The sequence below is a fragment of the Rathayibacter sp. AY1D2 genome, assembly GCF_002932695.1.
Classification (GTDB): domain Bacteria; phylum Actinomycetota; class Actinomycetes; order Actinomycetales; family Microbacteriaceae; genus Rathayibacter.
Genome location: NZ_PSVX01000018.1, coordinates 1 through 55,784, shown reverse-complemented (window position 1 = coordinate 55,784; position 55,784 = coordinate 1). Strand labels below are relative to the sequence as shown.

Genomic DNA, 55,784 nt, shown 5'->3' with positions numbered 1-55,784 from the left:
CAGGCGGGAGCGTCCCGGCCGAGCAGGAGGTAGGCGATGCCGGCCGAGACTCCGCCCGCGAGCCACGAGACGTCGACGCCGCCGAGGGCGGTCGCGGCCGGACCCTGCAGGGCGGGCACCGAGCCGTTCATGAACAGCCAGGTCAGGGTCGCGCCGATCGCGAAGGAGAGCAGCGCCCGCCAGCGGACGTCCGGCAGCAGCGGCGAGCCGACCGGGGCGAACAGGTGCCCGAAGGAGCGGACGCGCGGCTCGAACACGGTGTAGTGCACCAGCACGATCGCACCCCAGGGGGCGACCCAGCCGACGAGGCCGACCAGCCACGCGTCGAGCGTGGTGGCGAGGTCGTCCTGGAACACGAAGAACACCGCGGCCGCGAAGGCCAGCACGCCGACGATGAGGCTGAGCGCGCGGCGCCCGAGCCTGATGTCGAGGGCCTGGGTCGCCATGCCGAACGAGTAGATGTTCAGGACGTTGGTCGCGATCGGACCGTGCACCACCAGGAGCAGCACGGGGATCGCGAGGGCGCCGAAGTTCTCGACGATCAGCTCCCCGGGATCCACGGAGCCGTTCTTCGTCGCGAGGGTCGCGCCGAGGACGCCGAGCCAGACCACCGGGATGAACTGGCCGAGGACGCTGGCGAGGTAGAGCCCCCGCTTCGAGGAGCGGGGTCCGACGAAGCGGGAGTAGTCGCCGGCGTAGGCGAGCCAGGTGAGGCCCCAGCCGATGCCGATGGCGGTCATCACGATGGACATGGCCGCGATGCGGTCGCCTCCGGTGAGCGCGCCCTCCGCGGGGCCGGCGTAGGACCAGTCGATGTCGAGGAAGAACCAGGCGACGACCGACATGATCGCCAGCACCAGGAGGGTCGGCGGCACGGTCCAGCGCTCGAAGGCGGCGATCGCGCGGTAGCCGAGGAAGGAGATCGCGACCTGCACCGCCATGATCACCGCCGCCACCGCGATCTTCCAGCCGACGTTCGCCTGCTCCGGGTCGACGACGCCGACGGAGCCGAGGAGCGCGATGACCAGGTCGAGGACGATCCAGGTGTTGATGGCGCACCAGCCGATCACGACCACGGCCTGGATCGCGGCCGGGACGTAGTTGCCGCGCCGGCCGAAGATCGCCCGTCCCACGAGCATCCCGGTCGCCCCGGTCCGCTGCCCGAGGAGGACGAAGAAGCCGAACACCGCCATCCCGACGACGTTGCCGAGCACGAGGACGGTGACGGTGTCCGCCAGGCCGAGGCCCATGTTCACGCCGAGGGCGCCGAGCACCCAGTTGATGGGGGCGATGTTGGCGCCGGCCCAGATCCAGAACTGCCCGTCGAGCCGGGCGGTGCGCCGGGAGTCGGGCAGGGGACTCAGCGCGTCCTCGGCGTCGGCGGTGCCGTGCAGGGTGTCGGTGCTCATGGCGGATCCTCTCGGGGAGGGAGATGAAGGGGAGGGCGGGGCGCCCGGTGAGGCTCCACTCTCGTGCGGACCCGTTTCGGGCGGCGCGTCCGCGTGTAAATTCGCCGTGACGCGAGAGGACGTTCTGTATGGCCTACCTGCTGTCGGACGCGATGCGGGATCCGCGCCTCGCCGCCATGCTCCCGGTGGTGGCCGCCGGGCACGCGGCCGCCGAGCGCGCCGTGATCCGCTGGGCCCACACGAGCGAGCAGCTCGACATCGCGCCCCTCCTCCTCGGAGGCGAGCTGCTCCTGATGGAGGGCGCGCTCCTCTCGACCGACCAGGACCCGGCGGAGTGCCGCGAGTACGTGCGGTCTCTGGTGGATGCGGGAGTCGGCGCCCTCGCTCTCGAGCTCTCGCCGCGCCTGCCCGCGGTGCCGCCGCCGATCGTCGCGGCGGCCGACGAGCTCGGCCTCCCCGTGCTCGCCCTGCCCCGGCGCGTCCCCTTCGTGCAGGTCTGCGAGAGCATCAACACCCACCTCACCGAGCAGAAGTTCCGGAGCATCCGACTGGCGGACAGAGTGTCCGGTCTGCTGGCCGACGCGGCCTCCGGGGACGCCGGCGTCGACGAGCTCCTGCAGGTCGTCGCCTCCGCGACGGGCGCCTCCGCCTCGCTCGTCTCGCTCACGGGCGACGAGATCGCCCGCGCCTCGCCCGGGCCGGGCGTCGACACGGAGCCGACGGCCGGGACGTTCTCGAACGTGCTGCACGCGGGCGACTCCCTCCTGGGCACCCTGCATCTGCGGGCCCACGCCGACGCCGACCTCCACGCCGTCGCCGTCGCGCTCGACCGGGCGCCGGACGTCCTCGCGATCGCCGTGCTCCGGCACCGCCCGCCGTCGGTCACCGAGCGGCTGACCGCCCAGCTCTTCGCGATCGCGTCTGTCGAGCGCGCGGACCCGGCGGCCGACCTCCAGATCGACGCCTTCCTCGGCCGCCTCGGCGCCGGCTCCCGGGAGCGCTACCTCGGCGTCCGGGCCGACACCGGTCACGACGACCGGCGGCTCCGCGCTCTGCTCCGCCTCCTGACGGGCGCGGGAGCGGATCCCGGCCCGGTGCTCTGCGTGGTCGGCTCCGAGCTGCTGGCGCTGCTGCCGTTCGCCACCGCCGCCGCGATGGAGGAGGGCCGCGCGGAGCTGCTGCGCCTCGGCGCCGCCCTCGACTCGGACGCTCTGCTCTGCGTCGGCAGCGGGCTCGGCGGGCAGGAGCGGGTGCCGCGGGAGCTGGCGGAGGTGCGCGGCGCGCGCGAGTGGGCGCCCGCGGGCGGAGTCGTCGACTCGCGCCAGTACCGCCTGGAGCGGTTCGCGAGCTCCCTGCTGGACGATCCGGAGGCGGACGATCTCGTCGAGGAGGTGCTCGGGCCTCTGCGCGCCCAGCGTGGCGAGCTGCTCGCCACCCTCGAGGCCTTCGCGTCGCTGTGGGGGAGCAAGACGGCGACGGCGGCCGCGCTCGGCATCGGTCGGCAGACCCTCTACGACCGGCTCGCGCGGATCGAGGAGCTGATCGGCCCGCTCGACTCGTCGCCGGCCCGCGCCCGGGTCGTCATGACCGCCGTCTTCCTGCACCGGGCGCGCGCGGCGCTCCCGGCGGGCTCGCCGCCGGTCGGGCGGACGTTCCCGCCTCCCGCCGAACGCTGACGCGGCCGAACGGGATCGACCGGCTCAGGCGGGCAGCAGCTCCGCGACGAGCGCCTGCACGCGGGCCCTGATGTCGTCGCGGATCGAGCGGACCTCCTCGAGCGGTCGGCCCTTCGGGTCCGCGAGGTCCCAGTCCTCGTAGCGCTTGCCGGGGAAGACGGGGCAGACGTCGCCGCAGCCCATCGTGATCACGACGTCGGAGGCCTGGACCTGCTCGGTGGTCATCAGCTGCGGGACGGCCTGCGAGATGTCGATGCCCTCCTCCGCCATCGCCTCGATCGCGATCGGGTTGATGCTGTCGCCGGGCTCGGAGCCGCCGGAGCGGACCTCGACGGCGCCGCCGGAGAGGGCGCGGAGGTAGCCGGCGGCCATCTGCGAGCGGCCGGCGTTGTGGATGCAGACGAAGAGGACGGTGGGGGCGGCCATCGGGGCTCCTGGTGTCGAGGGGCGGTGCTCGGAGGAGCACGGGGCGAGGGTAGCGCGCCCGGGCGAACGGCTCGCGCGCCTGCGGAGCCGGAGGAGACTCCGACGGCCAGGTCGGGAATATACCCCCCGGGGGTATGTTGCACTCCCCTGGACCGAACCGGAGGAGACACCATGACCGACCACGCCCGCCACCACCCGACCACCTGGCGCGCCGCCGCCCTCGCGACCCTGCACTGCCTGACCGGCTGCGCGATCGGCGAGGTCCTCGGCATGGTGATCGGCTCCGCCCTGGGGCTGCCCGCCCTGGCGACGGTCGCCCTCTCGATCGTCTTCGCCTTCGTGTTCGGCTACGCGCTCACGCTGCGGGGAGTGCTCCGCTCCGGAGTGACGTGGCGCGCCGCCGTCGGCATCGCGCTGGCGGCCGACACCGTCTCGATCGCCGTGATGGAGATCGTCGACAACACCGTGGTGCTCGCGATCCCCGGAGCGATGGACGCGGGCCTCTCGTCCGGCCTCTTCTGGGGCTCGCTCGCCGGCGCCCTGGCCCTGGCCTTCGTCGTCACGACCCCGGTGAACCGCCTGCTCATCTCCCGCGGCCGCGGCCACGCGGTCATCCACGGCCTGCACGGCTGAGCCGCGCGTGTCCCGACAGGGCGCCTGCGACGGCCGATCGACCAGCAGGAGGCGCGTGCTGATCGACCAGCACGCTCCTGCTGATCGGGCAGCGGGCGCCGCGAGATCCCGCCGGGCGTCAGCCCTGCAGGCGGCGGTAGTGGCGGTTGCGGACCGAGAGGATCGCGCCTCCGATCACCGCCGCGAGGAACGAGCCGGCCAGGACGCCGACCTTCACGTGGTCGTCGGACTCGCTGCCCACGCCGAACGAGAGCTCGCCGACGAGCAGCGACACCGTGAATCCGATGCCGGCCACGAACGCCATGCCGATCACGTCCACCCAGCGCAGCGACGGATCCAGGCCGATGCCGCGGAACCGGGTCAGGAGGAAGGTGCTCCCGGCGATGCCGAGCGGCTTGCCGAGCACGAGGCCCGCGATGATGCCCACGGCGATCGAGTCCTGGAACGAGTCGACCAGGCCCGCGACTCCGCCGACCGTCACTCCGGCCGAGAAGAACGCGAAGACCGGCACCGCGACCGCGGTCGAGAGGACGCTCCAGCGGTCGGCGAAGTGCGCGGCGAGGCCGTCGTAGACCGGGCGCCCCTCCGCATCCGACCCCACCTGCACCCGGGCGCGCTTCGTCGCGACGACCGGCACGGTGAAGCCGAGCAGCACGCCCGCGACCGTGGCGTGGATGCCCGAGGCGTGCACGAGCGCCCACGTCGCCACCCCGAGCGGGATCAGCACCCACCAGGCGCGCACGCCGCGCTGCACGCAGACCGCGAAGACCGCCAGCGGCACCAGCGCGAGCAGGAGCATCAGCACGTCGATGCCGGCGGTGTAGAAGACGGCGATGATCGTGATCGCGATGAGGTCGTCCACCACGGCGAGCGTGAGGAGGAACGTCCGCAGCGCCGGCGGGAGGAACCGGCCGACCACGGCGATCACCGCGACGGCGAAGGCGATGTCGGTGGCGGCGGGGATCGCCCAGCCGTCCAGCGCGGCTCCTCCGCGGGGCAGGTTCACCGCGGTGAAGATCAGGGCGGGGACGGCCACGCCGCCGACGGCCGCGACGATCGGCACGAGCGCCGTCTTGGGGTCGCGGAGCTTGCCGGCGACGAACTCCTCCTTGAGCTCGAGCCCGACGACGAAGAAGAAGATCGCGAGCAGGCCGTCGGCCGCCCACGACCCGACGCTCAGCTCGAGGTGCAGGGCCTCGGGGCCGAAGCGGAAGTCGCGGACCGCGCTGTAGAGCGCGGACGCGGGGCTGTTGGCGACGATCAGGGCGAGGAGGGTCGCGGTGAGCAGGAACGCTCCGCCGACCGTGTCCTTCTGGAGTGTCTGGCGGAGTCCCCGCCAGATCGAGTGGGGGGCCTGATCGGCGGGCAGGGGCTCGTGCGGCATGAGGGGTTCCGTCCGGAGGGGTGAGTGGGCGCGGGAATGCGGCCGCGGGCTCCGGAGGAGGGGCGGTCGCGGGTCAGCCGCGCGGCGGCGGGCAGCCGGCGATCTCGCCGTGCGCGTTCGTCCCCCACGAGCTGAGCCATCCGTTCGTGCCCGAGGCGCGCTTGGTCAGCAGCTGCCGGGTCGGGTACGCCGCGGCGGCGCGCGCGCGGGCGCGGCTCAGCGGAGGGAGGGTCAGGGGCACCGCACCAGGGTACCGGTGGCACCCGCGAGGGGGCCGGGTGTGCACGAGCGCTCGGAGGAGGAGCCGTCTCTCCCGCTGCCGAGCCTCCCCGCCCCGTCCGCTCAGGGGACCTCGTGCCCCGGGCCCGGCTGCCCGCCGAGCAGCGGGCGCAGCGCGGTCGCGACGGCGTCGGCGCGCTCCTCGCCGCCGAACCACGCGTTGCCGGCCCGCACGAGCGGGTAGGCGGCCGCGAGGAGGTCGCGCCCCGCCGGGGTCAGGGCGATCCGGGAGTGACGGCCGCGGCCGCGCTCGGCGCCCCGGTCGAGCAGGCCCCGCTCCGCCAGCCCGGCGACCAGGGCCGTCATGCTCTGCGGGCGGACGCCGACGGCGCGGGCGAGGTCGGCCTGCGTCAGCCCGTCGGCCGCCGAGAGCTGCGCCAGCACGCCGAACTCGACCGGGCTGAGCCCGACCGGCGCGAGCGCGTCGCCGACCCGCCTCGCCAGGTCGCGGGCGGCGCGGATGACCGTCCAGGCGGCGATCGCGTCGACGTCGTCGCGGGTCAGGGAGAACTCCGAGGACATGGACCGAGCGTAGCGGCGTAGTCTTCGAGTATCAGTTAGTTGATACCTAGGAGGAATCATGAGCGACGTGATCGCGATCACCGGAGTCACCGGCGACGTCGGCGGCAAGACCTTCGAGCGGCTCGTGGCGGCCGGCGCGCCCGTCCGCGCGATCGTCCGCCGGCCCGAGCAGGCGGCGGCCCTCGCGGCCCGCGGCCTCGACGCGCGGATCGCCGACCTCGGCGACGGGGCCGCACTGACCGCCGCCCTCCGGGGCGCCGACCAGCTCTTCCTGGTCACCGCCGCCACCCCGCGCCAGGCCGAGCACGGCGCCACCGCCGTCCGCGCCGCCCAGGAGGCGGGCGTCCGCGCGCTCGTGCAGCTCTCCGGCGGCGATGCGGCCGAGCACTCGCCGCTCCCCTGGGGCCGCGCGATCTGGCGGACCGACGAGCGGGTGCGCGCCTCCGGGCTGCCCGCGACGATCCTCCACGCCTCGGGCTTCCTGACGAACCTCGAGCCCTCGGCGCCCGCGATCTCGCGCGGTCTGCTCCCGCAGACGATGGGGCGCGGCGTCATCCCGTGGATCGACACCGCCGACATCGCCCGGGTCGCCGCGCGCGTCCTCGAGGCGGGAGGGCACGCCGGCGCGGAGCCCGTCCTCACCGGACCGGCCCTGCTCGACGGACCCGGCGCCGCCCGCGAGCTGACCGCGGGCCTGGGGCGGCGCGTCCGCTACCTGCACCTGCCCAGCCGCGTGTTCGCTGGGCTCCTGCGCCTCGCCGGCATGTCCGCGTGGCAGGCGGAGGGGCTCCGCCGGCAGTTCGGCGTCGTCGCCCGCCGCGGCCTGGACGGCGTCGACGTGCTCACCGACGAGGTCGAGCGGATCACGGGGACGCCGGCCCGCTCGACGGCCGACTGGGCGCGGTCCCGCCGCTCCGTGCTCCTCGGGCGGGAGTAGCCGCGACCCCTGCACGCTCCACTCGGCACCGGTACCCCTACCCGCGGATCCGCCGCAGGCGCATCGTGGAGCCATGAAGCAGATCCAGTACGCCGGCGCGACCTTCCAGGTGGGGGACGCGGTCGCCGACGCACTCGTCTCCTACGCCTCCGGGCTCGCCGCCCACGGCCGCACCGACAGTGTCGAGCTCCCCGTGCTCGGCGGCGACGGCCACGCGACGGTCGTGACGCTGCTGCTCAACTCCGCGACGAGCCTCTTCGTCTCCGGCGCCGCAGGCCTCCTGCCCGGGCTCGACGAGAAGGCGGTCGCCGCCGACCTCCGCCAGCGGACGCAGTGGCTGGACGCGGTCCCGGCGGTCACCGCCGTGGAGCCGAGCGCTCCGGAGGACCTGATCTGGCTCGAGTTCCCGGAGGTCGCGGCCCTGATGGACCCCGAGACCGGCGCCCACTCCCCCGCGACGCTCCACCTCGTCGAGCACTCGCCGCGGCGCGACTCCCTCGTCTTCACCGTCGTCTACGTCAGCACCCTCGACCGCGACCTGGGCTCGGGGGAGATCCGCCGGCTGCTCGAGACGAGCCGCCGCAACAACGTCGAGCACGGCGTCTCGGGGATGCTCGTCTTCCGCGGCCGCCGCGTGATGCAGCTGCTCGAGGGCGAGGAGTCCGACGTGCGCTCGCTCTACGCGCGGATCCTCGCCGACCCGCGGCACGAGGGAGTGGTCACCGTCTGGACCAGCGTGCACGAGCAGCGCCGCTTCCCGGACTGGTCGATGGGCTTCGACGAGCTCGACCTGCCCGTCGAGCGGCCCGCCTCCTGGCCCGAGCCGGACCTCCCCGAGCAGTCGATCGACGCCGTGGCGGACGACTACCTCCGCCGCCGGTCGGAGGCGCTGCGGAGCGCGCTGGTGAGCAGCGACCCCCTCGTCGCGAGCCTCGCCGTCATCCTGCACGGGCACCGCCCCGAGCGCGTCCTCGAGGGCGGCGCCGGAGTGCGGCTGCGCTGCGCCGAGTGCCGCGCCTTCGACGCCCACGACGGGTACGACTCCTACCCCTGCGCGACCGCGAGGACCGCGATCCAGGCGCTCGAGGCGGCCTGACGCGAGCCGGGCGGCCGTGCGGGATCACCGTCCCGGGGCACTCCGAGCGCACCCCCCTTCCGCGGGTCTGCGCAAGCCCGTCCGCTCGCCCCGGCGCGCCTCTAGGGTGAGGCCATGACCGATCCCGGCGCGGCCCGCCACGACGTCCTCATCATCGGCGGCGGCAACGCCGGACTCTCGACCGCGGGGCGGCTGCGGCGCTACGGAGTGGACGACGTCGCGGTGATCGAGCCCCGGTCGACTCACGTCTACCAGCCGATGCTCTCCCACGTCGCGGGCGGCACAGCACCCGCCTCCGCGGCGACCCGGCCCCAGGGCTCGGTGACGCCGAAGGGGGTCGTCTGGATCCAGGACCGCGTCGAGACGATCGACCCGGTCGCGCACACGGTCACCCTTCTCTCCGGCCGCACCGTCGGCTACGGGCAGCTCGTCGTCTGCCCCGGGATCCAGAAGGACTGGGCCGCGGTCCCCGGGCTCCAGGAGGCGATGGACTCGCCGTTCGGAGTGTCGAACTACGAGTACGAGTACGCCCGCAAGGCGTCGCAGGTGCTCCGCGAGGTCCGCTCCGGCACCGTCGTCTTCACGCAGCCCGGCGGCCCCGGCACCTGCTCCGGCGCCTCGCAGAAGCCGATGTACCTCGCCTGCGACTACTGGCGCGCGACCGGCGTCCTCGACCGCATCCGCGTCGTGCTCGTCGTGCCGACCCCCACTCTGTTCGGGATGCCGCTGATCGACTCCGAGCTCGAGCGGAAGGTGGCGGAGTACGGGATCGAGGTCCGCTACGGCCGCGAGCTGGTCGAGGTCGACGCGGCCGAGCGGCGGGTCGTCCTCGCCGTCGACGAGCGCGCGACCGCCCTCCCCGGCCCCGACCGCGCGCGGCGCTCGACCGACGGCCCGCGCGAGACGCTGTCGTACGACGTGCTGCACGCCGTGCCCCCGCAGTCGGCCCCCGACTGGCTGGCCGGCACCGGACTGGCCGCCGAGGGCGACGAGGGCGGCTTCGTCGAGGTCGACCCGCTGACCCTGCGGCACCCGCGGTTCCCCGACGTATGGGCGCTCGGCGACGCGGCGGCCACGGTCAACTCGAAGTCCGGAGGAGCGCTGCGCCAGCAGACCACCACGCTCGCGAAGAACCTCGTCGCCGCGCAGAAGGGCCGCCCGCTCCCCCGCGTGTACAACGGCTACTCCGTCTGCCCCTTCGTGGTCTCGCGGTCGAGCGTGGTGTTCGCCGAGTTCGACGACCGCTACCGCCCGAAGCCGACCGTCCCCTTCTGGACGGGCCTGGCGAAGGAGCGGCGCCTCACCTACCTCGCCGACCGCCGCGTCCTGCCGTGGGTGTACTGGAATCTGATCCTGCAGGGACGGGCCTGAGCGTCCTCTTCCGGACATGTCCGGAAGAGGCGCTTGCCGCTGCCGGAGGCGCTCCCGAGACTGAGGGGTCGGCACCACCGTCCGACGCGCCCCCTCGTCTCCTGGAGGACCCGATGCGGCCCAGCCCGACTCCCGACCGCTCCGGCACCGCGCGATGACGACCGCGCAGGACTGGGGGCCCTCGACCGACGCGGACTCCGCCGGCGGTCCGCCCGCGTCGCGGAGGCGGCGCGTGCGCGCCTGGATGCGCGGCGGCTCCTTCGGGCCGACCGGCCTCACCCGGCGCGGCTGCCTCCTGGTGCTGGCGTCGGTGCTCGTGGTGGCGGTGCCGGTCGTCGCGCTGACGCTCGCGCATGTCGATCCGCACGCGTCGCTCAAGGTCTGGATCCTGGCGATCACGCTGATCGCGCTGGTCGGAGCGCTGCTCCGGGTCGTCGCCGACGCCGGTCCGGATCCGCAGGCCGACCTCGACCGCGCGGGCAAGGCGGTCGGAGCAGTGGCCGCGGCCTACACGGCGCTGGCCGTGATCATCGACTGGGGGATGCTGCACCTCTGAGGCGCGGTCAGCGGGCCTCGTCGCGCGGGTCGTCCGTGCCGTCGGGAGCGCTGCCGATCACGTCCGGTGTGCCGCCGGTGCCGCCCTGCGCGCTCCCGGTCCCACCCTGCGCCGCTCGCTCGTCCTCGCGCCGGCTGAGCCAGCCCGGGCCCTCGCGCCGCAGCCGCTCCGCCTCCGGACTCGGGACGGGCGGCGCCGCCGGCCGCCGCAGGAGCCGCACCTGCCGGATCGCGCCGAGCACCACTCCGGCGCCGAACAGCGGCAGGCCGAGCAGGAGCACCAGCCACAGCGGCGCGTGCCGGCGTCCGCCGCCGACGACCGCGCCGAGATCCCAGCCCGCGTCCGCCGCCAGCCAGAGCATCCCCGCCACGAAGACGGCGCTCACCAGCGAGAGCGCCCAGGGCTGCGCGAGGAGGAGCGCCTGCGTGCGCTCCGTGCGGAAACCCTTCGCCATGCGCCGATCCTAGGCGGGCGTCAGCCGGCGAGGATCCGGTCGACCAGCCCCTGCGCGTCGCCCTCCGCGGGAACGATCTGCACGGTGTCGCCCTCGATCGGCTGCATCACGGAGAGCGCCGACTCGACCCGGTCGCCCACGCGGAGGAGGAGCCGGGCGTCGGCCCCCTCGTCGATGGCCGCCTGCGAGCCGCGGCGCAGGAGGGCGGCGCCCGCCTCGTCGAACCGGACGTCGACGACTCCCGTGCTCGGATCGGCCTCGACCGCGGCGACGCCCGCGCGGGTGAAGTCCTCGGGATCGACGAGGACGTCCTGCCCGCCGACCGGGACGCACTGCGGATCGGAGCCGGGCTCGCAGAGCGCCGAGACGGCGACCCCGAGGCCGCCGACGGGCTCCGGAGTGGCGGACGGGGACGCCGCGGGCGACGACCCGGCGGAGCAGCCGGTCAGGGCGAGCAGGAGGAGCGCGGCGGCTCCGGGGGCGGTGCGGCGGATCACGGGATCTCCTCGGGTCGCGTCGGAGCGCGCCACGATACCGAGGCTCCGGCGCTGCGGCCACTCGGCGGCACGGCTCGGGCGGAGCGGCTGCGGGCGGAGCGGCCGGTCCGCGGCACGGCGGGGCAGGCGGCGGCGACCCGCCCCTCAGAGGCGGACGACCAGCTTCACCGCCGACACACCCTCGTGCAGCCGGTCGAGGGCCGGCTGCAGCGCGGCGAGCCCCTCACCCACCACCTCGGGCGCCGGGGCGCAGACGTGACGGCCCTCGGCGAGCGCCGCCGGCAGGTGGTCGCGCCACAGCATCGGCCCCACCTCGTTCGTCATCAGCGAGCCGCCCCAGACGAAGCGGGCGCGGATGCCGCGGCGACGGGCCGCGATCTGCAGCGCCGCGGTGCCGCCGACCAGGCAAAGCATCGTCCGCGCGAAGGCGGCGCTGACACCGCGCCGGCGCGGGAGCGAGCCGAACGAGACGGAGGGGCTGGCCAGGGCGACCCGTCGCGCTCCGGTGCCCGCGGCCACCGCCACCGACGGAGCACCGGAGCCCGTCCCGATCGCGAGCACCCCCGCGACCTCATGGCCCGCGAGCGCCGCCACCAGGTCGGCGACGACGGTGGGGCTGCGGTAGTCGAGCACGATCTCGGCGCCCAGCTCGCGCATCCGCTCGTGGTTGCGGGGGGACGCGGTCGTCGCCACGCGGTGCCCGGAGGCGACGGCGAGCTGGATCGCGTTGCTCCCCACGCTCGTCGTCCCGCCCCAGACCACGACCGTCCTGCCCGTCGGCCGGACCGGGACGCTCGGGTGCAGCAGGGCGAGGTGGTCCCGCTGGAACAGCGCCGTCGCCGCCGTCGAGACCGCGAGCGGCAGCACCGCCGCCTCCTCGAAGCCCAGCCGGTCGGGGATCGGCGCCGCCAGGTCCTCGCGCACGACCGTGTACTCCTGGAAGGCGCCCTCGTCGCGGTTCCGCCGCCCGCGCTCCATCCCGACCGCGTACGCGACGACCCGGTCGCCGACGGCGAAGCGCGTCACTCCAGGGCCGACCGCCTCGACCACTCCCGCCACGTCCTCCCCGAGCACCGCCGGGTACGGCACCCACCGGAACATCAGATCGCCCGTCCACTGCTTCATCTCGTCGACCGGGTTCACGGCCAGGGCGCGGTTGCGCAGCAGGACCTCCCCCGGACCGGGGACGGGCATCGGAGCGGGGCGGACGACGAGGTCGGCCCGCGGGGCGGTCAGCAGGGCGGCGGCGTTCTCGGGCACGGGCGGCTCCAGTCGGAAGTGATGGCAGGACGTGTCGTCACCCTACTCCTGATGACACGTCGTGTCGTCAGCTATCCTGGGCGGATGTCACGCTGGGCTCCCGACGCCGCCCTCCGCCTCGAGCAGGCGGCGATGGAGCTCTTCGCCGAGCACGGCTACGCGGGCACCACCGTCCCCGCGATCGCGGAGCGCGCCGGGCTCACCACCCGCACCTTCTTCCGCCACTTCGCCGACAAGCGCGACGTCCTCTTCCTCCGCGAGCGCGAGTTCCCCGAGATCGTCAGCCGCCTGCTCGCCGGCGCCCCCGCCGGCCTCGCGCCGATGGACCTCGTGATGCACGGCCTCGAGGCAGCCGCCTCGGGCGACCTCCAGACCTGGCGCGCTCCGATCGCCGCCCGCCGCGCCGTCGTGCGCTCCGAGCCGCAGCTGCGCGAGCGCGAGCTCCTGAAGTCGGCCGCCCTCGCCGAGAGCATGCGCGCCGCTCTCGTCGACGCCGGAGTCGCGCCGGGGGACGCGGCCCTCGCCGCCCTCGCGGCCTCCGCCCTCTTCGACCTCGCCCTGGAGCGCTGGCTCGCCGCGCCAGAGGGGTCCCTCCTGGTCGACGTCCTCCGCGCCGAGCGCACACGCCTCGGCGCGCTGCTCGCGCGCTGACCCGCACGACGCTGTCGAGGCGTCGCGAACGGTCGTCCTCCGCGGCGGGAGGCGGCCGTTCGTGACGCTTCGGACCGACGAGCGGGGGACGATCCGCTCAGAGCGCCCAGGGGAAGGCGGGGGCGTTCGAGCGGGCGCCCTGCGCGGCCTTCGAGCGGCCGGGCTCGCCGAGCTCGGCGAGCAGCGCCTCCGACTCGCCGACGAGGACCGCGAGCGCGCCGGGCGTGAACCAGTCGGGGCGCAGGGCGAACAGGAGGTCCTCGGTCGCCGTGTTGCCGCTGGCGCCCGGTGCGAAGGGGCAGCCGCCGAGGCCGCCGAGCGCGCCGTCGACCACCGCGGCCCCGGCCTGCACGGCGGCGATCGCGTTCGCGACGCCCGAGCCCCAGGTGTCGTGGCCGTGGAACACGATCTCGCGGGGCGGGGTCTCCGCGGCCACGCGCGAGACGAGCGACGCCACCTGGCCGGCGTGCGCCTGACCGAGCGTGTCGCAGACGACCACGTCGGCCGCTCCCGCCGCTCGCGGGTCACGCGCGATCGCGAGCACGCGCTCCGGGTCGACCGGGCCCTCGAACGGGCAGGTGAACGAGGTGGCGATGCACAGCTGGATCCGCCCGCCGACGCTCTCGGCGAGCGCGACCGCCTCCGGCATCGCGGCCAGGCTCGCCTCGGTCGGCCTGCCGACGTTGGCGAGGTTGTGCGAGTCGGACGCCGAGAAGCAGTACTGGAAGCGGCGCGCCCCCGCGGCGGCCGCACGCTCGACGTGGCGCGGAGTCGCGACCCACACCCAGCACCGCTCCAGCTCCTCGGGAGTGAGCGCGGCGATCACGTCGAGGGTGTCGGCCATCGGAGGGACGAGGTCGCCGCGCGCGAGCGAGCCGATCTCGAGCTCGGGCACTCCCGCGGCGAGCAGCGTGCGCGCGAGGTCGACCTTGCGCTCGGTCGTCAGGAGCTTGCCGGTGAGCTGCAGGCCGTCGCGGAGGGTGACGTCTCGAAGGCGCGCGGAGGCGAGCGCGGTCACCGGCCGGCCTCCTCGGCAGCGGCGGCCGAGGGAGCGGCAGGAGCCCCGCCGGCGGAGGGAGCAGCGGGACCGTTGCGCCGGAGCATCCCCAGCACCTCCTCGGTGTCCTGGCCCAGGTCGGGCGCGAGCGAGCGGATGGGGAGGGAGCGGCCGCCGAGCACCGGCACGATCCCCGGGAAGCCCACGCCGCGCAGAGTGCCGCCGGCGTCCTCGACGTCGAAGGCCTGGATCATGTCGCGCGCCGCGTACTGCTCGCTCGCGCTGATGTCGGCGGCCGTGTAGATCGGGCCGGAGGGGACGCCCTCGTCGTCGAGGACCGCGAGCGCCTCGGCGGCGGTGCGGCCCGCCGTCCACGCGCCGATCACCGCGTCCAGCTCGTCGCGCCGGGCCCAGCGCTGCTCGTTCGAGGCGAGCGCCGGGTCCTCGCCCAGGTCGGCGCGGCCGATCACCGCCATCAGCCGCTGGAAGATCGCGTCCGCGTTCCCCGCGATCACGATGCTCGCCCCGTCGGCGCAGGTGTAGGCGTTGGTCGGGGCGATGCCCTCCATCCGCCCGCCTACGCGCTCCCGGACGATGCCGTGCGCCTGGAAGTCGGGGATCAGCGACTCCGTCATCGAGAACATCGCCTCGTGCAGCGCCACGTCGACGACCCGCTCCGCCAGCGGTGCCGGATCCAGCCCCGCGGAGCGGCGGGTCTCGCGCTGGAACAGCGCCATCATCACTCCGTAGCCCGCGTACAGCCCGGCGATCGAGTCGCCGATCGAGACGCCGACGCGCACGGGCGGCCGGTCCGGGTCGCCGACCAGCTCGCGGAACCCGCCCATCGCCTCCGCGACCGCCGCGAACCCGGGCCGGGCCGACAGCGGGCCGGTCTGCCCGAACGCGGAGATGCGGCCGATCACGATGCCGGGCCGGGCCTCGTCGAGCACGTCCGGCCCGATCCCCCAGCGCTCGAGCGTGCCGGGCCGGAAGTTCTCGAGCACCACGTCGCACTCGGCGACCAGGCGGCGGACGGCGTCGCGCCCCTCGTCCGTGCGCAGGTCGAGCGCGATCGAGCGCTTGTTGCGGTTGATCGTGTGGAAGAGGAGCGAGGTCTCGGACCCCTCGTGCAGCCGCCAGCGGCGCAGCTCGTCCCCCGTGCCGGGCCGCTCCACCTTGATCACCTCGGCACCGAAGTCGGCGAGCAGCCGGCCAGCCGTGGGCGCCGCGATGAAGTTGCCGAGCTCGAGGACGCGGACGCCCGCGAGCGGGAGGGGTGCGGTCATGGCACGGCCTTTCGCTCCCGTCGAGGCTAGCGCGGAGGACGGCGCCACCCCCTGCCCTCACGCGGACGCCCGACCTACACTTGCCGGACATCATGCGCAGACACACCCTCACTCCGCGACCGGACTGGCGAGCCCGCTGCGACGAGATCGGCTTCAGCTTCTACGACCTCCCCTCCGAGGGCGGCCGCCCCTACTGGAACGAGTCCGCGGCCTACTCCTTCGAGCCCGCCGAGATCGACCTGCTCGAGCGCACGACCTCGGAGCTGTTCGACCTCTGCATGGAGGCGTGCGAGCTCGTGGTGCGGAAGGGCCGCTTCGCCGAGTTCGGCATCCCGCCCCGCTTCCACGAGCTGGTGCGCACCTCGTGGGACGAGGACGACCCCACGGTCTACGGCCGCTTCGATCTCGCCTACGACGGCGCGGGCGCGGTGAAGCTGCTCGAGTTCAACGCCGACACCCCGACCTCGCTGGTCGAGACCGCCGCGGCCCAGTGGCAGTGGCTCGTCGAGACGAAGGGTCCCGACGCCGACCAGTTCAACAGCCTGCACGAGCAGCTCGTCGAGCAGTGGCGCCACCTCCGCCTCGAGCGCTGGAGCCTCGACGAGGGCGCCCGGCTGCACCTCGCGTCGCTGCACGACTCCGGAGACGGCGAGCTGATCGTCGAGGACGCCGACACCGTCGCCTACATGGCCGAGACCGCGGCGCAGGCCGGCTTCGACCCCAAGCTGATCTTCGTCGAGGACATCCGCTACGAGCTCGACGGCGCCGGCTTCCTCGACGGCGACGGCGAGCCGATCCGCCACGTCTTCAAGCTGTACCCGTGGGAGTGGATGCTCGGCGAGCAGTTCGGCGGCCTCCTCCTCGACCGGCGCGAGCGCACCCGCTGGGTCGAGCCGGCGTGGAAGCTCCTGCTCAGCAACAAGCAGCTGCTGGTGGTGCTGTGGGAGATGTTCCGCGGCCACCCGAACCTGCTGCCCGCCTCCGTGCATCCGCTGCCCGGCACCGCCCAGGTGCGCAAGCCGCGCCTGGGCCGGGAGGGCGCCAACGTGACGGTCCTCGACGCCGACGGCTCGGTCGTCGCCGAGAACGGCGGGAGCTACGGCGCCGAGGGCTTCATCCACCAGGAGCGCGCCGAGCTGGCCCGGGTCGACGGGAAGACCGTCGTCATCGGCAGCTGGATCGTCGGCGAGACCCCGGCCGGCATCGACGTGCGCGAGACGAGCGGCCTGATCACCGGCGACCTGGCGGAGTTCGTCCCCCACTACATCGAGGGCGGACGGAGCGACGGGGCCGCGACGGACGCGGACGCCGCGTCGGCCGCCTCCCGCCCCGGGCACGGCGCCACCCCCGCCTACGGCGCTCCCGCGCCCGGCACCCCCGCGCCCGAGTACGGCGCCCCCGAGCACGACCGGCCGCAGGACACCCGCGCGGCCCGCCCGCAGGACGAGGAGACCCGATGACGGACGACGACCGCACCCCCGGCGATTCCGGGACGCCGAACTCCGGGAACGACTGGGGCAGCCGCGAGCCCGCGGCGGGCTCCGGCACGCCGAGCGGAGGCTCGAGCGGCGGCACCGGCCGCGGCGACGGCCCCACCCGCACCGCTCCCCACCGCTCCCGGAGCGTCGGCATCAGCGGCATCGCGAAGAACCGCCGCGGCCTGCTCATCGGCGGCGCGGTCGCGGTCGGCGCGGTCGGCCTCGCTGTGGCCCTCGCGAACGGCGGCCCCTCGACCGACGGCGTCGTCGCCACGGGAGCCGACGGCCAGGACTACGTCATCCCCGAGAACGCCGAGCGCCCCGTCTACGCGAGCCGTGAGGACTGCCTCGCCGACGTGCGGGAGCAGATCGCCCAGCTCCAGGCGCAGGGCGAGGAGGTCGGCGACGACCCCGAGCAGCTGTGCGAGGCCACCGACGAGTACCGCGGGCACTACGCCGGCGGCTTCTGGCTCGGCCCGCTGATCTTCGCGTCCTCGCGCTGGAACTCGACGCGGGCGACCAGCTGGGCGCCCGTCGCGTCCGGTGGCTTCGCGGCCCGCGGAGCGACCCAGCCCGACGTCGTGCAGCGCGCGCCGGCGGGCTCGACCGTCGGCTCGAAGGCGACCCTCTCGGGCGGCTTCGGCTCCTCCGGCAAGTCCGGCTTCGGCTCCACCGTCGGCGGCTGACCGCGGCGTACCTCCGCCCTCGCGCCCGAGACGCGCCGAGGCGTCCGCGCGCCGCCGGGACACCGCTCGCAGGCCGGCGTCTCGACGATCACGGGGACGGCTCGCCGCCGCTCCCGCTCTCAGGAGGAGGGCGTCGCGCTCGGGAAGAAGTGCCGCTCGACGGGATCGCCGTCGGCGTGGGTGAGCGCCGCCGCGCGGATCTCGCGGTCGCGGCCGGTGAGCCGCTGGGTCTCCTGCCGCCGGAACTCGCCCCACGAGGGCACCATGAACGTCTCCAGCTGCACGTCGGCCTCCTCCCCGCTCCGGTAGAGCGCCCAGCGCGAGGCGCCGGTCCGGCGGCGGGAGCTCTCCAGCAGCCGCATGGCCGATCGGAAGTCCGCGAGGGAGTCGGGGCGGACCGTCCACGAGATCTGCACCATCACCGGCCCGTCCGTCGGCTCCGGCTCGAACACCTGCGTGGGCGTCGGCCACGACATCGAGATGCTGCGGTCGACGGTGCCCGTCCCCGGCAGCAGGGGCAGCACCCGCACGCTGGCCGCCACGAGGAGGAGCAGAGCGGCCGCCGCGGCGTACGCGGGCGCGGTGCCGAGCACCTGCGCGGCCAGGCCCCAGCCGATCGAGCCGACCGCCATGGTCCCCATGAAGACCAGGATGTAGATCGAGGCTCCGCGGGACCGCACCCACTGCGGCAGCGTGAGCTGCAGCGCCGCGTTCAGCACGGTGAGGGTGCCGATCCAGGCCAGCCCCGCGAGGACCAGCAGCAGCAGCGCCGGTACGAGGGGCAGGAAGGCCGCCGCGAGCGTCCCCGCCGCGAACAGCACGGCGCTCGCCCCGATCACGACGTCGTCCGAGAGCTTCCGGCGGGCGAGCGGCAGGGCGAAGACGCCGAGCACGGCACCCGCACCGAGGGCCCCGAGGAGGAAGCCGTAGCCGCTGGAGTCGAGCTGGAGGCGCTTCGCGGTGAGCGGCAGCAGCGCCCAGAGCGCACTGGCGGGCAGGGCGAAGAGCGCGGAGCGGAGGAGGATCCGGCGGACGAGGTGCGCGGAGGCGACGTACCGGATCCCTCCCTTCAGCGCGGCGCCGAACTGCTCGCGGTCGTCGAGGCCGGTCTGCGCGGGCCGCTTCCACCAGAGCAGAGCGAGCACGGCGCCGATGAAGCTCAGGGCGTTGATGCCGAAGACCACCGGAGCGCCGAACGCCGAGAGGACGACTCCCGCCAGGGCCGGGCCGACCGCGCGGGCGCCGTTCACCGTCACCCCGCCGAGGGCCGACGACGCCGCGATCAGGTTCCGGGGCACGAGCTCCGGCTGGATCGCCTGCCAGGCGGGCGAGGTCAGGGTGGAGGTGATGCCGAGGAGGAAGGTGAAGGCCAGGATCGTCCACGGCGTCAGCGCGCCGACCGCCGCCACGACCGTCAGAGCCGCCGCCAGCAGCGCGCTGGCCGACGACCCCCAGATGAGCAGCCGCCGCCGGTCGAGCGAGTCGGCCAGCACGCCCGCGGGGAGGGCGACGAGGATCGAGGGCGCCAGGCTCGCCGTCTGCACGAGCGCGACGACCGCCGCGCCTGCGGCCGCCTCGACCAGGTACCACTGGGCTCCGACGGTCTGCATCCAGGTGCCGATGTTGCTGCCCAGCTGGGCGAACCACAGCACGCGGAAGGCGGTGATCGCCATGGGCGCCCAGGCCGACGGCTGCGCCGGCGCGGACGTCTGCGCCGGGGCGGCAGGAGCCGGAGCGACGTCCTCAGTCACGGGGCACGGCCTGCCGCACCGAGAAGAGGTTGCCGAACGGGTCCAGCAGCTGGCACAGCCGCTCCCCCGTGAACACCGTCTTCGGACCGCGGTGGGCGACGGCGCCGTTCGCCGTCCAGTCGGCGACGACGGCGTCGACGTCGGGGACCGTCCAGTACGGGCTCGTGCCGTCGGGTCCGGGCCGGTTCAGCTCGTCCCGCTCGTGCAGCGTCAGGCGGGTGCCGTCCAGGTCGTAGGCCACGAGCGCCCCGCCGCGGACGACGGGCTCGCGCCCGAGCCGCGCCGAGTACCAGGCGATCGCGGCGTCGAGGTCGTCGACGAAGTAGAAGACGTTTCCGACTCCGGCGAACTCCGTCGTCGTCATGCTCGGGCCGGCGGGAGGGCGTCGCGGAGGAAGGCGAGCGAGGGGCCGATGGCCGCCTCCGTGTACCCCTCGGCGTGACGGGTGCCCGGGATCAGCTGCAGCGTGCTGGCGACTCCGACCGCGGAGAGCGCCGCCTGCATGGCCTGCGCGTCGCTCACGGGGACGAACTCGCCGAGCGAGTTGGCCAGGAACACCGGCCCGCCGTCCGGGGAGGCGTGGCGCGTCGTGGAGGCGGCGGTGAGTAGCCCGCGGTCGCCCCCGACCTCGTTGAGGATCGTCCAGCGCAGGAAGGCGTCGTTCCGGCCGGTCTGGTTGATGTCGGCGCTCTTCATGGCGTCGAGGTCCTGCGTCGTCGGCGTGGCCGGGAGGTCGTCGGTCGCCTCGACGATGCCGAGGAGGTCGAACATCCCCGACCAGCTGACGGCGGGCCGACCGGTGGCGATCGCGGCCTCCACGACCAGGTTCCCGCCCGCCGATCCGCCGAAGAACGCCAGCCTGCTCCGGTCGAACGCCCACTCGCACGCGACCGCCCACCGCTCCGCGGCGAGCACGTCGTCCCTGCTGGCCGGGAAGACCGAGTCCGGAGCCTCGCGGTAGTCCGCCGCGAACACGAGGTAGCCGGCGTCGACCAGCATCGTCGCGAGCGCCCGCTCCTTGCTCTTGTCCCCCCGGAACCACCCGCCGCCGTGGATCAGCACGACGGCCGGCCGAGCGGCGTCCCCGGCCGGGGACACCGACCTGCTGTACACGTCCAGCACCTGCGGCGACGACCCCCCTTCGACGTACGGAACCCCGATGCTCACTGACGGCTCGTCCGACACGGTGACCCCCTCCGGTCCAGATTCTCGACTGCAGTCAGACCGTAGGAGCCGGGGGCGGCGCGAGCCAGGCCCTGGCGGGGTCACCCAGGAGGGCGCCCGCAGGCCCGCCTCCCGCGGCTGGGCGGATCGCGACTAGCCTCGGAGGGTGTTCCTGACCGAGCCGTACGGCTTCCGCGACCGCTCCGCCCTCGACGAGCGCCGGGCCCTGCTCGAGGACGAGCCCTCGGTGCAGCCCCTCCGGGCGTTCCGCGAGGAGCTCCTCGCCCGGCGCACCCGCAGGCATCCGGGTGCCGTGGTGCCCGACTTCGACCCGGCCGAGGCCGGCGTCGAGGCGCGCGCGCTCATCGTGCTGGAGGCCCCGGGACCGATGTCGACCGGCCCCGACGGCTCCGGCTTCGTCTCGGTCGACAACGACGACGCGACCGCCGCTTCGACCTGGACCCTCCGCGACGAGGTCGGACTGCACGCCCGCACCCTGGTCTGGAACATCGTGCCGTGGCAGCTCAACGGCGTCCCCGATGCGGACGAGGTGCGGCAGGGCGCGATGGAGCTGCGCCGGCTCCTGCCGCTGCTCCCCGACCTGCGGGTCGTCGTCAACGCCGGGACCGCGCCGACCAGCGGCTGGAAGAAGAACATCGAGCCGTACCTGGTCGACGGCCCGACGGTCATCGACTCGTGGAGCCCCGGCCAGCGGGCGATGAGTCAGCCTCGCAAGCGCGACGAGCTGAAGCGCGCCTTCGAGCGCGCGACGCACCTGGTCGGCTGAGCCCCCGGGGCTCCGAGGCGTCACGAACGGTCGTCATCGGAGCCGGGAGGCAGCCCTTCGCGACGCCTCGACCGCCGGCGGACGGTCCGCTCAGGCCGAGCGGGCGTCCCGCAGCGCGTCGGCCGACTGCTGCGCGGCGCGGCGGACGTCGCGGTCCGGGTCGCGGAGCATGCCCGTCAGGACGGCCTCGACGCTCGCCGCGAACTCGCCCTTCGCGTCGCGACCGGAGGAGATCCCCGCCAGAGCGGCCGCCACGAGAGCGCGCGCTCCGGCCGCGCGGACCCGGGGGTGCTCATCGGTGGTCAGGCGGGACAGCTTCTTCTGCCCGCCCAGCACGCGCTCGGCGCAGACGCGGGCGCACATCTCGCGGACGCGCCAGGAGGGGTTCGCGAGTCCGGCGGTCACCGCGTCGGCGGCGTCGTCGTCCCAGACGTAGAGGAGCGCGCGGGCGCCCCAGAGCTCGGGCCAGTAGAGGGAGGGCGCTCCCTTGAGGATCCCGTCGGCGTGCTCGCCGCCCACGGTGAGGAGGAAGGACTCGCCCTCGTACCCGCCGGTGAGCAGGGCCGCGGATCGCAGAGCGACGTTGCGCTCCCCCTCGCGGGCGACCTGCGCGCGCAGGCGCTCCTCGAGCGGATCGGTGAGGGTGACGGTCGGTTCGTTGTCGCGTGCCATGAGGCTCCCGAGAGTACTCGCCCGCCCCGCGCCTTCGAAGACCCGCAGCGTTCGGCGCCGCGGCGGTCGGCCCTCTCCGTCCTGCGGCGATGGTCCGATCAGCACTCGTGCCACCTGCTGGTCGAGTGGCGCCGCAGGGACCACGGCTGAGGGACGCCTGGTAGATTCGATCCGATCGACCCCCTCCCAAGCCTCTCCGCGATGCTCACATGGGAGGGGCCTTTTTCTTCGGCACCGAGGTACTGCGATGGCACGGAAACCGAGCCTGTCGTGGAAGCAGCAGGTCCAGCTCCTCCGTGACCGCGGGCTCGGCATCGCCGACGGGGAGGCCTGCACGAGCTACCTGGCCGCGCAGAACTACTACCGCTTCTCCGGGTACGCCCGCTACTTCCAGCGGGCTCCGCACGACGGGGACGACTCGTTCGCGGACGGAGTCTCGTTCGAGGACGTCCGAGCGGTCTGCGACGCAGATGAAGCGCTGCGGCAGAGCCTGCGTGCTCGACTGGCCCGTGCCGAGATCGTTCTCCGCAGCCGTACGGCTCATGTCATCGCTCGTGAGCACGGCCCGTACGAGTGCTATCTCGAGAAGAGCTTCTACTCCGAGTCTCCGAACGCGGAGTCGACAGTCGATTCGTGCCTCCGCGACATCGAGCGCAGCAGGGAACCGCATGTCCTCCGCTTCACGGAGCTCCCCGGCGGCAGGGGCGCCGGAGCCCCCTCGATCATCGAGGACCGCAGTGAGAGCGACGCGACCGGGACGGTCCCGCCCGCCCCGCGCCACGGCGGATCCGGCAGCGGAACGGACGATGCCCGCCCGCTCAGGAGGCGCCCACCGGGAGGTCGGCCCCGCCTGACTATGCTGGTGCCACCCCCGGCAGCCGAGCCCTCTGAGCCTCGTCCGCGCCGGGGTGGCGCGGCTCACCCGCCCGGGGAGCGGAGGAGGTCCTCTCATGGCCGATCGGCCGAACCTCCGCCATGTCGCGGCGGTCGCGGGCGTCTCGCACATGACCGTGTCGCGCGTGCTCAGCGGGCACCCCAACATCAAGGAGTCGACCCGCCAGAAGGTCCTCGAAGCGGTCGACGAGCTCAACTACCGGCCGAACATCGCCGCCCGCTCCCTCGTCACGCAGCGCACCGACCGCATCGGCGTGATGATCGAGAGCGGCGCCGAGTACGGGCCGTCGAGCACCCTCCGCGCGATCGAGCGCGCCGCCCGCGAGAAGGGGTACTCGATCACCTCCGTCGCGCTGCGGCCGGACCTCGAGATGACCCCCACCGACGCGATCGCCCACCTGATGGGCCTCGGGATCGACGCGCTCTGCGTGATCGCGCCGCGCTCCTCCTCCGTGGCGACCCTCCGCACCGTCGAGATCGGCGTGCCGACGCTCGTGGTGAAGAGCGACAAGGATCCGAGCTTCCTCACCGTCTCGGTCGACCAGCAGGCCGGCATGTTCCAGGCCGTCGACCACCTGGGCAACCTCGGCCACCGCGACGTGCTGCACCTCTCCGGCCCCCTCGACTGGCTCGACGCGCGCGCCCGCGAGCGCGCCTTCCACAGCCGCGCGAAGTCGTGGGGGATGCACGAGCGCCCCATCGTCATCGGCGACTGGACCCCGGACTCCGGGTACGACTTCGCCGCGAGCCTGCAGTCGGTGCCCGACTTCACCGCGATGGTCGTCGCGAACGACGAGATGGCGCTCGGAGTGATCCACGGCCTCGTCGAGCGCGGGATCCGCGTGCCCGAGGACATGAGCATCGTCGGCTTCGACGACCTGCCCACCGCCCGCCACTTCCTCCCGCCGCTGACGACGGTCCGCCAGGACTTCGACAAGCTCGGGACGACGGTCGCCGAGGTGATCCACGCGAGGATCCGCGGCCAGGAGATCCCGCAGCGCACCCGGATCCCCACGGAGCTGGTGATCCGCTCCTCCACGGCCGCTCCCCGATCGTGACCCTCCTGTTCCCGTCCCGCCGCATGCGCTCGCGTATCATCGGCGGCAGCCCCTGGCACGCCGGACCCTGACGGCGCGCCGCACACGAACCGAGGACGGCACGTGGCGATCTCATCGAGGACGACCCGGAGCTCCGCGGCACCCGTCGTCGAGATGACCGGCATCCGCGTCTCCTTCGCCTCCGGACCCGCTCTGAAGGACGGGAACCTGCGGCTGGTGCCGGGCGAGATCCACGGGCTGATGGGCGAGAACGGCGCGGGCAAGTCCACGCTGATCAAGACGCTCACCGGCATCCACCAGCCCGACGCGGGCGAGATCCTCGTCGACGGCGTCGCCCGGCGCTTCAGCGGCCCGGCGGAGGCGAAGGCAGCGGGCATCACGGCCGTGTTCCAGGACGAGCGCCTCACCGACAACCTCAGCATCGGCGAGAACGTGATGCTCGGCCACGAGGTCCGCGGCCGCTTCGGCATCTCCTGGTCGCGCACCCACCACCGCGCGGCCGAGATGCTCGCCGAGCTGGGCCTGGAGGACCTCGATCCGCACCTGCCGCTGCGCTCGCTCTCGCCGGCGATCCGCCAGCTGGTCGCGATCAGCCGCGCGATGGTCGACCGTCCGCGCGTGCTCGTGCTCGACGAGCCCACCTCCAGCCTCGACCTCAGCGACGTGGCCCGCCTCTTCACGGTGCTGCGGAGGCTGCGCGACCAGGGCGTCGCGATCCTGTTCGTCTCGCACTTCCTCGAGCAGGTCCTCACCCTCAGCGACCGGCTGACGGTGCTCCGCGACGGCGGCACCGTCGGCGAGTACCCGGCGCACACCATGGACCGCGCGGAGCTGATCGCGAAGATGATCGGCAAGGACATCGACGCGCTGCGGCAGATCGGCTCCGACCGCCGCGAGCACCGCCGCCAGCCGGTCGGCCCGGCGATCTACCGCGCGCACGGGATCGGCCGCCGCGGCGCCGTGGGCCCGACCGATCTGGAGCTGCACCGCGGCGAGATCGTGGGCTTCGCGGGCCTGCGCGGCTCGGGGCGCACCGAGCTGGCGTCGCTGGTGAGCGGGGTCGAGAAGCCGGACACCGGCGAGGTGCTGATCGACGGCCAGCCCGCGCACATCTCCGACCCGGTGTCGGGCCTGCGCCACCGCATCGCCCACTCGAGCGAGAACCGCCGCGAGGACGGGATCATCGGCGACCTCTCCCTCCGCGAGAACCTCGTGCTGGGCCTGCAGGCTCTGCGCGGCTGGGCGCACCCGCTCTCGGCCGCCGAGACCGACACCCTGGTGCGCACCTACGTCGAGGCGCTGAACATCTCGCCGGCCGACCCGGACATCCCGGTGAAGTACCTCTCCGGAGGCAACCAGCAGAAGGTGGTCCTCGCGCGGTGGCTCGCGACCCGTCCGCGGCTGCTCGTGCTCGACGAGCCGGCGCGCGGGATCGACGTGGCATCGAAGGTCGAGATCCAGGCGCACATCGCGCAGCTCGCGAAGGAGGGGGTGACCGTCGTCTACATCTCGTCCGAGCTGGAGGAGGTGGTGCGCCTCAGCGACCGCATCGTCGTCTTCAAGGACCGCGAGAAGATCGGCGAGGTCAGCAACGGCCCCTGGCTCACCGTCGACACGATCGTCGAGATGATCGCCGCCGACCGCGACGACGACCTCGACGACGACGACTGACCTCCCCCGCCGGCCGAGCGGCCGCACCGTCCACCGGGTCTCGATGAGCCGTCCGGGCTGCTCGACCGCCAGGACCTCGGCGCGCCGGCGGGTCCCGCTCGGGCGCCGGGCCTGCGAGGATCCGGGGGTGGACGATCAGCGACCGGACGAGCTCGCGGAGCTGCAGCGGCGCGCCTACGGCCGAGGCTCCGACATCGAGCGGGACCCCGGCGCGCTCGCCCGGCTCTCCGCGCTCGAGGCCCGCGTCCGTCCCGCCCTCGGCACCGCACTGCCGGGCGCGGTGGTTCCCGCGGACTCCGGGGACGCGGCGCCGGAGGACGCGGCACCTCTCGCGGACGCCTCCGCCGACGAGGCGTCCGACCCCCTCGGCCACGTCCCGCCCCGCCGCTCCCGTCGGTGCGGCCTCCTCCTCCTCGCCGCGCTGGCCGCGACGGCCGCCGTCGCCGCGGGGGCCACCCGCCTCGCCACCGCCGAGGACGGACAGCCCGGCCGCGAGGTCGCCGTGCTGCCGCTGTCGAACGGCACCGACCTCCCCGGCTGGGAGGGACTGGGGTTCGACGGATCGGTCACCACCGAGGACTTCGGCGGGCTCACCGTCGTGCGGCAGAGCCTGCCCGCCGACACGGGGCTCACCGTCGTCCGGCAGCGCCGCTCCTCGAGCGCCGGCTCGTGCCTCTCCATCGTGCGGACCGCCGAGCCACAGGACGGCCTGTTCTTCCAGGGCTGCACGGCCGGAGCGTTCCCCGCGGTCGCGCAGTTCACCGTGACGTCGGCGGCGCCGGAGGCCCTGCGCGAGCGGTTCCCGATCGGCACGTCCCTGCGGTTCGCCCTCGAGGGCGACGAGATCCGCGTCCGATCCGACGCACCCTGACCACTCAGATCCCCGTCCGTCCGTGCGGATCGCCCACCTTCTTCGACTCGCTCGACCCGCGCTCGCGCAGGAACACGGCGAGCGCCGCCATGCTGCCCACCGCGAGGAACTCCGACTGCCAGTTCTGGAGCGTCCGGTTCCAGAAGTCGGCGGAGGAGACGTAGCCGAGCCAGTCGACGGGCGCCTCCAGGCTCGTCAGCTGCTCCTCGTTGTAGGCCACGACGCCCGTCACCGACTGCGCCGCCCAGGACAGCAGGAACACCGCCCCCATCACCAGCAGCAGCGAGTGCGAGAACAGCGCCTGCCGCAGGCCGCCGGCGGACGCCGAGGGCGGCGAGTCGTCCTCCGCGGACGCCCCCGCCTTCTGCTGCTCGTCGGTCTCGAGGCCCTCCTCGCCCACCCGCTTCGACTCGGGCGAGCCGCGCTGCACGAGCCAGACGGTCGCGCCGATGTAGAGGAAGAACTGGAGGTACTCCGACTGCCAGTTCTCGGCGACGTCGATCGCGAAGTCGGAGGAGGTGACGAAGCGCCAGTAGCCGACCTCCCGCAGCCCCACCGCGACCTGGGTGTCGTTGTACGCGGCGAGCCCGGCGAACGACTGCCCGAGGAGAGCGAGCAGGAAGATCGCGAGGAAGAACAGCGAGAGTCCGTTCTGGCGCAGGAAGCGGCGCATCCGGCTCACCTCCCGAGGATCCCGACGGCGAAGAACCCGATCAGGCCGAGCACGATCACGGCGTAGTACAGGGCGGAGGCAGTGCGCACGTCAGCTCCCGTCCAGGACGCAGTCGAAGGGCGCGTCCGCCACCGGCGCGCAGCCGGCCGCGCGCACCAGCCAGCCGTCGTCGCCCGGAGTGAGGAACACCACGGTGCCGCCGGAGCGCACGATCGCCGCCCGGCCGTAGACCTCGGCGTCCCCTGCTCCGTCTTCCGCGATCCCGAGCTCCAGCACGCCGCCGGGGCAGTCGCCCTCCCGGTCCTCCACGGCCTCGCGGGCGGAGCCGGTGAGCAGCGCGCACGCCGCGCGGCCGTCGCCGTCGGCGAGCGCGGAGAGGAAGGCGTCGGCCGCGCGGCGGGCCGCCGTGCCGTCCGCGGAGCATCCGCAGAGCGCGAGCACGAGAGCCGCCGTCGCGGCCGTCGCGGGGACGGAGCGCGATCGAGGGAGCATCATGGCCAGGGAAGCTACTCCCGGGCCCGACCACCGGGCAGAGGGTTGCCATCGGGCCCTGCGGGCCCCGCGACCGGATCGTTACCGAAGCGCACCGCCGTGCTGTTGCGTCACAAGAATTGTTCACGGTAACATTTCGTCGTGGCGCTGCTTCGGCCGGCGCCCACTGCACATCCTGCACTCACCGCACCTCGGGCCGCTAGGCCCGCATTCGAGGCCCTTCGGGGTCCACCATCTCGGGCACTCTCTTCGTGCCCGCGATCTCAAGGAGGAGATCTATGTCCAAGACGAGGCGTATCGGCCAGTTCCTGGGTTTCGCAGCAGTCGGCGCACTCGCGTTCGGACTCGCGGGCTGCTCGGGCGGTTCCGGCACCGATTCGGGCTCCGGCTCGAGCGGTGACCTCACCACCGTCGGCTTCGTGGCCGTCGGCCCCGAGGGCGCGTGGCGCCAGGCGAACGAGACCAACATCGAGGACACGTTCACCAAGGACGCCGGCTTCGACCTGAAGTACGCACCCGCCACCAACGGAGACCAGAAGTCGCAGATCGACTCCTTCACCTCCTTCGTGGACGAGGGCGTCGACATCATCCTGCTCTCCGCCACGGAGGGCTCCGGCTGGGAGGACTCGCTCGAGCGCGCCCAGGAGGCCGAGATCCCGGTCATCCTGATCGACCGCGGCATCGAGCCGGACAACACCGACCTCTACGTGACCCGCATCGCGCCGGACAACATCGCGGTCAGCACCTCGGTCGCCGACTGGGCCAAGACCACCTTCCCGAGCGGCGCGAAGTACTTCACGCTCGAGGGCCCCGCGGGCGTCTCGGTCGTCAACGAGCGCAACGAAGGCTGGGACGAGGTCATCGGCGCCGACTCGAAGTTCACCAAGATCGGCGCGCAGACCGCGAACTGGTCCACCGAAGAGGCCAAGAGCGTCTTCGAGACCGTCCTGAAGTCGAACAACAACGACGTCCAGCTGGTCTTCGCACAGAACGACGAGATGGGCCTCGGCGCTGTCCAGGCCGTCCAGGAGGCCGGCCTCACCCCCGGCACCGACGTCAAGATCGCCACGATCGACGGCACCAAGAACGCCCTGCAGGCGCTGGCCGACGGCGAGCTGAGCTTCGTCGCCGAGTACAACCCGCTGTTCGGCGAGACCGCCCTCGACGCGGTCGAGAAGACCCTGGCCGGCGAGAAGGTCGAGTCCTCGATCGTCGTCCCGAGCGAGACCTTCGACTCGCCCGAGGCCGCCACCACCGCGCTGCCCGACCGCAAGTTCTAGTCGCTCAGCACCACCGGTCGCCCGGCGTCCTCCTCGACGCGGCACCACTCCCCCGGAGCGACCGGGGCCGGCCCACCCGCCGGCCCCGGTCGCTCCGACCCTTCGGCGCACCTGTTCGGCTGCGCCCCGCTCGAGAACGGAACGACGCGACATGACAGGTTCGCCTCCGATCGTCGAGATGAAGAACATCTCGATCAGCTTCCCCGGCGTGAAAGCCCTCGACGGCGTCGACTTCCGCCTGTTCCCGGGCGAGGTCCACACCCTCATGGGTGAGAACGGCGCCGGCAAGTCCACGCTCATCAAGGCCCTCACCGGCGTCTACCGCATCGACAGCGGAGACATCGTGATCGACGGGGAGACCCGTCGCCTGACCGGCACCGCCGACTCGCAGGCCGCGGGCATCTCCACCGTGTACCAGGAGGTCAACCTGGTCACGAACCTCTCCATCGGAGAGAACGTGATGCTCGGCTACGAGGTCCGCGGACCCTTCGGCATCAACTGGAAGGCCACGCACCAGGCCGCGAAGGTCGCGCTCGAGAAGCTCGGCCTCGGCCACCTCAACACGCGCCAGTCGCTCGCCTCGCTCTCGATCGCGATGCAGCAGCTGGTCGCGATCAGCCGCTCGACGGTGAGCGACTCCAAGGTGCTCATCCTCGACGAGCCGACCTCGAGCCTGGACGCGAACGAGGTCGAGAACCTCTTCGTCGTCATCCGCCGCCTCCGTGCGGAGGGCGTCGCGATCCTCTTCGTCTCGCACTTCCTCGACCAGGTCTACGCGATCAGCGACCGCCTGACGGTGTTGCGCAACGGCACCTTCGTCGGCGAGTACCTGACCCACGAGCTCGACCGCACCTCGCTGATCTCGAAGATGATCGGCAAGGACATCGCGGCGCTGCGCTCCCTCGACTCCGAGCGCGAGAGCCAGGACCACCTCTACCGCGACGCCCCGCTCTACACCGCGAAGGGCATCGGCAAGAAGGGCTCCATCGAGAGCACCGACCTGACGCTGCACCGCGGCGAGGTCGTCGGCTTCGCCGGGCTCCTCGGCTCCGGCCGCACCGAGCTCGCGCGCCTGATCTACGGCGTCGACAAGCCCGACACCGGCGAGATCACGATGCACGGCAAGAAGATCGACGTCCCGACGCCGACCGCCGGCCTCGCCCACAAGATCGCGTTCTCGAGCGAGAACCGCCGCGACGAGGGCATCATCCGCGACCTCTCGGTCCGCGAGAACCTCATCCTCGGCGTGCAGGCCAAGCGCGGCTGGGCCCGCCCCCTCTCCAAGAAGGAGAAGGACGAGATCGTCGGCAAGTACCTCGTCGAGCTCAACGTGCGCCCGGCCGACCCCGACCGCCCGATCAGCAAGCTCTCCGGCGGCAACCAGCAGAAGGTCCTCCTCGGCCGCTGGCTCGCCACCGCCCCCGAGATCCTCATCCTCGACGAGCCGACCCGCGGCATCGACGTCGGAGCGAAGGCCGAGATCCAGGAGAAGGTCGTCGCCCTCGCCGGCGAGGGCGTCGCCGTGGTCTTCATCTCGTCCGAGCTCGACGAGGTCGTCCGCCTCAGCGACCGCATCATCGTCCTGAAGGACCACCGCGTGATCGCGGAGATCCTCAACGGTCCCGCTGTCACTGCGGAGTCGATCGTCACTACCATCGCCGCAGAGGGAGTCGTCGACGAGGACGTCGTCGTCCTCGAGAGCGCCACGCAGGAGGCCGCATCATGAGCAGCGACACCCGACCCGCCCGGGGATCCGTCCTCGGCGGGATCATCCGCCGCCAGTACTTCTGGGGAGTCGTGGCGATCGCCCTGCTCCTCCTCGTCAACGTCGTCAAGGACCCGGGCTACCTGGCCGTCTCGGTCAGCCCCACCACCGGCTACCTCGTCGGCAACGTCATCGACATCGCCCGCGCCGCCGCTCCGATCCTGATGATCGCCGTCGGCATGTGCCTGGTCGTCGCGACCGGGGGCATCGACCTCTCGGTCGGCTCGATCATGGTCGTCGCCGGTGCCGTCTCGATGGAGTTCCTCAACTCCGCGGGAGCGCCCGACTCGCTCGGCGCGGCAGCGGGAGCCTTCGCGGTCGCCCTCCTGGTGGCCGCCGTGCTCGGAGCCGTGAACGGCGTCCTCGTCTCGGTGGTGGGCCTCCAGCCCTTCATCAGCACGCTGGTCGTGATGCTCGCGGGCCGCGGCCTGGCGAAGGTCATCACCGGCGGCCAGAACACCGCCGCCACCAACGAGCCCTTCCGCTGGCTCGCGAACGGGTACGTCTTCGGGCTCCCGGTCGTGTTCCTCCTCGCCATCGCCATCGTCGTGGTCGTCGGAGTCCTGGTGCGCCGCAGCGCCCTCGGCCTGATGATCGAGGCCATCGGCATGGACCCGAAGGCGGCCCGCCTCGCGGGCATCAACCGCCGGGGCCTGCTGATGACCGCCTACATCGGCAGCGGCATCCTCGCCGGAGTCGCGGGCGTGTTCGCCACGGCGAGCGTGATGACGGTCGACGTCTCGCGCACCGGCTACCAGCTCGAGCTCGACGCGATCCTCGCGGTCGTCATCGGCGGCACCTCGCTCGCCGGCGGCAAGTTCAACATCACCGGTGCCGCCGTGGGCGCGATCCTGATCGCCACCCTCGACAAGACCGTCGTGTTCCTCGGAGTCTCGTCCTCCGCGACGCCCGCCTTCAAGGCGATCGTCATCGTCGCGCTCTGCCTCCTGCAGTCCGAGCGCGTCCGCTCCGCCTTCAAGTCCCGTCGCGAGGCGCGCCGCAGCGTCCCGCAGAAAGAGGCGATCCCCGCATGAGTGCCGTGATGACCCGCTCCGCCCCTCCGGCGAGCACCAAGCGCACCTCCGGGGCGCGCGGCTGGCTGAGCCAGCACCTGGACAAGCTGCCCACCCTGGCCGCGCTGATCATCTTCTTCGGGATGATCATCTACGGCGAGGCCGCCTACGGCCGGATCCTGCAGGCGAGCACGATCTCGAACCTGCTGGTCAACAACGCGCACCTGATCATCCTCGCCGTGGGCCTCACCTTCGTGATCCTCACCGGCGGCATCGACCTCTCGGTCGGCGCGGTGATCGCGTTCAGCAGCGTGAGCGGCGTGCTCCTGATCAACGCCGGCTGGAACCCCTGGCTCGTGATGGTCCTGATGGTCGTGATCGGCGCCCTGTTCGGCGTGATCTCCGGCGTCCTGATCCAGTACTTCAACGTGCAGCCGTTCATCGCGACGCTCGCGATGATGTTCCTGGCCCGCGGTCTCGCCTCCATGCTGAGCACCGTCCCGGAGCGCCTCCCCGAGGACTCGGCCGTGCTGAGCCTGGCCACGCCGATCAAGCTGATCGACGGCCCGAAGGTCAACGACTTCGTCATCAGCCCCGGCGTGATCATCGCGATCCTCGTCGTGGCCGGCGCGTTCTTCGTGCTGCACCGCACCCGCCTCGGCCGCACGGTCTACGCGATGGGCGGCTCCGAGCAGTCGGCGGCCCTGATGGGCCTCCCGGTCGTGCGGACCAAGCTGTTCATCTACATCATCAGCGGCACGCTCGCCGGTCTCGCCGGTGTGGTCTACACCGCCCGCCTCGGCAGCGCGCAGAACATCACCGGCACCGGCTGGGAGCTCGACGCCATCGCGGCGACCGTCATCGGCGGCACGCTGCTCACCGGCGGCGTCGGCTTCGTGCTCGGCTCGGTGGTCGGCGCCCTGGTGCTCGGACTGATGAACGTCCTGATCACCCGCGACGGCGGCATCCCGCCGGAGGCGACCACGATCATCACCGGAGGCATCCTCCTGGTCTTCGTCCTCCTCCAGCGCGCCGTCATGGCCCGCAGCAAGACCTGACCGGGCTCCCGCCCGATCTCCCCCGGCGCCCCCTCGTCCCTCCGCGGACGAGGGGGCGCCGTCGTGTCCGAGGCGCTCCGCCGGCCTCAGGAGGCGGAGCGGCTGAGCGTCAGCGCGGCCTGCTCGCGGGTGCGGTAGCCGCACTCCTCGGCGAGGCGGGCGAAGTCGGCAGGGCCCCGCCGCCGCAGGCCGATGCGGCGCCGGAGGGTGCCCGCCCGGCGCGTCTCGATCTCCTCCGCCGGCGTGCGGCCGAGGAACGCGAAAGCCTGCGCGAGCATGCGGGGGCAGACGAGCAGCTCCCGGGCGAGCACCGCGGCGGAGAACGCCGGGTCGCGGTGGCGCGCCTCGATCACCGGGATCGCCTCCGCGTAGACCTGGTCGGCGCTCCGGGTCCGGACCCGCGGAGCGCTGTGCTCGACGATCCCCTCCATCAGCAGTTCGCTCGCCCGCCTCACGCCGGCGGCCCCGAGCACGGCCGGATCACCCTCGATCAGACTGTTGGCGAGGGCACGGGCAGGCGTCCAGACCGACTCGCGCACCGGCACGACCTCGTTGATCCGCTCGCGGACCCACCGGTGCTCGAGCACGGCGGCGTCGAAGCTCCAGGTGTACGAGAGGGTGGACCGCCGGTAGTCGATGCGTGCCGCGGTCCTCGCCTCGAGGACGAGGACGCTGTTCGGCACCGCCTCGAGCGAGCCCTCCTCGAGGATCATGTCTCCCCCGCCCTCCACGATCAGGGACACGTGCACCTCCTCGGACTCGGCAGCCCGGTCGAACGCCGGCGGACGGTCGACCCTGATCCCCCCCGGCGCCCAGACCCGCGTCACCCGGAGGCCCGGCCCGTACGCAGCATCCCAGCGGAGTCCCCGGGCGCCCGCCTGCGGCTCGTCCCACGCGCCGATGAACTCCTGCATCCGCTCCTCTGCGGCCCCCATCTCCCGCCTCCTCCGCGTCGAACGAACAGAATCCCTCATCTGTCGATCACCGCCGGACGTTCGCACGGATCTCCCAGGCCTCCGCGCCTCGCACTCGGAATCCGGCCGCACGCCGTCGCCGGACCGGGAGGACGGCCACGGGGACCGTCCCGGTCAGCGGCGCGGGGAGAGCCGCCACAGCGCGCGGCGAGCGCTCCCCTCGGAGGCGAAGCCCGCCTCCTCGGCCGCGCGCGCGAAGTCGGCCGTCGCCAGGGACCGCCCGCCGATCAGGAGCAGGAGGGTGCCCGCCCGGCGCCGCTCGAGCTCGTCGTCGGCCGTCCGCCTGAGGAAGGAGAACGCGCGAGCCAGCGTCAGCTCCGACACCAGAAGCTCGCGGGCGAGCCGGGCGGCGGTGAGGGCGGGATCGCGGTGGCGCTCCTCGATGAGGGCCATGGCCTCCCCGTAGACCTCCTCGGCGCGGGGACGTCTGCGCGGCGCGGAGCTCTCGACCAGCTCCTTCAGGAAGGCCTCGCCCGCCCGGGCGACGGCGGGCTGCTCCGCCAGAGCGGGGTCGCCGTCGAGGAGACCGTCGATCAGCGCCCGCGCCGGAGCCAGGAAGGAGTCGGCGACCGGCAGGACCTCGCCGAAGCGCTCCGTGACCCAGCGATGCTCCGGCGCCCGCTCGCCGAGCATCCAGGCGTAGATCACGGTCGAGCGGGGGAAGCACGCCCCGGTCCGCGGCTCCGCGTCGATGACCACCAGATCACCACTGCCGCACTCGAGCATCCGTCCGTCCTGTCGGATGCGTCCTCCGCCCTCGACGACCAGCAGCAGATGCGCGCCCGGCGGGCAGCGCGACTGCGGCTTCTGCTCGAGAACGCAGCCGCCGGGGATCCACAGTCTGGCGATCTCGAAGCCGGGCGAGCCCGTCCCCTCGACCCGCAGTTCAGAACGGGCCTCCACGCCGTTCCAGTGCTCGGCCATCCGCCGGTACATCTCGCCCGATCTCGACCCCATCGGGCGCCCCCTCCTCGCGGGCACGCTGACGCCTCACCACGGGAGTGATTCGCAGCCCGCGCGTGGTCCGTTTGTCACGGGACCGGTCACAGCGGACGGCGACGCTCCCACTCATCGCACCGGCGGCGCCCCGGCCGGAACGGGCGACCGAGGGGATCCCGGGTCAGGAGGGCTATCGCGACTCGGGACGGCGCCGGAGCTCACCACTCCCTCCTCACGGCAGCGCCACTTCCTCCTCACCTGCCCCCGAGCGCTTGGGCCGACCGCCCGCCCGCGGGAAGACTCCCCAGCGGTACGGCGCCCGTCGTACCTGCCGAAGCGGCCGAGCGGACGACGACCGTCCTCCGAGCAGGCCGCCGGCGAGAAGACAGACCGAGGAGCTTCACTGTGACTTCCGACAACTCTCCCGCTGAGCAGGGTCCGCTGAGGCGACGCACCGTCGTCGCCGGCGCCACCTGGTCCCTGCCCGTGATCGCCGCAGCGACGGCCACCCCGGCCGCCGCCGCCTCTGCCACGCAGACCCTCGTGTTCAGCTCCATCCCGACCATGATCGCGTGCATGCCCAACACGGCGCCGATCACGCTGACCCTCACCGGCGGCAACGTCGCGAACGTCCCTGTGCGGGTGAACACCCCGCCCGGCTTCCGCTTCGGAGGGAGCGGGACCGACACCTTCGTGACCGACGCGAACGGAGTCGCCACCATCCCCGCCGGCAGCGTCATCGCCGGCCCCTCGACAGGCTCGGCCCTCGCCTTCGGCGGCTCGGCGAAGACGAACGCCCCGTTCCCGGTCCGCCAGACCGGCGACCTGCAGTACAGCACGGGCCTCGCCACTGTTCCCGAGAACTCCGGTTTCATCCACACCTCCTCGCAGGGTGTGAACGGCAACGTCTCCGTCAAGGCGAACGGCGACATCTGGCAGTACCGGCGGTCGGACGGCTGGCAGAAGCTCGGCACGGGCGCCTCCACGGAGCCCAGCACGTCCGGGCTCACGCAGCAGCCGGACGGAACCTACAACGCGCACTGGATCAAGGACGGAGTCCTCCAGTACGGCAAGGCGCTCGCGACCGTTCCGAGCAACTCCGGATTCGTCCGCACCTACGGTCAGGGCGCGGACGGGAACGTCTCCATCAAGTCGAACGGCGACGTCTGGCGGTACAACCGCCAGGCCGACGAGTGGACCCTTCTGGGCACCGGCGCCAGCACCGAGCCGAGCGCGGCCGGCATCTCCGCGAACCCGGCCGGGACCCTGAACGTCCACTGGATCAAGAACGGAGTCCTGCAGTACGGCACCGCAGCGGCCACGGTGCCGACCAACTCCGGATTCGTCCGCGTCTACGGCCTCGGCACCCGCGGCACGATCGCCGTGAAGTCGAACGGCGACATCTGGCGGTACACCCCGCAGGGCAACGTCTGGGACCTCGTCGGCACCGGAGCCAGCACCGAGCCGAGCGCCGCCGGACTGACCCAGCGGCCGGGCGGGACGTTCGAGATCCACTGGATCAAGGACGGGGTCCTGCAGTACGGCACCCGGCTCGCGACCGTTCCGGAGAACTCCGGGTTCGTCCGCACCTACGGTCAGGGAGCGGATGGGAACGTCTCCGTGAAGGCGAACGGCGACATCTGGTACTACAGCACGGCGCAGAACACGTGGACCAAGATCGGCTCCGGTGCCAGCACCGGCCCCGATGCGGCCGGGATCACCGCCCAGGGAGACGGCGCGCTGAACCCCCACTGGATCAAGGCGAGAACCGACTGCCGCTGATCCGCGCCCGGCGGCCCTCTCCGCCCGCGTCCTGCCGGACCGCGGGCGAGGAGGGCCGCCTCCGCCCTCCCGCCGAGGACGGGCGCCTCGTCCGAGGAGGAACGCGCCACCCCGTCTCGGCGCCCCTCCCCCGGCCTAACGTGGTCACCGCCCGCGCACCCCGTCCCCGCTGCGAAGGAGCCCGGTGACCGCTTCCGAGCAGCCGGCCGCCCCGCGCGGTCTCGTCGAGACGCTGCAGCTGAGCGGTCCCCGCGTGGAGGCGTGGCTGAGGAGCCTCGGCTGGGCGAGCGACGGAGCTCCGCCCCTGCACCTCGCCGGGGACGTGCTCGCCGTCGACGGCTTCCGGCTGAGCCGCCTCTGGCACACACCCGGCACGCTCCGGACCGACCCGCCCCTCCCCGCCCCCGACCGGGCCGAGGTCGACCTCATCGTCCCGGTCGCCGGCGAGATCGTCGTCGACGGCCCTCTCGAGGCCGCTCGTCTGCGGCCCGGCGGGCTCGCCCTCCTCCGACGCGACGACTCCGCTCGGTTCCGGGCGGAGGAGGACTCCGCCTGGCTGGCGCTGAGGACGTCCTGGGGCAGGCTCGGCCTCACGAGCGCACAGTCCGACGGGCCGTCCTGCGCCCTGCTCGCCGCCGACAGCTACAGCGGCGCCTTCGTCTCCCTCGTCAACGCGACCCTCAACGCGGACCTCGCGGCGGGCGATCCCGGCTTCAGCGAGCTGCGCCGGGCGCTCGAGGCGACCGCGTCGGCCCTGATCAAGCAGAGCCTGCCGCCCGCCCGTCCGGAGGACGGACTCGAGGGCGTCCTCCTCCGCGCGATCGCCGTCATCGATGCGGAGGCGGGTGACGCGGACTTCACCGCCGGCGTTCTCGCGATGCGGCTCCGCGTCTCGCGGGCGACGCTGGACCGCGCCTTCCACCGCCGGGGCACGACCGTGGCCGCGACCCTCCGCGAGCGGCGCGTGCACCTCGCCGCGTCGCTGCTCGCCGCGAGCCCGTCGCTCTCGCCCTCGGCTCGCGCGGCCGTGGCCGAGCGGGCCGGCTTCCGGACGCTGAGGGCGATGGACCGCGCGCTGAGCCGTTCGCGCGACGTCGACCGCGGCTGATCCGACCGGACATCGGCGTCCGCGTCGCTCCAGGATGCACTCAGGATTCGTCGAACCGGTTCGCCTCTCCTCTGGAGTGTCGGGAAATGATCCGGTTAGGCTCTTCACGTTGTCGTCAACATAGTGTTACCGTGAACATTGCCGCGTACGAAGCCGGCACACTCCCTCCCCTCAGCAATGGTGCCGACCCTGGAGCAAAGCGCGATGAAGCCTTTCCTGCGACCACTCGTCCTCGTGACGGCCGTGGCCCTCACCGTCCCCCTTCTGACGGCCCAGTCGGCGAGCGCAGCTCCCTCCGACAGCCTCGTCCTGCGCTACGCGCTCGACGAGACGAGCGGCACGACCGTCGCCGACAGCTCGGGCAAGGGCCGCACCGGCACGCTCGTCAACGGAGCCGCTCCTCGCGGAGCCGCGGGCGTCGCCCTCGACGGGACCGACGACTACGTCAAGCTGCCCGACGACCTGCTCGCGGGCCTGAACTCGATCACGGTCAGCACCGAGGTCTTGGTGAACGCGAACCAGGGCACGCCCTACTTCATCTGGGGCCTCGGCAACACGACGAACGGCGCCGGGAACGGCTACCTCTACACGACGGGCAACGGCTACAAGGCCTCGATCGCCACCGGCAACTGGACCACCGAGCAGACCGTCAACTCCAACGCGAACCTCGCGCGCAGCGTCTGGAAGACCCTCACCTACACGCTCGACGACGCGAGCGACACCGCACGCCTCTACCTCGACGGCACCCAGGTCGCGCAGCAGACAGGAGTGACCATCACTCCCGCCGCGATCGGCAACGGCACCACCACCGCGAACGCGATCGGCCGCTCCGTCTACACGGCGGACAAGACCCTCGCCGGCTCGGTCCGCGACTTCCGCGTCTACAGCACGGCGCTCAGCGCGGCCGACGTCGCGACCCTCCAGGCCCCGGACAGCACGCGCGTCTCCCGCGACTCCGCCGCCCTGGACCTCGGGAGCCTCTCCTCGGTCTCCGCGAACCTCACCCTCCCGACGACCGGCCCCAACGGCTCCGCCATCGCCTGGGCCTCGAGCAACTCCGCGGTCGTCTCGACCAGCGGAGTCGTCACGCCGCCCGCGACCGGGGTCGCCTCGGTCGAGCTGACCGCCACGACCACCCGCGGCTCGGCCACGGCCACCCGCATCTTCACCGCCACCGTGCCCGCCAAGGACGTGAACGCCGACGCCCAGAAGGCGCTCGACGCCCTCTCGATCGTCAACTCCGGCGACGTCCGCGGCAACGTGACGCTGCCCGCGAAGGCCGGCTCCTACGACGTCGCCTGGTCCTCCTCGAACACGGCCGTGCTCAGCACGACCGGCGTCGTGAAGCGCCGGTCCGCCGCCACGCCCGTCACACTCACCGCGACGATCGCCGGCACGACCGCGACCCGGCAGCTGCCCGTCACGGTGACCGCGGCTCCCGCGGACCTCGACACCGAGTACGACGCGGGCTACCTCTGGACCCACTTCGCCTCGACCGACTACGAGAAGATCTACTTCGGCTCCAGCACCGACGGTCTGCACTGGTCGAAGCTCAACAACGACAAGGCCGTGCTCGCCAACCTCGGCGGCACCCTCGGCGTCCGCGATCCGCACCTCGTGCGCTCCCCCACCGGCGACGAGTACTGGATCATCGGCACCGACCTGCACGCCGAGGGCACCGCTCCCGGCGGCACCTGGGACCAGACCAACGCGAGCAAGAACCTCGTCGTCTGGCGCTCGACGGACCTCGTGAACTGGAGCGATCAGAGCATCGTCTTCGCCGGCTTCCCCGACGCGGGCAACGTCTGGGCTCCCGAGGCGATCTGGGACGACGCGACCGGCCAGTACTACGTCTACTGGTCCGCCCGCGACAAGACGCTGACCGGCGGGGCCTCCGCCCAGCGCGTCTACGTCTCGACCACGCGCGACTTCGTCGGCTTCACCACCCCGAAGGTCTGGCTGGACGAGAACCCCGCCGCCGGCGGCGGGAGCCGCGGCAGCATCATCGACACGACCATCGCGAAGGAGGGGGACACCTACTACCGCTTCTCCACCGCCGACTGGCGCACGGTCGTCGACAAGGCCCCGAGCCTCGCCGGCCCGTGGACCCGCGTGATCGGCTTCGGCGAGGAGAAGTCCCGCGGCCTCTCCGACCACCTCGAGGGCCTCACCGTCTACCAGCTGCCCGACGGCCGATGGGTCGTCATGGGCGACTCGTTCGGCTACTCCGCCTACGTCACCGACACCCTCTCGGACATGCGGTTCACGGCGCTTCCTGTCGGCACCACCGGCGCGAACACGTACTCGTTCTCGAAGCCCTTCCGCCACGGCTCGGTGCTCCGCCTCTCGAGCGCCGAGGAGGCGCGCCTGACGGCCGCCTACGGCACCAGCAGCACCGGCCCCGCCGCGAAGCCGGTCAACGCGGCCGGCGAGATCCTCCGCTACACCTTCGACGGCGGCTCGGGCACCACGGTGCGCGACAGCTCGGGCAACAACCAGAACGGCACGCTGCCCTCGGGTGGCACCTGGAAGGACGGCGCCCTGCAGCTCGACGGCACCGACGACTACGTCAAGCTGCCGAACGACCTGCTCGCCGGAGTGACGGACCTCACCATCCAGTCCGACGTCTGGATCGACCCCGCGCAGGGCGGCGCCTACTTCCTCTACGGCCTGGGCAACACCACGAACGGCGCCGGCGACGGCTACCTCTTCACCTCGGGCAACAACTACCGCACCAGCATCGCGACCGGGAACTACACCACCGAGCAGACCGTCGCCGGCGGCTCGGCCCTCCCCCGCGGCACCTGGGCGCACCTGACGTACACGCTCTCCGGCACCACCGGCACGATCTACCTCGACGGAGTGAAGGTCGCCAGCGGCACCGTCACGACCGACCCGAAGGACATCGGCGGCGGCTCCACCTCGGCGAACTACATCGGGCGCTCGAACTACGACGCCGACAACCGCTTCCGCGGCCAGATCCGCGAGTTCTCGGTCTACAACCGGGCCCTCAGCGCCTCCGAGGTGCTCGCCGCCTCCGGCAACACGTCGGCCCTGGTCGACCTGTCGCTCAGCGGCGACGTCCTGAAGACGGCCCCGATCGTCGACTCGGCGAGCAGGACGGTCACCTTCCCGGTGAAGCCGGGGACCGACCTGACGAAGCTCACCCCGACCTTCTCCACCGCGGCCGGCGTCACGGCGAGCCCCGCCTCCGGCACCGTCCGCGACCTCTCCACCCCGCAGACGGTCGTGCTCACGCCCGCCGCCGGCGGCACCGCGACCACCTGGACCCTGAAGGCCGTCATCATGAAGTCCCCGGTCCTCGCAGGCCTGAACGCCGACCCGAACATCGCGGTCTTCGGCGACACCTACTACCTGTACGCGACCTCGGACGGCTTCGCCGGCTGGGGCGGCAAGACCTTCTACGCCTGGTCCTCGAAGAACCTCATCGACTGGACCCGCTCGGAGCAGCCCTTCCTGACGCTCGACGGCGCGAACGGCAACGTGCCGTGGGCGACCGGCAACGCCTGGGCGCCGACGATCATCGAGAAGAACGGGAAGTACTACTTCTACTTCTCCGGCGAGAACTCCTCGCTGAACCGCAAGACGATCGGAGTCGCCGTCTCGGACAGCCCGATGGGCCCGTTCACGGCGCAGCCGACCGCGATGATCACCAACGGCGAGTCCGTGCGGTCCGGCCAGGCGATCGACCCCGCCGCGTTCACCGACCCGAAGACCGGCAAGAGCTACCTCTTCTGGGGCAACGGCGACCCGCTCTACGGGGAGCTGTCCGACGACATGCTCTCGATCAAGACCGGCACGATCAAGAAGATCAGCGGCCTGACCGACTTCCGCGAGGGTGCGTTCCTGAACTACCGTGACGGTCTGTACCACCTCACCTACTCGATCGACGACACCGGCTCGGAGAACTACAAGGTCGGCTACGCCACCTCGACGAGCGTCGACGGACCGTGGACCTACCGCGGCGTGGTCCTCGAGAAGGACACCTCGCAGGGCATCCTCGCCACGGGCCACAACTCGATCGTCAACGTGCCCGGCACGGACGACTGGTACATCGCCTACCACCGCTTCGCCATCCCCGGCGGAGACGGCCAGCACCGCGAGACGACGATCGACCGGGTGACCTTCGACAAGACGACCGGGCTCATGCAGAAGGTCGTCCCGACCCTCACCAGCGTCGCCGCGCAGACGATCGTCGACACCGCGCCGCTCGCAGCCTCGATCACGGGGAAGGCGACGGTGGGCAGCACGCTGACCGCCTCCGCCTCCTCCCCGTGGACGGCGACCGGCTTCCAGTGGAAGCGCGGTGGGACCGCGATCAGCGGGGCGACGGCGTCGAGCTACACGCTCACCGCCGCCGACCGCGGAGCGACGATCTCGGTGGCCGTGACCGCCGCGAAGCCGCAGTGGACGCCGGCGACGGCCTCCGCCTCCGTCGGTCCCGTGACCGACTCGGCACCCGCGATCGCCGTGACCACGACCTCCACGACGCGCTGCGCCGCCGGGAAGATCGTCGTCACCGCGACCGCCACGAACCCGAACGCCTTCGCCGCGAAGATCGTGATCGGCACGACGTGGGGCTCCAAGAGCTTCGCCGACGTCGCTCCCGGCGCCACCGTCTCGGCCGCCTTCACCACCCGGGCGACGAGCGTGACCGACGGATCCGCGACCGCCACGGCGACCGCGTTCATCAGCGGGAAGCCGGCCACGGCCTCCGCGACCGCCCCCTACTCCGCGGCCAGCTGCAGCTGATCCGCGGGCACGACCCACACCCATTGAGATCGAGCCGGCGACGACGCCGGCCGGAGAACGGAGAACACCCGACATGAACACCCGATCCCTTCTGATCCGCGGAGCCGCTGGACTGGCCGGAGGCGTCCTCCTGCTCGGAGTCGCCGGAACGGCGTTCGCCGCCGAGGTCAACTACGGCAACGACGACGTCGACGTCAACGTCGAGATCGCCGACCTCCCCGGGACCGGCGCCCTCTCGATGACCGTCGCCGCGGACTCGACGACGCTGACCGAGACCGGCTCGGACAACGTCCGCCGCCAGTTCACCGGCACCCTGCCCACCGTCACGGTCACCGACACCCGTGACGCCGCGGACGTCTCCCCCGACTCCGCGTGGTACGTCATCGGCACGGCGAGCGACTTCACGTCGGCCGACGGCTCGACCATCGGCGCCGAGAACCTCGGCTGGACCCCGGACCTGGTCGACGGTGGAGACCTCGGCGAGGTCGCCGCGGGCGATGAGGTCGGCACCGCCATCGACGGCGGCGCCAACGGCGTCGGCCTGAAGGGCAAGGAGCTGCTCGCGATCGTCGCCAGCAACTCCCAGCAGGTCAACCCCGAGGGCTCCTGGAGCGCCGACGCCGACCTCTTCCTCCGCACCCCCGTGAACGTGGACGCCGGCGCGTACTCGTCCACCATCACCCTGTCGCTCTTCGAGTGACCCGTCGCGGCCGGGGGACGCACTCCCTCGGCCGCGATCCCACCACGGCCGACGCGGCCGGGCCCGCCCGCCCGGCCGCGTCGTGCTTCCCCCGTGCGACCATGAGGTTCTGATGACTGCTCCGCGCCGCTCCGCCGCTCCCCGCCGCCCGCTCCTCCCCGCGCTGCTCGCGCTGGTCGTCGCCCTCCTCGGCGTGGGGGTCGCTCCGGCGGCCGTCGCGGCCGACGGAGCGATCACCTGGGCGGTCAGCCCCTCCACCGACGGCGTCCCCGACAAGCGCGCGTGGGTCGAGCTCGAGCTCGCCCCCGGCGCGAGCGCCTCGGACGAGGCGGTCGTGCGGAACCTCAGCGACCAGCCCGTGACCTTCAGCATCACCAGCGCCGACGGCTACTTCACCGACACCGGCCGCTTCAACATGCTGAACTCCGACCAGGAGTCGGTCGACGCCGGGCTGTGGATCTCCGCCCCCGAGACCGTGACCGTCGATCCGGGCAGCAGCGGCGTGGTGCCGTTCACCGTGACGGTCCCCGACAACGCCACCCCCGGCGACCACGCCGCCGGCATCGCCGCCTCCGTGCTCTCGCAGGGCACCGAGGCGGGAGGCGCGAACGTCGGAGTGGAGAGCCGCATCGGCTTCCGCGTGATGACCCGCGTGACCGGCGAGGTGACCCCCTCCTTCTCCGTCGAGGACCTGGCCAGCGACTACCGCCTCTCCTGGAACCCGTTCCAGCCCGGCTCCCTCTCGCTCGTCGCCGACGTGGTGAACACTGGCAACGTGCGCCTGCTGCTCGACGGCACGGCGAGCGCCCAGGGCGCCACCGCCCCCGTCGTCGCGGCCGACGCGCCCCAGCAGGAGCTGCTGCCCGGCGACCGGCGCAGCGTCTCGGTGCAGCTCGACGGCATCTGGCCCCTCTTCGGGGTCGGCGCCGACCTGACCATCGCACCGACCGTCGCCGCCGCCGATCAGGAGCCGGTCGCCACCGCTCCCGTGACGGAGTCGATCACGGTCGCCGCCGTGCCGGTCCCGCAGCTGCTCGTGATCCTCGGCGTCGCCCTCATCCTCGCGGCGCTGCTCGCCGGGCGCTCGCGCTCGCGCCGCCGCATCGCCGCCCTGGTGCAGCAGGCCAAGGAGGAGGGCCTGCGCGAGGGCGCGCGCGTCTCCTCCTGAGCACCCCCTCCGCACGCTCCCTCCCCCCTCCCTGCCGCCGAGGGGCCCCGGGCCGTCGAGGGGACCCGCTACACCGGGTTCCCCCGACGGTCCAGGGTTCGCTCACCGCGCGGCCATGCGTCAGAGTGAGCGGATGACCACCACCTCCTTGGAGGCGCCGACTCGGCGTCTCGGCCTCATCGCGCTCATCGCGACCCTCGGCGGCCTCCTCTTCGGCTACGACACCGGCGTCATCAACGGCGCCCTCGAGCCGATGTCGGCCGAGCTGGGCCTCACCGCGCTGACCGAGGGGGTCGTCACCAGCTCGCTCCTCTTCGCCGCCGCGATCGGCGCGATCTCGGGCGGACGCCTCGCCGACGCCCTCGGGAGGCGGACCACGATCCGCCTCCTCGCCGTGCTCTTCCTCGTCGGCGCCCTGGTCTGCGTGGTGGCGCCGGGCTTCGGCGTGATGGTCCTCGGGCGGGCGGTTCTCGGACTGGCCGTCGGCGGCGCCTCGGTGGTCGTGCCGATCTACCTCTCCGAGATCTCCCCCTCCGAGATCCGCGGCTCCCTCGCCGGCCGCAACGAGCTGATGATCGTGATCGGCCAGCTCGCCGCCTTCGTGGCCAACGCCGTCATCGGCACCGTCTGGGGCGAGCTGCCCGGCGTCTGGCGGATCATGCTCGCCGTCGCCGCGCTCCCCGCCGCCGCCCTCCTGCTCGGCATGACCCGGGTCCCGGAGTCGCCGCGCTGGCTGATCGCGCACGGCCGCCGCGACGAGGCGCTCGACGTGCTCACGACCATCCGGACGCCCGACCGGGCCCATGCGGAGGCGGAGACCATCGCCCGCTCGATCGGCGCGAAGGACGGCCCGAGGATCCCCCTGCTGCAGGCGCTGCGCGAGCGCTGGGCGGTGCGCATCCTGCTGGTCGGCATCGGGATCGGAGTCGCCCAGCAGCTCACCGGCATCAACTCGATCATGTACTACGGCCAGTCGGTGCTGAAGGAGGCGGGCTTCGACCACGACGGCGCGCTCGTCGCCAACATCGCACCCGGGGCGATCGCCGTGATCGGCGGCCTGATCGGGCTGCGGCTCATGCAGACGATGAACCGCCGCACGACCCTCCTGCTCGGCTACTCCCTGACCACCGCGATGCACTTCCTGATCGGCATCGCCTCCGTCGCGCTCCCCGTGGGGAACCCGGCGCGGCCGTACGTGATCCTGGTGCTGGTCGTCGCGTTCGTGGGGAGCATGCAGACGTTCCTCAACATCGTCACCTGGGTGATGCTGTCCGAGATCTTCCCGCTGCGGATCCGCGGCGTCGGCGTCGGCATCGCGATCTTCTGCCACTGGATCACGAACGCGGTGCTCGGCCTGTTCTTCCCCACCCTCGTCTCCGGCGTCGGCATCACCGGAACGTTCTTCCTGTTCGGCGCCGTCGGCCTGCTCGCGCTCGTCTTCATCTGGAAGCGCGTGCCCGAGACCCGCGGCCGCGCCCTCGAGGAGGTCGAGGCGGGCGTCGTCTCCGGCGAGCTCCTGCGCCGCTGACGCCCGCCCTCGGGCTCCGCCTACTGGTAGGTGACGAGGTCGGGGAGGGGGCGGACCTCGGCCATGGTCTCGGCGGGGGTGAGCATGGGCGCGTCCTCGTCGTAGAAGTTCTTCCAGCCCCAGCCGATGCCCTCGGGGGCGCCCTCGTGCAGCGCGTCCCAGGTCGCCTGCTTGTCGGGCTGCGAGCCCTGGCCGTCGACGTGGATGAGGAACTCCAGCTCGGGCCGGTCGCGGCGGATGCTGTCGCGGTCCTGCAGCATCGACAGCCGGAACTGGTGCAGCACGAACATCTTCGGCGGCAGCCCCTCGCTCTGCACCAGGTCGGCCAGCCACTCCGACACGCTGTCGACCTCGGCGGCCGAGACGCGCCCGATCTGCTCCAGCGGCTTCTGGCCGGGCAGCAGGCGCCACTCCGGGTCGAGCGCGAGGCCGACGTTGGGCAGCGTCAGCAGATCCGCGTACTGCTTCGCCTGGGTGAGGAAGTCGGTCAGCCCCGACTGCAGGTCGAGCACCACGTACATCCCCGCCGCCTGCGCCGCGTCGATGTAGGGGCGGATGTCGGCGGCGTCGAGCTCGTTGGAGTAGTCGCCGTCCTTGCCGGGGTCGCCCGCCGCGACCGTGGTGATGATCTCGAGGCTCGGCACGACCTGCTTGTCGGTGAGCGCCCGGTACGGCTCGGCCACCGCCTCCGCCCGCGCGATCGTGGGCTCGAGGCCCTGCTCCCCCAGCACGCCGAGGACGGGAGCGCCCGGAGTGCCGTAGATCGCGACGAAGAGGTGCCCGCCGAACATCCGCTGGCCGCCGCCCGGCAGCTGCCAGCCGCTCGCGGCCGCGCGCACGGCCCACTCGGGCTCGGGCTGGGCGGCGAGCACGGGGCCGAGCAGCAGCGTGCAGGAGGCGTCGGCCTCGGCGATCGCGGTCACGGCTAGGCCCGAGGCGAGCAGGTCGTCGCCGTCGACCACGGTGACGGGCACGCCGGCCGCGCGGGCGGTCGCCAGTGCGGCGACGTCGGCGTCCTGCGCGCGGGCGAGGGCGTGCAGGCCGGTCAGGGCGTCGGCTCGGGCCGGGAGGGCGCCGAAGGGAGCGTCGGAGGCGGTGGACGGCGCGGCGGCGGCGAGGTCGGCGAGCGCCAGGTCGGTCACGGTCAGGCCGGACGCAGTGCTGAGGGCGGCCGCGTCGGAGGCGGAGGCGACGACGTCGACGCCCTCGGGCGCGGTGACGTCGCCGATCGCGAGCACGCGGGTCACGCCGAGGCGGGCGAACTCGGCGGCGAGGGCCTCGGAGGTCGGAGCGGTGGAGGACGGAGCGACGGACGGGGTCGCGGAGTCGGACGGGGTCGCGGAGTCGGACGGCGTCGCCGAGTCCGACGGCGTCGCGGAGTCGGACGGCGTCTCGGAAGCCGTGGATCCCGCGGCCGCGGCGTCCGCGGTCGGGGCGGCCGTCGCTCCGGATCCCGCCGAGCCGACCAGCAGCGGCACGCCCCAGGCGATGCTCACCTGGGCGGCGCGCAGGCGCGACTCGGCGACGTCCTCGACCAGGACGACCAGCGGAGCCGCGGCGAACAGGGCCGCGCTCGCGGCGAGCCCGTCCGGGGCGAGCGCCACCGGCCCGCTCGGAGCCGCGGTGCGGCTGCGGGGCGCCTCCTGCTGAGCGTCGTCCGGAGCGGAGGAGTCGGGCGTGCAGGCGCTGAGCAGCGGGAGCACCGCGAGACCGCCGATCACGACGCTGCGGCGCGAGAGCCCGGAGCGGGAGGGGACGGAACGGGGTGTCGAGGGCATGGCAGACCTCTCCTCTCGGAGCCCGATCGGGGCTCTCTGGTGCGTGGCTGGTCCTCTCGACTATCGCAGGCCCGGCGGCGGCGAGCGCCGAGGGAGCCGTCCCGGGCGCGCCTCCGACGCCGTCCGGACAGGCAGAAGGGGAGCGGCGCCGCAGCACCGCTCCCCTTCGAGAGGCTGGATCAGACCGTGCGGGGGGCCTTCGCGAGGTTGGCCTCGAGCTCCTCGCGGTTCTGCCGCACCACGTAGGCGGGGCGGTCGCGCTCGACGCGCCACGACTCGCTCAGCGGCGTGATCGCGACGGTGTCGAAGCCGATCCGGTCGTAGAGGTCGGTCACGAAGTGGATCGCCTCGGGGTAGTCGCTCGACGTCGCGAGAGCGCGGCGGTCGGGCGTGCCGGCCGGAGTGCCGTCGGTGGTGATGTCGGCGGCCATGATGTGGTTGAACGCCTTGACGACCTTCGACTCCGGGAGGTGCTGCTGGAGCATCTCGCTGGTCGTGGTCTCGCCCTTGTCGAGCGCCTCGATGCGGCCGTCGCGCTCGAAGTAGTAGTTGTTCGTGTCGAGGACGATCTTGCCGGCGAGCGGGGCGACCGGCACCTCCTCGAGGTTCTTCAGCGGCACCGTCACCACGGCGATCTCGGCGGCCTCGGCCGCCTCCTGAGCCGTGGCGGCGCGGGCCTTCGGGCCGAGCTCCGCGATGAGGTCGGCGAGGGTCTCGGGGCCGCGCGAGTTCGCGATGACCACCTCGTCCCCGAGGGCGATGACCGCCCGTGCGACCTGGCTGCCGATGTTGCCTGCTCCGATGATTCCGTACGTCGTCATGCTGAGGAGAACGCGGAGGGCGCCCCGGCATTCCGCTCTGCGGCGTTCTCCCACGCCGCACCCAGGTGGGCCCGTGCCTCCAGTAGCCTCGGTCCTCGGGCGCCGCTGCCCGAGAAGGAGTCCGTGATGCCGCAGTACGACCTCCCGCTCGACCTCCTCGAGCAGTACGCCCCCGAGATCGCCGAGCCCGCCGGGTTCGCCGAGTTCTGGCGCGACACGATCGCCGAGGCGAGGGCCGTCGCGACCGAGCCGCGCCTCGAGCGGGTCGACGCCGGCTTCGGACTGCTCGACACCTTCGACGTCACCTACTCCGGCTTCGGCGGCCACCCGATCCGCGCGTGGCTGATCCTCCCCCGCGGCGTCGAGGGCCCCCTCCCCGGGCTCGTGACCTTCATCGGCTACGGAGGCGGCCGCGGGCAGCTCGCGGAGTGGACCGCGATGTCGGCCGCCGGCTACGCGCACCTGGTCATGGACACCCGCGGCCAGGGGTCCGGGCACCGCTCCGGAGCCACGCCTGACCCGGTGGGCAGCGGGCCGCACGTCTCCGGCTTCATGACGCAGGGCATCGAGTCGCCCGCGGAGCACTTCTACCGCCGCGTCTTCACGGACGCCGTCCGAGCGCTCGACGTGCTGCGCGCGCACCCCGCGGTCGACGCCTGCCGCGTGGCCGTCTCGGGCGGCAGCCAGGGAGGCGGGATCGCTCTCGCCGTCACCGGGATCCTGGGCCTGCTCGGCGAGTCGGAGGCGGCGCGCGCCGCGATCGTCGACGTGCCGTTCCTCTCCCACATCCCGCACGCCGTGCGGCTCGTCGACACGATGCCGTACGGCGAGATCGTGCAGTACCTGCACACCCACCGCGGCGCCGAGGCGCGCGTGTTCGACACCCTCTCGTACTTCGACGGCACCTCCTTCGCCCCCTACGCGCAGTCCCCCGCGCTGTTCTCGGTGGCGCTCCGCGACGACATCTGCCCGCCGTCCACCGTCTACGCCTCCTACAACCGCTACGCCGGACCCCGCGAGATCCGGGTCTACCCCTTCAACGGCCACGAGGGCGGCGAGGCGTTCCAGATCGGCGAGCACGTGCGCTTCCTGGGGCGCGAGCTGGCGTAGGAGGAGGAGCCGCTCGGTCTGCGGACGGGGGCGGTGCGCCCCGGCGCATCACCCGTTCCGACTCGCGATCATCGCGCTGCCGATGCGGTCCTCGAGGTCGGCCAGCTCGTCGAGGACGTCGCCGACCACCCAGACCTGCCGGGCGCCTCGACGGGCGCCGCTTTGTGACGCCGTGCGTCGCGCTCGGTACCCGTTCGCGGCTCCGCTGGGCACTATCGATTCCATGACCCGCCAGATCCGCTTCAACGCCTTCGACATGAACTGCGTCGCCCATCAGTCCTCGGGCATGTGGCGCCACCCCCAGGACCAGTCCTGGCGCTACAAGGACCTCTCGTACTGGACCGACCTGGCGAAGCTGCTCGAGCGCGGCACGTTCGACGGGATCTTCATCGCCGACGTGCTCGGCACCTACGACGTCTACGGCGGCTCGAACGAGGCGGCGATCCGCCACGGCGCGCAGGTCCCCGTCAACGACCCGATCCTCCTCGTCTCGGCGATGGCCGCCGCGACCGAGCACCTCGGCTTCGGCATCACCGCGGGCACCGCCTACGAGCACCCGTACCCGTTCGCGCGGCGCATGTCGACGCTCGACCACCTGACGAAAGGCCGCGTGGGCTGGAACGTCGTCACCGGCTACCTCCCCAGCGCCGCCCGCAACATGGGCCACGAGGACCAGCTCGAGCACGACGACCGCTACGACGTCGCCGACGAGTACCTCGAGGTGCTCTACAAGCTGTGGGAGGGGTCGTGGGAGGACGACGCGGTCGTCCGCGACCGCGAGTCCGGCGTGTTCACCGACCCGGCGAAGGTGCACGAGATCGGGCACCGCGGCAAGAACTTCACCGTCCCCGGCATCCACCTCTCGGAGCCGTCGGTGCAGCGGACCCCCGTCATCTACCAGGCGGGAGCGTCGCCGCGCGGCATCCGCTTCGCGGCGGGCAACGCGGAGGCGATCTTCGTCGCCTCCTCGACGAAGGCCGGCCTGAAGGCGACCGTCTCGCGCATCCGCGACGCCCTCGAGGCGGCCGGCCGCGACCGCTACTCCGCGAAGATCTACACGCTGCTGACGATCATCACCGCCGAGACCAGCGAGGCCGCGCACGAGAAGCACCGCGACTACCTCTCCTACGGGAGCGAGGAGGGGGCGCTGGTCTTCATGTCGGGCTGGATGGGCATCGACCTGTCGCAGTACGACCTCGACGAGCCGATCGGCAACGTGAAGAGCAACGCGATCCAGTCGGCCGTCGCCAACTTCCAGGAGGCGAACGAGGACGGCTCGGAGTGGAAGGTCCGCGACATCGCCAAGCTCAGCGTGATCGGCGGGCTCGGCCCGTTCGTCGTCGGCTCGCCCGCAGAGGTCGCCGACCATCTGCAGGAGTGGGTCGAGGAGACCGACGTGGACGGGTTCAACCTCGCCTACGCGATCACGCCCGGCACCTTCGAGGACGTGGTGGAGTTCATCGTGCCGGAGCTGCGCAGCCGCGGCGCGTACCCGGAGGAGTACGTCGAGGGCAGCCTCCGCCAGAAGCTGCACGGCCGCGGCGACCGGCTGCCGGAGGAGCACCTCGGCGCCGGCTTCCGCTACGCGCCGGCGGCGGTCTGACGACAGGGGGCGCCGGGCGGCCGGTGGGGGCGGGGGTCTCCATAGGCCGCTCCGCGGCCGCGCCGGACGCACGAGCACCCCGCCGCGATGCGCGACGGGGTGCTCGGGACGTGCGGAGGGGCTCAGCCCTCGAAGGTGGCGTCGAGCGTGATGTCGACCCCGGTGAGCGCCTTGCTGACGGGGCAGGTCTCCTTGGCCTCGTCGGCGGCCTTGAGGAAGGCGGCCTCGTCGATGCCGGAGACCTCGCCGCTCACGATGAGCTTGATGCCGGTGAGCTTGAATCCGCCGGCCGAGTCCGGGCCGAGCGAGACGTCGGCGCGGACGTCGAGCGCCTCGACGGTGCCGCCGGCCTGGCCGAGGACGGCCGAGAACTGCATCGCGTAGCAGGCGGAGTGGGCGGCCGCGAGGAGCTCCTCGGGGCTGGTCGAGCCGTTGGCGTCGTCGGCGGCGCGCTTGGGGAACGAGACGTCGTAGGTGCCGATCTTCGAGCTCGAGAGCTCGACCTGGCCCTCGCCGGTCTCGAGCGAGCCGTTCCAGGCGGTGCGTGCGGTACGAGTGGGCATGAGTCCTCCTTGGGGGGCGGGGAGAACAGTAGAACGATCGTTCTCCCCTGATGCGCCGAGCCTAGGCGGAACGCGCGGCGTCCTGCAACCACCGGCCTCGGACCCTCGGCGAGATGCCAGTCCGGCGCGCCTCCGTCGGCGTGTCGCGTACGGGAGCGGCCTGTCGCGGAGGAGAGGACGGCCGCCAGGTCAGTGCACGAGCTTCAGGCCGACGACGCAGCCGACGATTCCGAGGACCAGCAGCGTACGCACGAGCGAGAAGCCCTCGCCGCCGAAGAACATGCCGTAGAGCACGGTCAGCGAAGCGCCGATCCCGACCCAGACCGCGTACGCGGTGCCGGTGGGCAGCTCGCGCATCGCGTAGGCGAGGCCGGCCATGCTCGCGACGACGCCGACTCCGAAGACGACCGACGGGCCGAGCCGCGTGAAGCCCTCCGACTTGCCGAGGGCGGTGGCCCACACGGCCTCGAGGACACCGGAGAGGATGAGGACGATCCAGGACATGACAACTCCTACGAGTCAGTCTTGTCGCGTTCCGGGTACTGCTCCCTCGTCCGGTCGCCGTCATCGGCTCCGGACAGTCTGCCCGTGCGCGCTGGGCAGGCCCTGGGCAGCGCGCGGCGGGGGCGGAGCCGCCGCGACCGCGACTCCGCCCGCCGCCGTCAGCGCGGCTGAGCCGGGTTCGTCGGCACTCCGTGCGAGGGCGGATTGATCGGCGGACCGGACGTCGCCGGCGAGACCGGCGATCCGGACGACGAGCGGGACACCTCGGGCAGCGACTCCGGCGCGCTGCCCGCCGGCTCCGCTCCCCCGCGCATCTGCTCGAGGCGCGAGTGCAGGATCGTCGTCACCGGCAGGCGGTGCCCGTGCGCCTCCTCGTAGGCGAGCAGCGCGCCGAGGCCGGCCTCGTCGAGCGGGCGGATGCGCTCCGCGAGCGTGCCGAGCGGGATGTCGTTCCAGTCGGGGAGCGGCAGCTCCTCGCGGGAGGGTGTGTCGGTCATTCGTGCTCCTTCCGTTCCCTCCATCCCACGCCCCGGACGGCCGTCCGCCCAGGGGCTTGACCGGTCGCGGGGCGAACGGGGCTCGGCCGAGGGAGGACGGTCGGATGGTGCAGCCGGCCCATCCCCCGCCGGATCAGGCGGTGCGGCGGGACGAGCGACGGGTCGCCAGGTGCACGAGGACTCCGACCACGAGGAGGATCCCGGCGTAGAGCCAGACGATCGGGTCCTGCTGGCTGAGGAGCAGCACGCACGAGGCGATGCCGAGCACGGGGATCGCCGTCCACACGCGGAAGTGGTCGTGCTCGACCTTGTCGCGCCGCAGCACGAGCACCGAGACGTTCGTGCTGATGAACACCAGCAGGAGGAGCAGCACCACGGTCTCGGCGAGGGTCGCCAGATCGCCGACCAGGGTCAGGAGGCACGCCGCCAGCGTGGTCACCGCGATGGCCACCCACGGCGTCCGGCGCTTCGGCAGCACGCGGCCGAGCACGTCCGGGAGGAGGCCGTCCTTCGCCATGCCGTAGGTGACACGGCTCGCCATGATCATGGTCAGCAGCGCTCCGTTGGCGACCGCGACGAGCGCGATCAGGCTGAACAACCACGCCGGCACCCCGGCTCCGCTCGCCGTCACGACGTCGAGCAGCGGGGCGGAGGATCCGGACAGCTCGTCGGCGGGCAGCGCGATCGAGCTCGCGAGGCCGACCAGGACGTACACCGCACCGGCCGTCAGCAGCGAGCCGAACAGCGCGCGCGGGTAGATGCGGCTGGGGTCGCGGATCTCCTCGGCGATGTTGGCCGAGGTCTCGAAGCCGACGAAGGAGTAGTACGCGATGATCGCCGCGCCGAGCACCGCCAGCGCCGGCGCCTGCTCGGAGCTGAGCTCGACCGTGCGGGCGAGGTCGCCGCCTCCGCCCGCCACGAGCAGCGCGACGCATCCGATCACGATCAGCAGGCCGCCGACCTCGATCACGGTCATCACCGTGTTGCTGAGCAGCGACTCCGCGACGCCCCGCGCGTTGAGGCACGCGACGAGGATCAGGAAGACGATGGCCGTCGGCACGGTCGGCACGTCGAGGAAGGTGCCGAGGTAGTCGCCGGCGAACGCGAGCGACAGGCCGGCCGCGCTGGTCACTCCGGCCGCGAGCATGGCGAAGCCGACCAGGAACGAGACGATCGGGCGCTTGAAGGCCCGCTGCGCGAACACCGCCGCGCCTCCCGCCTTCGGGTACTTGGTCACCAGCTCGGCATAGGAGCCTGCGGTCAGCAGCGCGAGGCCGAGCGCGAGCAGGAGGGGCATCCAGACGGCACCGCCGACCTCCGCCGAGAGCGTGCCCATGAGGGCGTAGATGCCCGCGCCGAGGACGTCGCCGAGGATGAAGAAGTAGAGCAGCGGGCCGGTGATGCGGCGGCGCAGGGAGGTGCCGCCGGCCTCTCCGGTCGCGGGGGCGTCGCTCGTGGTGGCCATGTCGTCCTCTCGTCGCGCGCTCGGGAGCGAGCACGACGGGCCACGCTAGGGAGGAGGGGGCCGGGAGGTCGAGAAGGTTGACCGGGCGGGGTCGAGGGCGCTACACGCGCGGGACGGGGCGTCTGCGGAGCGGGCGCCTGCGGGCCGGGCGCGACTTGCGGGCCCGGCGCCTTCCGCGGGCCGGGCGCGTTCCCCGATCGGGCACCGCATGCCGCGCCCCGAGCCGGCCGCTAGCCGAGGACGACGTGCTCCCCGCCGCGCTGCTCGGCGATCTCCTCGCCGACCTCCTCCGCCTCCTGGCGCGACTCGTGGTGGCTCAGCGGGACCCGGGCGTGGGCGATGCGGTTGTGCCAGCCCTGCTCGTCGGAGTAGGTCTCGATGGGGAGGACGGTCGTGGTGCTCATGGTGCTCCTTCGTGGTGGTCCCTCCATGGCACCTCGCGCCCCCCGCCGCTCGGGAGAGGGTTGACGCGAGCCCGTGTCTCGAGCAGGACGGAGGCGTCTCGGCGGTCCAGCAGCGAGCGACGGCGCCGCGGCGTGTCAGGGCGAGACCATGCCGCCGTTCACGTTGAGGGTCTCGCCGGCGACGAAGCTCGACTCGGCGGACGCCAGGAACACGTAGGCCGGGGCCTGCTCCGCGGGCTGCGCGGCACGGCCCATCGGCGACTCGCTGGAGCCGAAGTCGGGCAGACTCTCGGGGTCGACGCCGCCGCTCACCTGCAGGGCGGTCCACGTCGGGCCGGGCGCCACGACGTTCACGCGGATGCCCTTCGCGGCGAGCTGCTGCGCCAGGCCCTTCGAGAGGTTGTTGATCGCGCCCTTCGTCATCGCGTAGTCGAGGCGGTCGGGGGCGGGCTTGTGCGCCTCCGCCGACGCCGTGTTGATGATGGTGGCGCCCGCGGGCAGGTGCGGGAGGGCCGCGCGGATGATCCGGAACGGAGCGAAGACGTTGACCGCGAAGGTCGCCTCGAACTGCTCGTCGGTGATGTCGAGCAGGTCCTCCTTCCAGATCTGCTTCCCGGCCACGTTGACCACCGCGTCGAGCCCGCCGAGGCCCTCGACCGCCTCCGCCACGAGCCGCGTGCAGTACTCGGCACTCGTGAGATCGCCGGGGATCGGCACGGCGGTGCGCCCTTCCGCGCGGATCAGCCCGATCACGTGCTGCGCGTCCTCCTCCTCGCTCGGGAGGTAGGCGAGGGCGACGTCGGCCCCCTCGCGGGCGAAGGCGATGGCCACGGCTGCGCCGATCCCGGAGTCGGCCCCCGTGATGAGCGCGCGGCGGCCCGCGAGCCGGCCGGTGCCGCGGTAGCTCTCCTCGCCGAGGTCCGGCACCGGGGTCATCCGCGACTGCAGCCCGGGCTCGGGCTGCTGCTGGACCGGCGGAGTCACATCCGGGTACCGGGTGGCGGGGTTCGTGAACGTGTACTGGTCGGGCATGGCTCCTCCGTCCGCGGCACCCGGATCGGGCCGCTCCCCTCCATCCCAGGCGAGCCGCGCCTCCGGGGCCACCCCGTGCACGGGCGGGCTGCGCTGTGGTATCCGGCGCCGCGCCTGCTCGGAGGACCGGCACCGCGACCCGGACGTGCCGGTGCCCCCCTCCGCGGATGAACACCGGACGACAGTGGGCTCCCCCACGAGCACGACGCCGCCGAGGATCGCGAAGGTGGGCCGCCAGCCGAACGCATGCCCGAGCGCCGTGCCCAGGGGGACGCCGAGGACGAAGGC

52 protein-coding genes, 1 pseudogene and 1 riboswitch (1 of these 54 running past the window's edge) are annotated in these 55,784 nt (G+C 73.0%); of the genes and pseudogenes, 26 read left to right on the top strand and 27 right to left on the bottom strand.

Features of this window, described 5'->3' with window-relative positions:
* Positions 1-1,409, bottom strand: the 5' portion of a protein-coding gene (locus C5D04_RS06690) for a cytosine permease (RefSeq protein WP_104234359.1). The gene continues 61 nt to the left of window position 1, outside the view; the window shows 1,409 of its 1,470 coding nt (coding positions 1-1,409); its start codon is at positions 1,407-1,409; its stop codon lies beyond the left edge, outside the window.
* Between the two features lie 128 nt (positions 1,410-1,537).
* Here C5D04_RS06690 and C5D04_RS06685 point away from each other — a divergent pair, with 128 nt between their 5' ends.
* Complete coding sequence (locus C5D04_RS06685) at positions 1,538-3,085, top strand: PucR family transcriptional regulator (protein ID WP_104347449.1); 1,548 nt, start codon at positions 1,538-1,540, stop codon at positions 3,083-3,085.
* A 24-nt stretch (positions 3,086-3,109) separates the two neighbouring features.
* Here C5D04_RS06685 and C5D04_RS06680 read toward each other — a convergent pair whose 3' ends face one another.
* Positions 3,110-3,511 (bottom strand): arsenate reductase ArsC, encoded by a 402-nt coding sequence (locus C5D04_RS06680; RefSeq protein WP_104222419.1) that lies wholly within the window; start codon positions 3,509-3,511, stop codon positions 3,110-3,112.
* A gap of 171 nt (positions 3,512-3,682) precedes the next feature.
* Between C5D04_RS06680 and C5D04_RS06675 the strand changes: the two genes are divergently transcribed.
* Positions 3,683-4,144, top strand: coding sequence for a DUF4396 domain-containing protein (locus C5D04_RS06675; protein WP_104347448.1), 462 nt, complete (start codon positions 3,683-3,685; stop codon positions 4,142-4,144).
* A gap of 118 nt (positions 4,145-4,262) precedes the next feature.
* Here the strand turns inward: C5D04_RS06675 and nhaA are convergent, their stop codons facing one another.
* The 3 genes from nhaA to C5D04_RS06665 form a co-directional block, all read right to left on the bottom strand.
* Positions 4,263-5,528, bottom strand: a complete 1,266-nt coding sequence (gene nhaA / locus C5D04_RS06670) for a Na+/H+ antiporter NhaA (RefSeq protein WP_104347447.1) — start codon at positions 5,526-5,528, stop codon at positions 4,263-4,265.
* A gap of 73 nt (positions 5,529-5,601) precedes the next feature.
* The gene (locus C5D04_RS18155) at positions 5,602-5,769 is read right to left on the bottom strand and encodes a hypothetical protein (RefSeq protein WP_181027217.1); all 168 of its coding nucleotides are present in this window, start codon (positions 5,767-5,769) and stop codon (positions 5,602-5,604) included.
* A gap of 101 nt (positions 5,770-5,870) precedes the next feature.
* Positions 5,871-6,329 carry a MarR family winged helix-turn-helix transcriptional regulator gene (locus C5D04_RS06665; protein ID WP_160035578.1) on the bottom strand — a complete coding sequence of 153 codons (459 nt, stop codon included), beginning with the start codon at positions 6,327-6,329 and terminating at the stop codon, positions 5,871-5,873.
* Positions 6,330-6,387: 58 nt separating this feature from the next.
* On the opposite strand from C5D04_RS06665, the gene C5D04_RS06660 reads away from it, so the two are divergent.
* The 4 genes from C5D04_RS06660 (at position 6,388) to C5D04_RS06645 (ending at position 10,289) form a co-directional block, all read left to right on the top strand.
* Complete coding sequence (locus C5D04_RS06660) at positions 6,388-7,266, top strand: NAD(P)H-binding protein (RefSeq protein WP_104295785.1); 879 nt, start codon at positions 6,388-6,390, stop codon at positions 7,264-7,266.
* Positions 7,267-7,339: 73 nt separating this feature from the next.
* The gene (locus C5D04_RS06655) at positions 7,340-8,362 is read left to right on the top strand and encodes a BLUF domain-containing protein (protein ID WP_104257740.1); all 1,023 of its coding nucleotides are present in this window, start codon (positions 7,340-7,342) and stop codon (positions 8,360-8,362) included.
* A 114-nt stretch (positions 8,363-8,476) separates the two neighbouring features.
* Positions 8,477-9,733, top strand: coding sequence for an NAD(P)/FAD-dependent oxidoreductase (locus C5D04_RS06650; RefSeq protein WP_104347446.1), 1,257 nt, complete (start codon positions 8,477-8,479; stop codon positions 9,731-9,733).
* A 154-nt stretch (positions 9,734-9,887) separates the two neighbouring features.
* Positions 9,888-10,289, top strand: a complete 402-nt coding sequence (locus C5D04_RS06645) for a hypothetical protein (RefSeq protein WP_104347445.1) — start codon at positions 9,888-9,890, stop codon at positions 10,287-10,289.
* Between the two features lie 7 nt (positions 10,290-10,296).
* Here C5D04_RS06645 and C5D04_RS06640 read toward each other — a convergent pair whose 3' ends face one another.
* The 3 genes from C5D04_RS06640 to C5D04_RS06630 form a co-directional block, all read right to left on the bottom strand.
* The gene (locus C5D04_RS06640; protein WP_104347444.1) at positions 10,297-10,743 is read right to left on the bottom strand and encodes a hypothetical protein; all 447 of its coding nucleotides are present in this window, start codon (positions 10,741-10,743) and stop codon (positions 10,297-10,299) included.
* Between the two features lie 20 nt (positions 10,744-10,763).
* The gene (locus tag C5D04_RS06635) at positions 10,764-11,240 is read right to left on the bottom strand and encodes a hypothetical protein (protein WP_104234350.1); all 477 of its coding nucleotides are present in this window, start codon (positions 11,238-11,240) and stop codon (positions 10,764-10,766) included.
* Between the two features lie 144 nt (positions 11,241-11,384).
* Positions 11,385-12,500: a zinc-binding alcohol dehydrogenase family protein gene (locus C5D04_RS06630; RefSeq protein WP_104347443.1), complete on the bottom strand. Its 1,116-nt coding sequence runs from the start codon at positions 12,498-12,500 to the stop codon at positions 11,385-11,387.
* Between the two features lie 84 nt (positions 12,501-12,584).
* On the opposite strand from C5D04_RS06630, the gene C5D04_RS06625 reads away from it, so the two are divergent.
* Positions 12,585-13,151, top strand: coding sequence for a TetR/AcrR family transcriptional regulator (locus C5D04_RS06625; RefSeq protein ID WP_181137680.1), 567 nt, complete (start codon positions 12,585-12,587; stop codon positions 13,149-13,151).
* 97 nt (positions 13,152-13,248) lie between these two features.
* Here C5D04_RS06625 and C5D04_RS06620 read toward each other — a convergent pair whose 3' ends face one another.
* The gene (locus C5D04_RS06620) at positions 13,249-14,169 is read right to left on the bottom strand and encodes a hydroxymethylglutaryl-CoA lyase (RefSeq protein WP_104288155.1); all 921 of its coding nucleotides are present in this window, start codon (positions 14,167-14,169) and stop codon (positions 13,249-13,251) included.
* Complete coding sequence (locus C5D04_RS06615; protein ID WP_104347441.1) at positions 14,166-15,434, bottom strand: CaiB/BaiF CoA-transferase family protein; 1,269 nt, start codon at positions 15,432-15,434, stop codon at positions 14,166-14,168. Before C5D04_RS06615 ends, C5D04_RS06620 begins: the two co-directional genes overlap by 4 nt.
* A 92-nt stretch (positions 15,435-15,526) precedes the next feature.
* Between C5D04_RS06615 and C5D04_RS06610 the strand changes: the two genes are divergently transcribed.
* Positions 15,527-16,894, top strand: a complete 1,368-nt coding sequence (locus tag C5D04_RS06610) for a glutathionylspermidine synthase family protein (protein ID WP_146082835.1) — start codon at positions 15,527-15,529, stop codon at positions 16,892-16,894.
* Positions 16,891-17,598: a hypothetical protein gene (locus tag C5D04_RS06605; RefSeq protein ID WP_104273952.1), complete on the top strand. Its 708-nt coding sequence runs from the start codon at positions 16,891-16,893 to the stop codon at positions 17,596-17,598. The genes C5D04_RS06610 and C5D04_RS06605 overlap by 4 nt, the downstream gene beginning before the upstream one ends.
* Before the next feature lie 119 nt (positions 17,599-17,717).
* Here C5D04_RS06605 and C5D04_RS06600 read toward each other — a convergent pair whose 3' ends face one another.
* The 3 genes from C5D04_RS06600 to C5D04_RS06590 are packed head-to-tail and all read right to left on the bottom strand — an operon-like array spanning position 17,718 to position 20,447.
* A complete protein-coding gene (locus tag C5D04_RS06600) occupies positions 17,718-19,349 on the bottom strand; it encodes an MFS transporter (RefSeq protein ID WP_258068852.1) in 1,632 nt (543 codons plus the stop codon).
* Positions 19,342-19,713 (bottom strand): VOC family protein, encoded by a 372-nt coding sequence (locus C5D04_RS06595; protein ID WP_104250023.1) that lies wholly within the window; start codon positions 19,711-19,713, stop codon positions 19,342-19,344. The genes C5D04_RS06600 and C5D04_RS06595 overlap by 8 nt, the downstream gene beginning before the upstream one ends.
* Positions 19,710-20,447, bottom strand: a complete 738-nt coding sequence (locus C5D04_RS06590; RefSeq protein ID WP_181137679.1) for an alpha/beta hydrolase — start codon at positions 20,445-20,447, stop codon at positions 19,710-19,712. The genes C5D04_RS06595 and C5D04_RS06590 overlap by 4 nt, the downstream gene beginning before the upstream one ends.
* A gap of 232 nt (positions 20,448-20,679) precedes the next feature.
* Here C5D04_RS06590 and C5D04_RS06585 point away from each other — a divergent pair, with 232 nt between their 5' ends.
* Entirely contained in the window at positions 20,680-21,300 is a 621-nt protein-coding gene (locus C5D04_RS06585) for a hypothetical protein (protein ID WP_104347438.1), read from the top strand.
* A 90-nt stretch (positions 21,301-21,390) separates the two neighbouring features.
* Here the strand turns inward: C5D04_RS06585 and C5D04_RS06580 are convergent, their stop codons facing one another.
* Positions 21,391-21,972 carry a HEAT repeat domain-containing protein gene (locus tag C5D04_RS06580; RefSeq protein WP_244230570.1) on the bottom strand — a complete coding sequence of 194 codons (582 nt, stop codon included), beginning with the start codon at positions 21,970-21,972 and terminating at the stop codon, positions 21,391-21,393.
* On the opposite strand from C5D04_RS06580, the pseudogene C5D04_RS18860 reads away from it, so the two are divergent.
* From C5D04_RS18860 to C5D04_RS06560, 4 genes and pseudogenes are all read left to right on the top strand, one after another.
* Positions 21,971-22,618, top strand: a pseudogene (locus C5D04_RS18860) (Abi family protein); the annotation flags it as partial. The gene C5D04_RS06580 and the pseudogene C5D04_RS18860 overlap by 2 nt on opposite strands.
* 304 nt (positions 22,619-22,922) lie before the next feature.
* Positions 22,923-23,924: a LacI family DNA-binding transcriptional regulator gene (locus tag C5D04_RS06570; RefSeq protein WP_104222399.1), complete on the top strand. Its 1,002-nt coding sequence runs from the start codon at positions 22,923-22,925 to the stop codon at positions 23,922-23,924.
* Between the two features lie 153 nt (positions 23,925-24,077).
* Positions 24,078-25,595 carry a sugar ABC transporter ATP-binding protein gene (locus C5D04_RS06565; protein ID WP_104227030.1) on the top strand — a complete coding sequence of 506 codons (1,518 nt, stop codon included), beginning with the start codon at positions 24,078-24,080 and terminating at the stop codon, positions 25,593-25,595.
* A gap of 127 nt (positions 25,596-25,722) precedes the next feature.
* Entirely contained in the window at positions 25,723-26,466 is a 744-nt protein-coding gene (locus C5D04_RS06560; protein WP_104257731.1) for a hypothetical protein, read from the top strand.
* 4 nt (positions 26,467-26,470) lie between these two features.
* On the opposite strand, the gene C5D04_RS06555 is transcribed toward C5D04_RS06560, so the two are convergent.
* Both C5D04_RS06555 and C5D04_RS06550 read right to left on the bottom strand, forming a co-directional pair.
* Positions 26,471-27,139: a DUF6766 family protein gene (locus C5D04_RS06555; protein WP_104347437.1), complete on the bottom strand. Its 669-nt coding sequence runs from the start codon at positions 27,137-27,139 to the stop codon at positions 26,471-26,473.
* 90 nt (positions 27,140-27,229) lie between these two features.
* A complete protein-coding gene (locus C5D04_RS06550) occupies positions 27,230-27,634 on the bottom strand; it encodes a hypothetical protein (protein WP_104257729.1) in 405 nt (134 codons plus the stop codon).
* Between the two features lie 275 nt (positions 27,635-27,909).
* Between C5D04_RS06550 and C5D04_RS06545 the strand changes: the two genes are divergently transcribed.
* The 4 genes from C5D04_RS06545 to C5D04_RS06530 all read left to right on the top strand — a co-directional run bounded on the left by C5D04_RS06545 (position 27,910) and on the right by C5D04_RS06530 (position 32,747).
* On the top strand, positions 27,910-28,911 hold the full coding sequence (locus tag C5D04_RS06545) for an ABC transporter substrate-binding protein (protein WP_104257728.1): 1,002 nt from the start codon (positions 27,910-27,912) through the stop codon (positions 28,909-28,911).
* A gap of 151 nt (positions 28,912-29,062) precedes the next feature.
* On the top strand, positions 29,063-30,637 hold the full coding sequence (locus C5D04_RS06540) for a sugar ABC transporter ATP-binding protein (protein WP_104222393.1): 1,575 nt from the start codon (positions 29,063-29,065) through the stop codon (positions 30,635-30,637).
* Positions 30,634-31,710, top strand: a complete 1,077-nt coding sequence (locus C5D04_RS06535; RefSeq protein WP_104238658.1) for an ABC transporter permease — start codon at positions 30,634-30,636, stop codon at positions 31,708-31,710. Before C5D04_RS06540 ends, C5D04_RS06535 begins: the two co-directional genes overlap by 4 nt.
* The gene (locus C5D04_RS06530; protein ID WP_104292576.1) at positions 31,707-32,747 is read left to right on the top strand and encodes a sugar ABC transporter permease; all 1,041 of its coding nucleotides are present in this window, start codon (positions 31,707-31,709) and stop codon (positions 32,745-32,747) included. The genes C5D04_RS06535 and C5D04_RS06530 overlap by 4 nt, the downstream gene beginning before the upstream one ends.
* 86 nt (positions 32,748-32,833) lie before the next feature.
* Here the strand turns inward: C5D04_RS06530 and C5D04_RS06525 are convergent, their stop codons facing one another.
* A complete protein-coding gene (locus C5D04_RS06525; protein WP_104257726.1) occupies positions 32,834-33,682 on the bottom strand; it encodes a hypothetical protein in 849 nt (282 codons plus the stop codon).
* Positions 33,683-33,835: 153 nt separating this feature from the next.
* Positions 33,836-34,678, bottom strand: coding sequence for a hypothetical protein (locus C5D04_RS06520; RefSeq protein WP_146078488.1), 843 nt, complete (start codon positions 34,676-34,678; stop codon positions 33,836-33,838).
* A gap of 387 nt (positions 34,679-35,065) precedes the next feature.
* On the opposite strand from C5D04_RS06520, the gene C5D04_RS06515 reads away from it, so the two are divergent.
* From C5D04_RS06515 to C5D04_RS06490, 6 genes are all read left to right on the top strand, one after another.
* Entirely contained in the window at positions 35,066-36,442 is a 1,377-nt protein-coding gene (locus C5D04_RS06515; protein WP_104325911.1) for a hypothetical protein, read from the top strand.
* Between the two features lie 184 nt (positions 36,443-36,626).
* A complete protein-coding gene (locus C5D04_RS06510) occupies positions 36,627-37,550 on the top strand; it encodes a helix-turn-helix domain-containing protein (protein WP_104292578.1) in 924 nt (307 codons plus the stop codon).
* A gap of 204 nt (positions 37,551-37,754) precedes the next feature.
* Positions 37,755-42,323 (top strand): family 43 glycosylhydrolase, encoded by a 4,569-nt coding sequence (locus C5D04_RS06505; protein WP_181137678.1) that lies wholly within the window; start codon positions 37,755-37,757, stop codon positions 42,321-42,323.
* Between the two features lie 73 nt (positions 42,324-42,396).
* Positions 42,397-43,023 (top strand): hypothetical protein, encoded by a 627-nt coding sequence (locus tag C5D04_RS06500; protein WP_104347435.1) that lies wholly within the window; start codon positions 42,397-42,399, stop codon positions 43,021-43,023.
* A gap of 112 nt (positions 43,024-43,135) precedes the next feature.
* Entirely contained in the window at positions 43,136-44,191 is a 1,056-nt protein-coding gene (locus C5D04_RS06495) for a WxL protein peptidoglycan domain-containing protein (protein WP_104234333.1), read from the top strand.
* Between the two features lie 133 nt (positions 44,192-44,324).
* Positions 44,325-45,719 (top strand): sugar porter family MFS transporter, encoded by a 1,395-nt coding sequence (locus tag C5D04_RS06490; RefSeq protein WP_258060020.1) that lies wholly within the window; start codon positions 44,325-44,327, stop codon positions 45,717-45,719.
* A 20-nt stretch (positions 45,720-45,739) separates the two neighbouring features.
* Here the strand turns inward: C5D04_RS06490 and C5D04_RS06485 are convergent, their stop codons facing one another.
* Both C5D04_RS06485 and C5D04_RS06480 read right to left on the bottom strand, forming a co-directional pair.
* Positions 45,740-47,497 (bottom strand): hypothetical protein, encoded by a 1,758-nt coding sequence (locus C5D04_RS06485; protein ID WP_258068850.1) that lies wholly within the window; start codon positions 47,495-47,497, stop codon positions 45,740-45,742.
* A gap of 179 nt (positions 47,498-47,676) precedes the next feature.
* The gene (locus tag C5D04_RS06480) at positions 47,677-48,318 is read right to left on the bottom strand and encodes an NADPH-dependent F420 reductase (RefSeq protein WP_104227021.1); all 642 of its coding nucleotides are present in this window, start codon (positions 48,316-48,318) and stop codon (positions 47,677-47,679) included.
* A 126-nt stretch (positions 48,319-48,444) separates the two neighbouring features.
* Here C5D04_RS06480 and C5D04_RS06475 point away from each other — a divergent pair, with 126 nt between their 5' ends.
* Positions 48,445-49,428, top strand: a complete 984-nt coding sequence (locus C5D04_RS06475) for an acetylxylan esterase (RefSeq protein WP_104267492.1) — start codon at positions 48,445-48,447, stop codon at positions 49,426-49,428.
* Positions 49,429-49,476: 48 nt separating this feature from the next.
* Here the strand turns inward: C5D04_RS06475 and C5D04_RS18150 are convergent, their stop codons facing one another.
* Positions 49,477-49,641: a hypothetical protein gene (locus tag C5D04_RS18150; RefSeq protein ID WP_181137677.1), complete on the bottom strand. Its 165-nt coding sequence runs from the start codon at positions 49,639-49,641 to the stop codon at positions 49,477-49,479.
* A gap of 10 nt (positions 49,642-49,651) precedes the next feature.
* On the opposite strand from C5D04_RS18150, the gene C5D04_RS06470 reads away from it, so the two are divergent.
* Entirely contained in the window at positions 49,652-51,031 is a 1,380-nt protein-coding gene (locus C5D04_RS06470) for an LLM class flavin-dependent oxidoreductase (RefSeq protein ID WP_104222379.1), read from the top strand.
* 122 nt (positions 51,032-51,153) lie between these two features.
* Here C5D04_RS06470 and C5D04_RS06465 read toward each other — a convergent pair whose 3' ends face one another.
* The 6 genes from C5D04_RS06465 to C5D04_RS06440 all read right to left on the bottom strand — a co-directional run bounded on the left by C5D04_RS06465 (position 51,154) and on the right by C5D04_RS06440 (position 55,496).
* A complete protein-coding gene (locus tag C5D04_RS06465) occupies positions 51,154-51,594 on the bottom strand; it encodes an OsmC family peroxiredoxin (RefSeq protein WP_104222378.1) in 441 nt (146 codons plus the stop codon).
* A 189-nt stretch (positions 51,595-51,783) separates the two neighbouring features.
* The gene (locus C5D04_RS06460; RefSeq protein ID WP_104222377.1) at positions 51,784-52,098 is read right to left on the bottom strand and encodes a multidrug efflux SMR transporter; all 315 of its coding nucleotides are present in this window, start codon (positions 52,096-52,098) and stop codon (positions 51,784-51,786) included.
* Positions 52,099-52,107: 9 nt separating this feature from the next.
* Positions 52,108-52,171: riboswitch (guanidine-III (ykkC-III) riboswitch) on the bottom strand.
* Between the two features lie 85 nt (positions 52,172-52,256).
* Positions 52,257-52,595, bottom strand: a complete 339-nt coding sequence (locus C5D04_RS06455; protein WP_104234328.1) for a hypothetical protein — start codon at positions 52,593-52,595, stop codon at positions 52,257-52,259.
* Between the two features lie 133 nt (positions 52,596-52,728).
* On the bottom strand, positions 52,729-54,060 hold the full coding sequence (locus tag C5D04_RS06450; protein WP_104234327.1) for an APC family permease: 1,332 nt from the start codon (positions 54,058-54,060) through the stop codon (positions 52,729-52,731).
* A gap of 230 nt (positions 54,061-54,290) precedes the next feature.
* On the bottom strand, positions 54,291-54,464 hold the full coding sequence (locus C5D04_RS06445) for a DUF2188 domain-containing protein (RefSeq protein WP_159940661.1): 174 nt from the start codon (positions 54,462-54,464) through the stop codon (positions 54,291-54,293).
* 135 nt (positions 54,465-54,599) lie between these two features.
* Positions 54,600-55,496, bottom strand: a complete 897-nt coding sequence (locus tag C5D04_RS06440) for an SDR family oxidoreductase (protein WP_104263331.1) — start codon at positions 55,494-55,496, stop codon at positions 54,600-54,602.
* Between the last annotated feature and the right edge of the window lie 288 nt (positions 55,497-55,784).

Coding starts and splice junctions, on each gene's coding strand:
- C5D04_RS06685 (WP_104347449.1), top strand. CDS start 1,538: ATGGCCTACCTGCTGTCGGACGCGATGCGGGATCCGCGCCTCGCCGCC.
- C5D04_RS06680 (WP_104222419.1), bottom strand. CDS start 3,511: ATGGCCGCCCCCACCGTCCTCTTCGTCTGCATCCACAACGCCGGCCGC.
- C5D04_RS06675 (WP_104347448.1), top strand. CDS start 3,683: ATGACCGACCACGCCCGCCACCACCCGACCACCTGGCGCGCCGCCGCC.
- nhaA (WP_104347447.1), bottom strand. CDS start 5,528: ATGCCGCACGAGCCCCTGCCCGCCGATCAGGCCCCCCACTCGATCTGG.
- C5D04_RS06665 (WP_160035578.1), bottom strand. CDS start 6,329: ATGTCCTCGGAGTTCTCCCTGACCCGCGACGACGTCGACGCGATCGCC.
- C5D04_RS06660 (WP_104295785.1), top strand. CDS start 6,388: ATGAGCGACGTGATCGCGATCACCGGAGTCACCGGCGACGTCGGCGGC.
- C5D04_RS06655 (WP_104257740.1), top strand. CDS start 7,340: ATGAAGCAGATCCAGTACGCCGGCGCGACCTTCCAGGTGGGGGACGCG.
- C5D04_RS06650 (WP_104347446.1), top strand. CDS start 8,477: ATGACCGATCCCGGCGCGGCCCGCCACGACGTCCTCATCATCGGCGGC.
- C5D04_RS06645 (WP_104347445.1), top strand. CDS start 9,888: ATGACGACCGCGCAGGACTGGGGGCCCTCGACCGACGCGGACTCCGCC.
- C5D04_RS06640 (WP_104347444.1), bottom strand. CDS start 10,743: ATGGCGAAGGGTTTCCGCACGGAGCGCACGCAGGCGCTCCTCCTCGCG.
- C5D04_RS06625 (WP_181137680.1), top strand. CDS start 12,585: ATGTCACGCTGGGCTCCCGACGCCGCCCTCCGCCTCGAGCAGGCGGCG.
- C5D04_RS06615 (WP_104347441.1), bottom strand. CDS start 15,434: ATGACCGCACCCCTCCCGCTCGCGGGCGTCCGCGTCCTCGAGCTCGGC.
- C5D04_RS06610 (WP_146082835.1), top strand. CDS start 15,527: ATGCGCAGACACACCCTCACTCCGCGACCGGACTGGCGAGCCCGCTGC.
- C5D04_RS06605 (WP_104273952.1), top strand. CDS start 16,891: ATGACGGACGACGACCGCACCCCCGGCGATTCCGGGACGCCGAACTCC.
- C5D04_RS06595 (WP_104250023.1), bottom strand. CDS start 19,713: ATGACGACGACGGAGTTCGCCGGAGTCGGAAACGTCTTCTACTTCGTC.
- C5D04_RS06580 (WP_244230570.1), bottom strand. CDS start 21,972: ATGGCACGCGACAACGAACCGACCGTCACCCTCACCGATCCGCTCGAG.
- C5D04_RS06570 (WP_104222399.1), top strand. CDS start 22,923: ATGGCCGATCGGCCGAACCTCCGCCATGTCGCGGCGGTCGCGGGCGTC.
- C5D04_RS06565 (WP_104227030.1), top strand. CDS start 24,078: ATGACCGGCATCCGCGTCTCCTTCGCCTCCGGACCCGCTCTGAAGGAC.
- C5D04_RS06555 (WP_104347437.1), bottom strand. CDS start 27,139: ATGCGCCGCTTCCTGCGCCAGAACGGACTCTCGCTGTTCTTCCTCGCG.
- C5D04_RS06550 (WP_104257729.1), bottom strand. CDS start 27,634: ATGATGCTCCCTCGATCGCGCTCCGTCCCCGCGACGGCCGCGACGGCG.
- C5D04_RS06545 (WP_104257728.1), top strand. CDS start 27,910: ATGTCCAAGACGAGGCGTATCGGCCAGTTCCTGGGTTTCGCAGCAGTC.
- C5D04_RS06540 (WP_104222393.1), top strand. CDS start 29,063: ATGACAGGTTCGCCTCCGATCGTCGAGATGAAGAACATCTCGATCAGC.
- C5D04_RS06535 (WP_104238658.1), top strand. CDS start 30,634: ATGAGCAGCGACACCCGACCCGCCCGGGGATCCGTCCTCGGCGGGATC.
- C5D04_RS06530 (WP_104292576.1), top strand. CDS start 31,707: ATGAGTGCCGTGATGACCCGCTCCGCCCCTCCGGCGAGCACCAAGCGC.
- C5D04_RS06525 (WP_104257726.1), bottom strand. CDS start 33,682: ATGGGGGCCGCAGAGGAGCGGATGCAGGAGTTCATCGGCGCGTGGGAC.
- C5D04_RS06520 (WP_146078488.1), bottom strand. CDS start 34,678: ATGGGGTCGAGATCGGGCGAGATGTACCGGCGGATGGCCGAGCACTGG.
- C5D04_RS06505 (WP_181137678.1), top strand. CDS start 37,755: ATGAAGCCTTTCCTGCGACCACTCGTCCTCGTGACGGCCGTGGCCCTC.
- C5D04_RS06500 (WP_104347435.1), top strand. CDS start 42,397: ATGAACACCCGATCCCTTCTGATCCGCGGAGCCGCTGGACTGGCCGGA.
- C5D04_RS06495 (WP_104234333.1), top strand. CDS start 43,136: ATGACTGCTCCGCGCCGCTCCGCCGCTCCCCGCCGCCCGCTCCTCCCC.
- C5D04_RS06490 (WP_258060020.1), top strand. CDS start 44,325: ATGACCACCACCTCCTTGGAGGCGCCGACTCGGCGTCTCGGCCTCATC.
- C5D04_RS06485 (WP_258068850.1), bottom strand. CDS start 47,497: ATGCCCTCGACACCCCGTTCCGTCCCCTCCCGCTCCGGGCTCTCGCGC.
- C5D04_RS06480 (WP_104227021.1), bottom strand. CDS start 48,318: ATGACGACGTACGGAATCATCGGAGCAGGCAACATCGGCAGCCAGGTC.
- C5D04_RS06475 (WP_104267492.1), top strand. CDS start 48,445: ATGCCGCAGTACGACCTCCCGCTCGACCTCCTCGAGCAGTACGCCCCC.
- C5D04_RS06470 (WP_104222379.1), top strand. CDS start 49,652: ATGACCCGCCAGATCCGCTTCAACGCCTTCGACATGAACTGCGTCGCC.
- C5D04_RS06465 (WP_104222378.1), bottom strand. CDS start 51,594: ATGCCCACTCGTACCGCACGCACCGCCTGGAACGGCTCGCTCGAGACC.
- C5D04_RS06460 (WP_104222377.1), bottom strand. CDS start 52,098: ATGTCCTGGATCGTCCTCATCCTCTCCGGTGTCCTCGAGGCCGTGTGG.
- C5D04_RS06455 (WP_104234328.1), bottom strand. CDS start 52,595: ATGACCGACACACCCTCCCGCGAGGAGCTGCCGCTCCCCGACTGGAAC.
- C5D04_RS06450 (WP_104234327.1), bottom strand. CDS start 54,060: ATGGCCACCACGAGCGACGCCCCCGCGACCGGAGAGGCCGGCGGCACC.
- C5D04_RS06445 (WP_159940661.1), bottom strand. CDS start 54,464: ATGAGCACCACGACCGTCCTCCCCATCGAGACCTACTCCGACGAGCAG.
- C5D04_RS06440 (WP_104263331.1), bottom strand. CDS start 55,496: ATGCCCGACCAGTACACGTTCACGAACCCCGCCACCCGGTACCCGGAT.